The sequence below is a fragment of the Microbispora sp. ZYX-F-249 genome (genome assembly GCF_039649665.1).
GTDB lineage: Bacteria > Actinomycetota > Actinomycetes > Streptosporangiales > Streptosporangiaceae > Microbispora > Microbispora maris.
In genome coordinates, this window is the sequence record NZ_JBDJAW010000040.1 from 1 (window position 1) to 56,736 (window position 56,736).

The window sequence follows — 56,736 nt, forward strand, 5'->3', positions numbered from 1 at the left end:
GTGAAGACCAACAACCTCACGCAGGCGCCCGACTTCACCGCCAAGCTCGGCGAGCGGGTGGAGTTCGTCGTGATCACTCACGGGAACTTTTTCCACACCTTCCACATCCACGGACACCGCTGGGCCGACAACCGCACCGGCCTGCTGCAAGGTCCGCAGGACCAGAGCCGGGTCATCGACACCAAAACCACGGGACCCGCCGAGTCGTTCGGCTTCCAGGTGATCGCCGGCGAGCGCGTCGGCCCCGGCATGTGGATGTACCACTGCCACGTGCAGAGCCACTCCGACATGGGGATGGCCGGCACGTTCTGGGTGACCGACGAGGACGGGCACGTGCCCGGCCACTCCATGGACGAGATGCAGGCTCACTCGACGAGCGGCACCCCGAGCCCCTCCGCGGGCGACATGCAGGGCCACTCCATGCACGGCATGTGACGGCGACGCCGTCGTACGTCCGAACCGAGGTTCCGGCGCCTGCCATGGCCGGGACGAACGACGCCGTGCGGGCGCGGAGAACATGCCTCGCCGACGGCCGCGGAGGCGAGATCGACCGGATGTCACCCGTCCGGATAGGACCTGCGGGCTCTCACCGCCGGTCCTATCCGGCGCTCCGCCGGTAGGCGGTGTCACCGGCATCGCCCTCGCGGGCCACGGGACATGACGGATCGCAGGCGCTGCGATCGCCGAGGCGTGGACGGGGAGACACTCCCTATGCCAGGAAGATCTCCTCGCGGGCCTGCTCGAGTGCGGCGAGCACGGCGCCGCGCAGCACCGGGTTGCCCTCCACCCCGCTCGTGACGACCTGCGGCGGAACGGGGCAGATGCGCGCGACCGCGTCCTCCACGCGGGCGGTCAGCGCCACTCCGCCGGCCCGGCAGACCTCACCGGCCAGCACCACGAGGCCGGGGTCGAGCACCACGCTCACCGACGCCACGCCGAGGGCGAGCCTGGAGGCGACCTCGTCGAGCAGCGGCTCGCCCGCGGCCCCGGCCGCGACGGCCGCGGTCACGCAGTCGGCGGCGGTGTCCCCGGCGAAGCCGTGCTGACGGGCCAGCTCGGTGACGGCCTCGGAGCTGACCAGCGACTGCAGGCCGCCTCCGAGCGACGGCAGGCGCCCGGGAACCGCCCTGACGTCGTCGGCGAGCGGCACCCCGGGCACCGGGAGATAGCCGATCTCCCCCGCGCTGCCCGACCTGCCGCGGTGCAGCCGCCCGCCCAGCACGACGGCGAGGCCGATGCCCCGGCCCACCCACACGAGCACGAAGTCGTCCGCCTCCCGGGCGGCGCCCTTCGCGCGTTCGGCGATCGCGGCGAGGTTGACGTCGTTCTCGATCGTGACGTCCCGGCGCAGGTCGCGCGCGAGCGCCTCGTGGATGCCCTCGTGCCACTGCGGCAGGTCGAAGGAGAACCGCACGTCCCCGGTGCGGGGATCCACGACGCCGGGCGTGCCGATCACGACGCCGCGCAGCCGCGACAGCGCCACCTTCGCGCTCCTGCAGGCCTTCACCACAGCCGTGTGCACGAGCGACACGGGGTCGTCCTGCCCCTCGGGAGAGGCCGTCACCTCGGCCACCACGTCGCCGTTGATGTCGGCGATCGCCGCCGACACCCGATCGGGGCCCACGTCGAGCCCGGCGACGTACGCGCAGGAGGCGATCACGCCGTACAACGCGGCGTTGGGACCCCGGTTGCCCGCCTGCTCCCCCACGACCTCCACCAGGCCGCGCTCCTCGAGACGTGCCAGCGTCTGGGACGCGGTGACCTTGGACAGGCCGGTGAGCTCGCCGATCTGGCCGCGCGTCAGGGGACCCGAGGCGAGCAGCAGTTCGAGGGCGGCCCGGTCGTTGATCTCCCGGAGCAGCCGGGGCACGCCAGGACGTCGCTCCATGCTCCTGCTTCCCATCGTCTGAGTCTCCGGCTCGCCGTCGTGCGCCTGCCCACGCCCCGCCGGTTCGCTCGGCCCCCGGTGGCGCTTCGACCATGTGCGCCCGTGAATGAACAACAAGGTTTCCAGCAAGCTTAGCGAGCCGGGGAGCGCGGGGAACGCCCCAGGTCGAACGTATTGGTAACGCTCCCACTGTTCATGAGGATGCCTCATATGAGGCTCGGAGGGAGCGCCATGACCGAGACGGCCCCGCAGACGCACGCCACGCCGCGCCGCGGACTGCCCGATCCCCGGTGGACGCCGGTCATGCTCGTGACCGGTGTCGTGCTGCTGTTCGACGTGGTGCGGGTGTTCCTGCCGTCCCTCATCACCCTGTACGGCAGGGCGGGCGAGACCGCCCCCGCGAGCATGGGGGCGTACGCCGCGCTGTGGTTCGTCCTGCCGTTCGCCGCCGTCCCCGCGGCGCGGCTCGCGTCGCCCCGGCTGGTCAGGGCGGCGGGCGCGGTGGCGCTCGCCGCGGCCCGGCTCGGCCTGCAGGCCGCCGACGGGGGGACGCCCCAGCTGCTGCTCGCCTCCGCCGGCGTCACGGCGGGCCTGGTCTTCCTGTACGGCTGCGCGCGGACGGCGGCGGGCACGTGGGTGCCGGCGGGGCTGACCGGCGGCCTGGCCGGCGCGTCGATCGTCCATCTGGCCCTCGACCGGATGGACCTCGTCTGGCGGGACGGGCCGCTGCCCTGGCTCGCCGTCGCCGCGCTCTGCGTCGTCTTCCTGTGGTCCGTACGGCTCTCGCCCGCGTCGCCCGCCCCCGCACCGGCGGCCGTGTGGTTCGCCTTCGGCCCGACGCTCCTGCTCGCGGGCCTGTACTGCGGCGGACCGGCCATGCTCGCGCAGGACACCGGACAGCACACCGCCCCCTTCACGGCCCTGTCGGTCACGCTCCAGGCCGTCGCGCTGTGCATGGCCGTCGTGTACGCCTGGACGACGTCGTGGGGCTGGACGGCGGGGCTCTTCCTGGTCGCCGGGGTGGCGGCCGCGGAGGCCGGCGTGCAGGGCCTCCCGGCCCTCGTGGCGACCGTCGCCCTCGGCGCCTGCGCCGGCGCCGCCGGGCTGCGCACGGCCGCCACCGCGGAGAGCGGGGGCGGACGCCAGGGCGTCGCGGTGCTGGGCGGGATGTTCGTGTTCCTGGTCGCGGCGTTCCTCTACTACGCGGCCTTCGACACCGACCTCGGGTTTCCCAACGCGCTGGTCCCGGTGGCGGTGGCCGCCCTGGTCGCCGCCGTCGCCACGCGGCGGGGCCGGCGGCACCGGTCCGCCCCCGCACGGCGGGCGCCACGCCGCTGGGGCTCGATCACCGTGTCACTGGCCCTGCTGACCGGCCTCCTCACCTGGCGGCCGCTCCCCGCCGAACGGCCGATCGGCGGGAACGAGTTCACGCTGGTGGCGTACAACATCCGGATGGGCTTCGGGCTGAGCGGGCGGCTCGACCTCGACCGCGTCGCCGCCTGGGCCGCGACACGGCGCCCCGACGTGGTGCTGCTCAGCGAGGTGGACCGGGGCTGGCTGCTGAACGGCGGGCACGACGACCTGGCGAGGATCGCCCGCGGCCTGGGCATGCGCTACTACTTCGCGCCCGCCGCGGACCGCCTCTGGGGCGACGCGCTGCTCACGAACCTCCCCGTCGCCGAGATCGGCTCGACCCGGCTGGGCCGGCACGGGTACCCGACCGGCGCACAGGCCCAGTCGATCGTGCTGGAGGTCGGCGACCACGAGGTGGGCATCGTGAACACCCACCTGCAGGAGCCGCGCGGGCAGGCGCCCGAGGTGGCGTCGATCGCCCGGCGGCTCGCCGCCGCCGCTCTCCCGCCCGGGGTCGGCGTGGCCGATCCGCGCCCGGTGATCGTGGCGGGAGACCTCAACACGACGCCGTCCGACCCCCGGATGCGCGTGCTGGAGGCCGCGGGCCTGTCCGACCCGCTGCGGGCCTTCGGCGACCCGCCGACCTCGCCCGCCGACGCTCCCGTGCGGCGCATCGACCACGTCCTGATCTCGGCGGGGATCACGGCGGTGGCCGCGGAGGCGCCCCGCGTGCCGTTCTCCGACCACCTCCCCGTCGTCGTACGGCTGCGTCTGGATCAGGCCCGCCCGGCGCCGTAATGGTGGGCGGGCGTCCTACCGAGGTCAACCAGGCGGGATAATCGACTACATGCGACTTTCTGCCCGTGTCGACTACGCCCTCCGTGCCGCCGCCGAACTCGCCGCGGCGGGTGAGGGACCCACCACGGTGGGCGAGCTGGCCAAGGAGCAGGAGATGCCCCCCAAATACCTGGAGAACATCCTGCTGCAGATGCGGCGCGCCGGGCTGGTGCGCGGTCAGCGGGGCCCAGAGGGGGGCTATGTCCTGGCACGGCCGGCCAGTCAGATCTCGCTCGCCGACGTCATCCGCGCGGTGGACGGACCACTGGCCAACGTGCGGGGCGAGCGGCCCGAGCACGTCGGCTACCAGGGCGCCGCGCAGGCGCTCCAGCAGGTGTGGATCGCGCTGCGGGCGAGCGAGCGGGCCATCCTCGAGGAGGTCACCCTGGAGCAGATCGCCAAGGGCGAGCTGCCGCCGCGGGTGACCGAGCTGGCCGCCGACCCGGCGGCGTGGGACTCGCACATGCCCGTGTGAGCCGCCCGTCCCCGATCCTCACGGGAGGAGAGCCGTGCCGGAGGGTGACGCCGTCTACCGGACCGCCAAGCGGCTCAGGCAGGCCCTCGACGGCCGGAGGCTGACCCGCAGCGACTTCCGGGTGCCCCGTTACGCCACCGCCGACCTGCGCGGCCGGACCGTGATGACGACGATCTCGCGCGGCAAGCACCTCCTGACCCGGGTGGAGGGCGGGCTCACCGTCCACACCCACCTGCGCATGGAGGGAAGCTGGCGGGTGGACCCGGCGGGCCGGCCCACACCCCGGGGGGACGTGGTCCGGCTGATCCTCGCCAACAGCGAGTGGCAGGCGGTCGGCACGCGGCTGGGGATGGTCGATCTCGTGCCCACCGACCGCGAGGAGCGGGTCGTCGGGCACCTCGGCCCGGACCTGCTCGGTTCGGACTGGGACGCCGCCCTGGCCGTACGGAACCTGCTGCGCGCCCCTGCGCGGACGATCGGGGAGGCGCTGCTCGACCAGCGCGACCTGGCGGGCATCGGGACGATCTGGCGGGCCGAGACGCTGTACGCCGCGCGGGTGTCGCCGTGGCGTCCGGTGGGGTCGATCCCGCAGGACGAGCTGGAGGCGCTGGTCTCGACCGCCCACCGCCTGATGGACGCGAGCAAGGACGCGCCGCTCCCGGTGACGACGGGCGACCCGCGCCCGGGGCGGTCGCTGCTCGTGTACGGCAGGGCGCGCCGCCCCTGCCGCCGCTGCGGCACGCCGATCGGCCGCGGGGAGATGGGACCTCAGCCGTCCGAGCGGCTGATCTACTGGTGCCCCGCCTGCCAGCGGGACTGACCGGCCCACGGCGCGGACCCCGAACACCGGGAAACGCCGACAACGGGACCGTGAACACTTGAGCCGCGAACACTGGGCCGCGGGCGGGGAGACATCGGGCCGGACGGACGCGGCCGGCGGAAACAATGCGACGGGGAACGGAAAAGGGCCTGCGTGGGCCAGGCACCCGCCCATGGGATCGGGACAGGCGCCCGGGTCCGGGACGATCCGGACTGCGAGCACGGGCCACGCCTTACCATCGGCCGACCCGGGCGGACCGGCCAGGCGAAGTTGCGGGGACGCCTCCGCCGGTGCGGCGGGGCGGAAACACGCCGCCTAGGCGGCGACCATGTCCTTGACCTCGGGGAAGCCCTCGAACTCCGGCCCCGCGGGCACGGTCTCGGGGATGGGCAGGCGCTCGTGCTCGGGCACTTCCGCAAGCACGGGGGCGGCCTGCAGCTCGGCCAGCGCGAACTGGTCGGACACCTCACGCAACACCTGGGACAGCGGGACCCCGAGCGCGCCACAGATCGAGGCGAGCAACTCGGAGGAGGCTTCCTTCTGACCGCGCTCGACCTCGGACAGGTAGCCGAGTGAGACACGCGCCAACGTGGAGACCTCGCGAAGGGTGCGATTCTGCCGCACCCTCAGCCGCCGCAGCACGTCACCGAGCAGCTGACGCAGCAGGATCATCTGTCGCTCCCTCCCCAGGGGGGGCGCCTTCACGACGCCTCGCGCGGTGGGCTCATGCCGCCCCTTCTTCATCTGCCCTTCGTACATACGCCTCGCCGTCATCATCGGTTCGCTCGGCCCCTTCGCCGGGCGTGTGCCTGTCTTGCTCCTCGCCGATGGCTCACGGACCTCACTCACAGCTCCACCGTACCTGTAGAGGGCGACACCGCGGCAGACCGAGGCGAGCATGTTCGCTGGGGACGTAACGCGGTAATCACCCTCAATGTTCCCCAAGATTTGCCTTCAGCACACCTTCCAGCAGCTTCAACGCCTCCTGACAAGTGGTGTTTCTGATCGAGTCCCTGTCCCCGGTCAAGCGCAGGTCGCGGTGCCAGATGCGCTCACCCGGTCCCGACAGCGCGATGTGGACCGTGCCGACCGGCTTGCCGTCCTGCGGGTCGGGGCCCGCGACCCCGGTCACCGCCAGGCCGTAGTCGGCGTCGGTGAGTTTCCGCACTCCGGCGGCCATGGCCGCGGCCACCTCGGGATGCACCGCCCCCTCCCTGTCGAGGAGGCCGGAGGGGACGTCGAGGAGGCTCGCCTTGAGGTCCGTGGCATAGGCGATCACCCCGCCCCGGAACGCGGCCGAGGCCCCCATCGGGCCGGTCATCGTGGCCCCGATCAGGCCGCCCGTGAGCGACTCCGCCACGGCGGCCGTCACGCCCTGCCGGACCAGCAGGGACAGCACCTCGCTCGCCAGGCCCATCATGAGGTCCGCGCGCTCCTCGCCACCTGCCGCAGCCGCACCGCCCGCACCACGTAGTCGGCCCCGGTCCCCACCGTGACCAGCAGGGCGAGGCCCATGACCGCCCACCTGACCAGGTCGGGCACGCCCGGCACGATGTAGAGGGCGATGGCCACGATCTGCAACACGGTCTTCACCTTGCCCCCGTAACTGGCCGGGATAACCCCGTGCCTGATCACGAGGAAGCGCAGCAGCGTCACCCCCGCCTCACGGGCGATGATCACCAGGGTGACCCACCACGGGATCTCGCCGAGGTAGGAGAGGCTGAGCAGGGCGGCGCCGATGAGCGCCTTGTCCGCGATCGGGTCGGCGATCTTGCCGAAGTCCGTGATCAACGCGTACTTCCTGGCGAGCCAGCCGTCGAGCTGGTCGGTGAGGGACGCGAGCAGGAAGACGCCGAGGGCCGCCAGGCGCCAGGCCTGCCCCTCGACGAACAGGAAGACGGTGAAGACGGGGACGATCGCCAGCCGGGCGATGGTCAGGGCGTTCGCGATGTTCCAGGTGCTGACACGGTGCGCCGGGGCCTCTCCGGCGACGCCCGCGGACGGCGGCTCCGGCGCGGTGCGGCCGTCGGCCCGCGGGCCTCCCGCCTGCTCCCCCGCGCCCGCCGGCCCGCCGACGGGCACGGCGTCAGGCTCCTGGGAAAGGCCGGACCCGGCCTGCGGGGCGGGCGCCGGGGTCGCCACCGGCGCGGCGGCGGGCACGGCGGGGGGCACGGCGGCGACCGGCGGCGCCGCGGGCTCAGGTGTCACCTCTCCCGGGCCCGCCACGTCCACCGGCGGCTCACCGCGCTCCGTCATGTGCCTGCCTTGATCCGGGCGATGAGGTCGACCCCCTCGGAGTCGACGGCGACCGCCTGGACGATCTGGCCGGGGACCAGGCCGATGCCCTGGACCGTGACCGCCCCGTCCACCTCGGGCCCCTGGTGCGCCGCACGGCCCTCGTAGCCGCCGTCGCCGAGGTCCTCCTCGATCAGGACCTCCAGCTCGGTGCCGATGCGCTCCTCGGCCCGCTGGGCGGTCAGCTCCTCGGCGAGCTCGGTCAGCGTCGCGACGCGCTCGTCGACCACGTCCTGGTCGAGCTTGCCCTCGAAGCCGTACGCCTCGGTGCCTTCTTCGTCGGAGTAGCCGAAGACGCCGATGACGTCCAGCCTGGCCTCCTCGAGGAAGCTCACCAGCTCGTCGAACTCCTCCTGGGTCTCCCCGGGGAACCCCACGATGAAGTTCGACCTGACGCCCGCCTCGGGCGCGCGGTCGCGGATCTGCGCGAGCAGGTCGAGGAACCTCTTCGGGTCGCCGAAGCGCCGCATCCGCCGCAGCACGGTGCCGCTCGCGTGCTGGAAGGACAGATCGAAGTAGGGCGCGATCCCCTCGGTGGAGGCGATCACGTCGAGCAGCCCGGGCCGCAGCTCGGCGGGCTGCAGGTAGCTGACGCGGACCCGCTCGATGCCCTCGGTCGCGGCCAGCGGGGGCAGCAGCTTCTCGAGGGCGCGCAGATCGCCCAGGTCCTTGCCGTACGACGTGGAGTTCTCGCTGACCAGCACGAGCTCCTTGACGCCCTGTCCGGCCAGCCAGGCGGCCTCGGCCAGCAGGTCCTCCGGCCGGCGCGAGACGTACGAGCCGCGGAAGGCCGGGATCGCGCAGAACGTGCAGCGCCGGTCGCAGCCCGACGCGAGCTTGAGGGACGCGACCGGGCCGCCGGTGAGCCGTTTGCGCAGCGTGCGCGGGCCGCTGGCGGGGGCCACGCCCGCCGGGAGCGCGTCGTCCTGGCCGTGGCCGGGGATGTGCGCCCGGGCGGCCGAGCGCTCCACGGGCGTGATCGGCAGGAGCGTGCGGCGGTCCCGGGGCGAGTGCGGGACCAGCGGCCTGCCCGCGAGCACGTCGTCGAGACGCTCCCCGATCTCCGCGTAGTCGTCGAAGGAGATGACGGTCGCCTCGGGCAGGGCGTCGGCGAGCTGCGCGCCGTATCGCTCGGCCATGCAGCCCGCCGCCACCACCTTCGCGCCCGAGTCGGCCGCGGCGAGCAGGGTGTCGATGGAGTCCTTCTTCGCCGAATCGATGAAGCCGCACGTGTTGACGACGACGACGTCGGGATCGTCGTCGCCGGTGTGCCAGCCGGCGGCCTCCAGGCGCGCGGCCAGCTCCTCGGAGTCGACCTCGTTGCGGGCGCAGCCCAGCGTGATCAGCGATACGGTTCGGCGAGAAGACATGATGCGAACTACGGTATCGGCAGTCGGCGATTAACGGGGACTCGGGCCGCCCGCCTCGAAGGTGCGGCGGATCATCTGGCCGTCCCTGCCCGGGGTTCCCAGGTCCCTTCCGTTGACCTCCAGGCGGACCGCCCCGGCGTCGCCGATGACCATCCGCACCTTGTCCTTGGCCGAATAGGTCGTGGTCTTCCCCTCGGGCAGCGTCCCCCGGAAGATCTCCTTGCCCTTGGCGTCCTTGACGTCGACGTAGGCCGGCTTGCGCGTGGTGACCTTCACCACGACGCGGCCGGGCCCGAAGGCCTCCTCGAGGGTCTTCCTGTCGTGGCCCTTCTCCTGCCGCTCGTGCGCGTGCGGCGCGGTCACCGGAAGCTGGGCGGCCGTCGGGCCCGCTTTCTCGCCGGAGCCTCCGAGCATCCGCGCGACGACGACGACCACGACGACGGCCAGGGCGACCGCGGCGGCCTTCGTCCAGCCGGGGGCCCTGCGGGCCCGCTCGCCCACGTCGCCCCTGAACACGGCCGACGCCCTGACCGGTGACGCGCCGTCGGCGTTCTCCTGCTCGTACTGCCGCAGGACCTCGTCCGGGTCCAGGCCGAGATCGGAGGCGATGGTCCGGATGTGCCCGCGCGCGTAGAAGTCACCCACCGAGAAGTCGTCCCGCTCGAAGCGTTCGATGACGGTCTCGCGGATCCGCGTGCGCTCGCCGAGCTGACGCACGGTCAGCCCGGCGCGCTCACGGGCTTCGGCCAAAACAGCACCTACGCTCATCGTTCCGCCCCCCTGTCTGCAAGCGCACCGTCGTCCAGCTCGCCCCACGATGCGTAGTTAGTCACATTCAATCAGTAACTGACTACGGAGGGTACCCATGGCGGGACTCGGAGCAACTACCCTGTCACCTCCATAGCGGTTTCGGGGGCGGGACGGGAGACGACGATCTCCAGACGGGAGATCCGCCCCGCGGCGTCGAGGTCGAAGCGATAGTCGAGGTCCACGGGACTGCCCGGGAACGCGCCCTCCAGCCTGCACGTCACGACCGTACGGCCGGCCACGGCGTCCACGGTGCGGGCGGACAGCGGTGTCGTGGTGTAGGTGTACCGGCCCGCGACACGGTCGAGCCACCCCCTGATGTCCTCCGTGCCCCGGTAGTCGCGCCCGTCGTCGACGACGTGCGCGGTCTCGGCGAAGCACACCACGGCGGCGGCGCGGTCGCCGGCGGCGGTCAGGCTCAGATAGGCGCGCACGGCGTCGGGGCATCCGGCGAGCGGCGAGTTCGTCATGGCGGGCTCCTACGAGTGACTTCGGTCTTAGCAGTTACCAGTAACTGCTAACATAGCAGTCAATCGACCGAAGGGGATGGACATGGTCAGCAAGATCCGGCTTGAAGATCGTGAGTGTCCCCTGTCCGCGACGATGGGCGTCGTGGGCGAGTGGTGGACCGTGCTGATCCTGCACGACTGCTTCGACGGGTACACCCGCTTCGACGAGTTCCAGGCCAACATCGGCCTGTCGTCGAGCATGCTCACCACGCGCCTGAAGAGCCTCGTCGATCGCGGCATCCTGGAGCGCAGGCCCTACCAGGAACGGCCGGTCCGGTACGAGTACGTGCTCACCGACCTCGGGCGGTCGCTGCGGCCGGTGCTCGTCGCGCTCGCGGCCTGGCGGAACGCGCAGCTGGCCCCGGAAGAGCGGGCGATGATCCTCGTGGACGCGCGGACCGGCCGGGAGGCCGAGCCCGTGGTCGTCGACGCCCACACGGGCGAGCGCGTCGACGGTCCCGGCCATGTCTTCGCCGCCGGGCCCGCCGCCGGGCCGCTCATGCGGCAGCGGTACGAGGGCGTGGCGCGCCGGCCGGCCCCCGCGCCGGGGGCCGGACCGGCCTGACAGCGGGCGGCGGCCTTACGACTCCCCGCGCAGCTCGGCGAGCAGGCCGGGCAGCTCGTCGGGCTTGACCAGCACCTCCCTGGCCTTGGACCCCTCGCTCGGGCCGACCACGTTGCGGCTCTCCAGCAGGTCCATCAGGCGGCCTGCCTTGGCGAAGCCGACCCGCAGCTTGCGCTGGAGCATGGACGTGGAGCCGAACTGGGTCGACACGATCAGCTCGGCCGCCTGGACCAGCAGGTCGAGGTCGTCGCCGATCTCCTCGTCGATCTCCCGCTTCGCGGCGGCGGGCGCGGCGACGTCCTCCCGGTACTCGGCCTGCATCTGGGCCTTGCAGTGGGTGACGACCTCCGCGATCTCCTTCTCGGAGATGAAGGCGTTCTGCAGCCGCATCGGCTTGCTCGCGCCCATCGGCAGGAACAGCGCGTCGCCCTGCCCGACGAGCTTCTCGGCGCCGGGCTGGTCGAGGATGACCCGCGAGTCGGCGAGCGAGGAGGTCGCGAACGCCAGCCGCGAGGGCACGTTCGCCTTGATCAACCCGGTGACGACGTCCACGGACGGCCGCTGGGTGGCGATGACCAGGTGGATGCCGGCGGCACGGGCCAGCTGCGTGATGCGGACGATCGAGTCCTCCACGTCGCGCGGCGCCACCATCATCAGGTCGGCCAGCTCGTCCACGATCACCAGCAGATAGGGGTACGGCTGGTAGACGCGCTCGCTGCCCGGCGGCGGCACCAGCTTGCCCGCGCGCACGGCCTTGTTGAAGTCGTCCACGTGCCGGAAGCCGCTGGCCGCGAGGTCGTCGTACCTCCGGTCCATCTCGCCCACCACCCATTCGAGGGCCTCGGCGGCCTTCTTCGGGTTGGTGATGATGGGCGTGATGAGGTGCGGGATGCCCTCGTACGCGCTGAGCTCCACCCGTTTGGGGTCGACCAGCACCATGCGGACCTCGTCGGGCGTGGCCCGCAGCAGGATCGAGGAGATCAGCCCGTTGATGCACGTCGACTTTCCCGCGCCGGTGGCGCCCGCGATGAGGATGTGCGGCATCTTGGCCAGGTTGGCCACGATGGTGCGGCCCTCGACGTCCTTGCCGAGCCCGACGATCATCGGGTGGTGGTCGGCCTGGGCCACCTGCGAGCGCAGCACGTCGCCGAGGGACACGAGGTCCTTGTCGACGTTGGGGATCTCCACGCCGATCGCCGACTTGCCGGGGATCGGCGACAGGATCCGCACGTCGGCGGACTTGACGGCGTAGGCGATGTTCTTGGTGAGCGCGGTGACCTTCTCGACCTTGACGGCCGGGCCCAGCTCGATCTCGTACCGGGTCACCGTCGGGCCCCGGGTGAACCCGACGACCTGCGCGTCGATGGAGAACTGCTCCAGCACGCTGGTCAGCGCGTTCACGACCGTCCGGTTGGCCTTGGTCTCCTGCTTGGGGGCGCTGCCCGGCCGCAGCATCGCCAGGTCCGGCAGCGTGTAGGGCCCCTCCTGGCTGGACAGGACGAGCTGCTCCACCTTGCGCGGCGCGGGCGTCGGCAGCGGAGGCTGCGGCGCCGGCTTGGGGAGCCGCATCTCCGGCTCGGTCGGCTCGGCCGACTCCGTGACCTCGTCCACCAGGCCGGGGACGATCTCCGGTGCGTGGTCCTTCTCCGCCAGCACGGGCGTGTCGTACGGCTTGACGCCGTCGCCGCCCTCGACCGCGTCGCGCCCGCCGCCCTGCTGCTTGCGCGTGCGCTTCCTGGCCGGCGCCGGGCCCTTGCGGGGCTCCCCGGTCTCCTCCGGCCGCTGGAAGAGCATGTGCTGGATCTCGGCGAGGCGCTCGGGGATGCGGTGGACCGGCGTCGCGGTGATCACCAGCAGGCCGAAGCCGGACAGCATCAGCAGCAGCGGGATCGTGATGAACGCCGGCAGGATGCTCGACGGCGGAGCCGAGACGATGAAACCGATCATGCCGCCCGCCGCCGACACGTTGTCCATGCCGTCCTCGGGCCCGCCCGAGGGGTACGGCGTGCCGTGCGCGACGTGCACGATACCGAGGATCCCGGCCAGCAGCGCGGTCCAGCCGATGCCCATCCTGCCGGTCTCGGCGTTCTGGTCGGGGTGGCGCAGCAGCCGCCAGGCGAGCAGCGCGAGCAGCACGGGCACCCCCCAGGCGAGCGCCCCCACCGTCCCGCGCACCACGGCGTCGACGAAGGCGGCGAAACCCGTCTTGGTGTCCCGCCAGGTCAGGGCGGCGAGCACGATGGCGCCCGCGAGCACCGACAGGCCCTGCCCGTCGCGGCGGTGCACGGGATCGAGGTCGCGGGCGCCCTGGCCGAGCCCCCGCGCGGCCTTGCCGACGCCGTTCGCCACCAGCATCCACATGCTGATGAAGATCTTGCCGATGATGAGGAAGAACCAGCTGACCGGGTCCTGGCCGGTGGCGACCGGCCGCTTGGGCGCGGGCCTGGGCGCGGCCCTGCCTCGGGAACCCGCCGGGGATCGCTTCGGGGAAGCCGTACGGGATCCGGAGCGCGACGCGGGGCGCTTGCCGGACCCCTGTCCGGACGTACGGGTGGCCATGATGCCGAAGTTACCCCGGATGAGGGCGATTACCGGGGCGGCGCGCCGGACGGGGGCCGGACGGGGAGCCGGGTGCCGGGCCGGTCACCGGTCGGCGGCGACCCGGTGCAGCAGCCCCGCGAGCCGTCCGGGCGTCGAGATCATCGGCCAGTGCCCGGTGTCGAGGGTCTCGAACCGCCAGTTCGGCAGGCCGCGCATGGCGCGCACGTCCTCGGAGACGCTGCCGTCGAAGTGTTCCTTGGCGCACACGACGTAAGTCGCCCGCTGGTGCGCCAGCGGCCGGGTCAGCACGGCGGGCTCGGCGATGGTGCGCCCCGGGTGACCGACGAAACGCTCGGTCAGCCGGCGCGCCTGCCGCAGCGACAGTCCCTGGCCCTCCGCCACGATCTGGGCGTCGGGCGCCGGCCAGCGCCCGTTGTTGTCCGCGATGAGCCGCAGTTCCGCGGCGTGCTGGCGCTCCGGGAAGGCGTGCAGCATCGACTTGCCGTCGTGCGGCAGGAACCCCTCGACGAACACCGTCTGCGCCACCCGGTCGAACGCCCGGTCGGCCACCTGGCCGGCCACGATGCCCGAGTAGCTGTGGCCCACGACGATCACGTCGTGGAGGTCCCGGGCCTCCAGGAGCGACAGGACGGTCTCGACGTGCGTCTCCAGGCCGACGTTCGAGACGTCCGTGTCCGCGCTCGACAGGCCGGGCAGCGTGACGGGAAGGGCGTGGTGGCCGAGGCCGCGCAGGCGCCGCGCCACCGGCTCCCACGCCCACGCCCCCATCCAGGGACCGGGGATCAGAACGAAGGTCTTCACGGTGACTCATATCCTCTTCTTCTCGCACGACTGCTTCTCATGCCGCCGGTCCTCATGCGGCTCTCATGGGGCGGGCCCTTCACGGGGCCCGTTGTCATGCCGTTGTCACGCGGCCGCGGGCAGCGGGACGACGGACAGCTGCTCGCGGCGGACCTGGCGCGTCTCCACGACCTCGACGTCGCGGTCCCCGGTGAGCAGGGCGACGACTCCGAGGTATCCGGGACCGGGGTCGAGCCGGTGGATGCGCACCGTCTCGGGAGGGATGTCCAGCGGCCAGCGCAGCAGCGTCGGGGGGTCCCCCGTGAGGTCGAACTCGACGAGGTCCGGCGAGATGCGCAGGCCGTGCCCGGTGGCCTTGAGCGCCGCCTCCTTACACACCCAAATGCGGACGAAAGCCTCGTACTGCTCGTGCTCCGGCAGGGCCAGCACGACATCCCGCTCGCGCGGGGTGAGCGCGCACTGCACCAGGTCCTCCACCGAGCCCGCGGGCACCAGCTCCTCCACGTCGACCCCGAGGGGCGCCTCCGAGGTCAGGGCCACCGCGACGCGGTCCCCGGAGTGGGAGACGGAAGCGTGCAGGACGGTCCCGCCCGCCCGGATGCTCGGCCGGCCGTGGTGCTTGTCGCAGTCCGGGCACGTCCGGTCGACCACCACGTTCCCCGGGCTGATGCCGAGCCGGGCCCCCGCCGCCAGCCGCAGCAGGCGGGCGCCGGTCAGGAACCGGCGGCGGTCCTGGTCGCGCCGGAAACGCGCGGCCCGCTCCAGCTCGGCGACGCTGAGCGGCTCGGTCAGGGTGTCGATCGTCTCGTGCCGCGGATCGGCCCACCACACGTGACACTCGCCCGTACGCAAGACGGAGACAACCATCGAATCTTCTCCTCTCGTAGCCGTTACTCCGGAAGGCCGGCCGCCACGGGGCGGCAGGCCACCAGTTCCAGATGACTGAGCTCCGAACTGGCGAGGGCCCGCTCCACCTCGGCGTGGACCTCCTCGCTCGTCGTCTCCTCGCCGGCGCGGATCCGGATGACGATCTCGCCGGCCACCTGACTCAGATCCTTTTGCCATTGCCGCGGCAGTAGAGCCAGCACCCGGATTCCGTCGACCGGTGAAGTCGGCGCGGACCACGGTGCGCTCCGCCGCATCGTCAGTTGATAGAGCATGACCTACGAACCTTCTCTCGCCTCCAGCCGCTCTGACCTGCGATCCTCACACCATCACTGTGCTCCGGGGGACCGCCGGTTACCAGGCTCGGGGAAGGCAGCAAGCTGCACGCGGGTAACCGCAAGCTGCCAACGGGAGGTGCGGCGAGGGCACGCCGAAACGCCCGGCCCGCCGAGGGCGGGGTCCGGGCGTCAGGAGACGGCCGTACGGCTTACAGAGGCACGTTCCCGTGCTTGCGCTGCGCGGCGGGCGCGCGCTTGTCGCGCAGCATGGCCAGGCCGCGGGCGACCGCCGAACGGGTGTGCACCGGGTCGATGACGTCGTCGACCAGCCCCCGCTCCGCGGCGTAGTAGGGGTGGACGAGCTCCTCGGTGTAGTCGTCGAGCAGCTCCGCCCGCCGCCCGGCGGGATCGGCGGCGGCGGCCAGTTCCTTGCGGTAGACGACGTTGACCGCGCCCTCGGCGCCCATCACCGCGATCTCGTTCGTGGGCCACGCCAGGGACAGGTCGGCCCCGATGGACCTGGAATCCATCACGATGTACGCGCCGCCGTACGCCTTGCGCAGGATGACCTGGATGCGGGGAACGGTCGCCTCGCAGTAGGCGTACAGCAGCTTGGCGCCGTGCCGGATGATGCCGGCGTACTCCTGGTCGGCGCCCGGGAGGAAGCCCGGCACGTCGACCAGCGTCACCAGCGGGATGCTGAACGCGTCGCAGAACCGCACGAACCGGGCGGCCTTCTGCGAGGCGGCGACGTCCAGCACGCCGGCCAGCACCAGCGGCTGGTTGGCGACGACGCCGACCACCTCACCGTCGATCCTGGCCAGCGCGCAGATGACGTTGCCCGCCCAGTTCTCGTGCAGTTCCAGGAATTCACCGTCGTCCACCACCTCGGCGACGACGTCGCGCATGTCGTACGGCTTGTTCGGCTCGGGCGGGACGATCTCGGCCAGCCGGGGCCTGGGGTCGTCGGCCGCGCCGCGCGAGGGCGCCCGCGGGGGCAGCTCCAGGTTGTTGCCGGGCAGCATCGACACCAGGTAGCGGACGTCCTCCAGGCAGCTCTCCTCGTCGTCGTGCACGAACGTCGCCACGCCCGACCGGGTCCCGTGGACCTGCGCGCCGCCGAGCTCGGCGTGGCTGATGCGCTGCCCGGTCACCGCCTCCACGACGTCGGGCCCGGTGAGGTAGAGCTGGGCCGGGCCGTCGACCATGAAGGTGAAGTCGGCCAGCGCGGTGGAGTAGGCCGCGCCGCCGGCGCAGGGGCCGAGCACGACGCTGATCTGCGGGATCACGCCCGATGCCTGGACGTTGCGCCGGAAGATGCCGCCGTAGCCGTTGAGGGACAGCGCGCCCTCCTGGATCCGGGCGCCGCCGCTGTCGTTGAGCCCGATGAAGGGCGAGCCGGTGGAGATGGCCAGATCCATCACCTTGTGGATCTTCCGTGCGTGGGCCTCGCCGAGTGAGCCGCCGAAGATGGTGAAGTCCTGCGCGTACACGAAGACGCGGCGGCCGTGGATCGTCCCCGAGCCGGTGACCACGCCGTCGGTGGCCGGGCGGCGCTTCTCCATGCCCAGCCCGTGGGCCTGGTGCCGCCGGAACATGTCGATCTCCACGAACGAGCCCTCGTCGAGCAGCAGGTCGAGCCGTTCGCGGGCCGTGCGCTTGCCGAGGGCGTGCTGGCGGTCGACGGCCTTGCGGTCGCCGGCGAGGATCTCCTCGCGCCGGTTCTCGTGCTCTTCGCGCAGCAGGCGCATGGACCTCCGCCGCGGCGGCTCCTGTCCGCGCGGCTGGGGGGCGGGCTGCAGGATCCTGCCACGTCCGCCGGGCCCGCCGGGTTCGGGCAGGGACACCAGGACGAAATCGAGCTCCGAGGCGGTCACGTGCGCTCCTCCCCCACCGTGGCGGTGCAGGCTTCGGCATTCAGGGGCCGGACCGGGCCGGCCTGGCGGTCGGGCAAGCGGCCGCGCCCGCGGACCGGCGCCCGCGTCCGGTGACCCGCCGCCGCGATCGCCGCGACCGGGTGACCTCCGGCGAATCCGGTGCCGCCGGTGACGCTGACCAGCATCGCCGCATCTCTTCCCACGTCATCCAGTCAAGGTCGGGGCGTCGTCCGCTGTCACCTTCCCGAGTGCTTTCACCCCTCGCCGATGGCAGGAAGCTGCCACGGGCCTGCAGCATGCTGACGCCGTTTTGCCTGGTCACAGCCCTGCGGCCAGCGCAGAGTTGGTTGTGCGAGCTTAACCCGACGAAACGAAGGAAGCGTGAGTGACATGAAGAAGACGACCTCCCTCCGGGCCCGGATCACCGTCGCCGCCAAGTGGTCGACCGCCGTCGCCGCCGGCGTCCTCGCCTGCGGGCTCATGGCCGGGCCCGCCGCCGCCGGCACCACCTGGGACACGGCGTCCGCGGCCGGGTCCACGAACTCGAACTCCGCCCCGCTGCCCAGCCCGTCCCCCACCACCTCGAACGGCACCACCTGGGACGCGCCCTCCGCCACCGGGTCCACGAACTCGAACTCCGCCCCCCTGCCCAGCCCGTCCCCCACCACCTCGAACGGCACCACCTGGGACACGGCGTCCGCGGCCGGGTCCACGAACTCGAACTCCGCCCCGCTGCCCAGCCCGTCCCCCACCACCTCGAACGGCACCACCTGGGACTGACGCGGCCCCGGGCGGGTGAGCGCCCGGCCCCGGCCGTACGCCCCTGCGGGGCACGGTTCGGCGAAACGCGGCTCAGCGAGACGCGACGGAGACGGGCACGCAGGCGACGGCCCGCGGCCACCGAGCGGCCGAGCCCTCGGCCTGCCGCGGCTCCGGCCTCAGATCCAGTTCTCCTCTTTGGCCCGCAGCGCCGCCTGGAACCGGTTGACCGCTCCGAGGCGCGCCATGAGATCAGCCACGTATCGGCGGTAGGTCCGTACGGAGACGTCGATTTCGCGGGCGGCTATCTCGTCCTTGTCGGCGGTCGCCATGACGGCGAGCACCCGCCTTTCCAGATCGGACAGCAGCGGTGGTTCCTTGGACGGCTCCGTGTACTCCCGGAAATCCGTCGCCGCATCCCAGACGCCGTCGAAATAGGTGACGAGCTGGGAGACCAGTCCCGGCTCCCGCACCAGGAGCGCACCCCGCGCCGACTCCTTGGGATGGATCGGCACGACGGCCACACTCCGGTCGAAGACGACCATGCGGTCCATCGGCTCCTCGGTGATGCGCACCTGACCGCCCAGGGCGACGATGTCGCGGAGGTAGGCGGCCATCAGGGAGTCGTCCAGCGCCTTGGGATGGTAGACGGCCTTGACCGCGAGGCCGCGCCGGAGGGATCGGGTGTCGAGCGGCATCGCCGTCTGGATGGCGCCACGCGACAGCGGCCCGCCGGGATGCAGGCAGAGAGTCTCCTTGTAGCAGAAGAAGCCCAGGTCGTCGAGGCGCTCCCGGACGCGTTCCAGACCTTCCACGCGCTCGATGTCGAGCGCGGACGCCGAGCGGTCCCCCTGCTGCTGGTCCTCCATGAAGACGGCGATGGCGTCCCGGGCCGCGAGGACGCGCCGGATCTCCGCGTTGAGCTCGTTGAGGCGCTGTTCCACGAGGCGTTCGATGCCCACCCTCGGCTCGGTGGCGACCACCCTGTGCCGGTCCCTCAGGTCGAGCAGGGACAGCCTCTCCAACTCCTCGACGGCGGCCTCGACGGTGTCGGGATCCAGCCCGAGCGCCTGGCGCGCGTCGCTGACCCCCTCGCCACGGTGCCGAAGGAAGTATCGGTAGAGCTCCACCCCCTCGGGCGAGACACCGATGACGGAAATGTCCATGACACACCTCCGGCATGCACTCAGCCCCGCCCGCCGACAGGGGTGGTGGGACGCCGGCCCCACTGGATGAACGGCAGTATGCGCATCTACAAACTATCAAGAGGTAGATAGTCCGCTTTTATCGCAAATTGCCGCCCAGGGATGGCGTGACAAACTGCGCAAGAACGCGGTTGAGCGTTCTTCTTCCGCGCCCGCCTCCGGTTCAGCCCCGGCGTTCGTCCGGCGCGCCCGCCTCGTCCGAGACGACCGGGGACTCCTGCGCCTCGTCCCAGGTGATGCCGCCGTCCGGTCCGGATCTCCCCGTCGGCCTCGACATGGCCATGGTGTCTCTCCTCACCGGAGTGGGCGCACGTGCACTCCCCACTCCACCAATCATCAGTATTACTGACGATCAGGATGCGGTCAATCAGCCTAACTGACGGTTTTCACCTCGCCGTTGCGCAAGGCAAAGAACACATGTGACACTCTCTCGATATATAGGCACCGCTTGATATGGACGCTTCGCGCACAGCCTCTGCCGATTGGCGATCGAAGGGACATATGTGAGCACTGATTCCCCACGCATCGATCTTTCCGCGCCCGGCGGCCCGCCTGCTCTCCTCTCCAGTTCGACCAGCGTCCTGATGAGCAGGGCCGGCACTCTGTTCGCCGAGATCTTCGAGTCCGCCATGGAGCCCTTCGGGCTGAAGTCGAAGGACTTCATCGTGCTCACCGCCATCGACGCGATGGGGCCGCAGTCACAGCAACAGCTCGCCCGCGCCCACGGCATCGACCGGACGACGATGGTCAGCGTGGTCGACGGGCTGGAGCGGCTGGGTCTCGTACGGCGCTCCCGGGACCCCGGCGACCGGCGCAAATACGCGATCGTGCTCACGGGCGAAGGCGAGTCGCTGTTGCGGCACGAACTCGGTCCGGCCATGCTCGGCGCCCTCGACGACTTCCTCACGCCCCTGACCCCCGACGAGCGCGAGCAGTTCAACAGGATGTTGTGGTGCCTGGTGTACGGACGCGACCGCGCCCCCGCGGGCAACCGGGGGAACTGAGACGTCCGGAGGGATCGACCGGCCGGGTCAGCGGGACGGTCGCGCGACCGAGCCGATGGCGTCCACGACGCTCGGCCACGACCGGGAAAGCGGGTCGATCAGCCCGAAATGCCCGGTGTCCCGTAACTCGACGAATGTCGTGGACGGCTCCCGCGCCGCGAAGCGCCGGGCGATATCGACCGGCACCACCCGGTCCTCGGCGCCGTGCACGATGACGAGCCGGCCGCGACCGTAGGGCAGCAGGCGCATCGGATCGGTCTCGGCGAGCCGATCGAGGCGGCCGCCGATCAGGTCGCGACAGGCGCCGTCGCCCAGTCCCGCCGCTATCGCGCCGCCGAGGTCGGCCACCGGGGCCAGCGCGACGCACCCGAGCACGTGCCCCCGGGCACCCTCTCGGGCGGGCGGCCCGGCGTACCAGCGCGACGCGACGGGCAGCCGGTGCCGCAGAGCCGCCCACATCGCCAGGTGCCCCCCGGCCGAGTGACCGGCGAGCACGACGGGACCGCCGGCCGGGGGGTCCGCCAGCACGGCGTCGACCGCGGCGGCGACGTCGTCGAAGGTCCCCGGGTAGCCGCCGCCCGGCTGCCCGACCCTCCGATACTCCGGCGTGCACACGACGTAGCCCCGGCGCGCCAGATCGTCGGCCATCGGCCGGGTGTGGCACCGGTCGTACGCCGCCTGCCAGAAGCCGCCGTGCAGCAGGACGACGACGGGCGCGTCAGGACGGGCTCCCTCCCGTCGCACGTCGATGACCTGGTCCGCGTGATCGCCGTAGCGGATCACGTGATCCGGCGGCGCGGCCGGACGGGTGAACACGCCGGGCAGGGACCGGTTCGGCGAGTGGGGTGACACGGCACGCTCTCTAGGGCACGGGGCAGGGCAACATGGGACCGGGCGGCGCCGCGCGGTAGCAGGCCGCGCCGGGGCACACCACCTTGACCGGCCCGCCCGGCGTTCCCCGCCCGACGACGACCGGCTCGTGGCCGAACCGGCGGCAGGCGATGTCCGGCCAGCCGGGCGCGCCCTCACCCGGCGCCGGGTCGTCGAGGGCCGCGGGGTCGGCGTCGACGGCCGAGCGCTCCAGATAAGTCAGGTAGTCGGTCTCCCGGTGCCAGACGGTGAGCCGCCGCAGGGAGTCCGTCACCGGCAGCGTGGCCCACGGCTGGGCCCGGGCCGCCATCGCCCGCAGGAAGGCCTCGCCGATCGCGGCCTCCACGGTGCGGCCCGCCGCCGCCGCCACCGTCGTCCCGTCGCCGCTCACGCCGACCAGGCCGATGCGGAAGCCGGCGCCGGGAAGCACGAACCCCGACACCCGCAGGCCGAGGGCGCTCGCGGCGGGCAGGACGCCCGGCGGGAGCAGGCCGCCCAGGTGCTCCGACACCCGCAGGAGCGGGGTCCGCGGGCTCTCCCACCAGCGGATGACCACGTCGTGCGCCAGGAGGTCGGCCACGGCCGCGCCGACGTCCTTCTCCACCACCCCCACGAGCGTGGGCTCGACCCCGCGGTCCCGCCCGCCGATCCGTACGATCTCGGCGGGCAGCAGGTAGCGGTCGCGGCTGAGCAGGCCGACACCGGGCACGGGGGCCGAGACGTCCACGGCCGGCCGCTCCGCCACGAAGTCGGCCAGGGTCAGCCGCCGTGCGCCCGCCGGGGAGGGGGGCGCGACCGGCGGCGTCTCGTAGAGGGCCTCCAGGGCCGCGGCCCGTGTCCGCGCGTGAGCGAGGGCGGCCTCTTCGGAGAAGGCGGCGACGACGGTGACGGCGCCGGACTCCGGCCCTTCGGCGTACGCGAGATACACCCCGCGCAGGCACTCGGCGACCTCGCCGGCACGCCCCGGCCGGTCGCCCGCGGTCGCGGACCGGGAGCCTACAGGGGTAGTGGCCATCCGTCCCTCCTCGTCACGGACCCCGGACGTGACGGCCGGAACCGCCGGTGGCGGGGCCGCCCCCGGTTTCCGGCACCTGGCTCGTATCCGCGGACCGCACATACCGGTGCAAACCCAGTGAAGCCACCGATAGAGGGACCCGTCAACGCGGGCCGGAAGGTCCAGCAATCTGCGAGAACACACCCCGGCCGCCTATTCGGGATGGCAGGAAGGTGACGGCCGCGGGCATCTTGCTGCCGCCGATTCTCCTGGTCGCCGGGGCCGGCGCGGAGCACCGTGAATGGTGCAGGACAAACGACGCCGGTTCGAGGAAAGGTGTGCTGGAAATGACGGTCCTGGACAACCCGCCCCTCGCGTCAATTATCGGAGAAGGATCCTTCCCCGCCGAATTCAATATCTCCGCGCATTTCCTGGACCGCAATGATCCGACGCGTACGGCGTTGGTCACCGCGGCAGGCCCGGTCACCTACGACCGGCTGCGGACCCTGGCGTGCCAGGTGGGCAACGCGCTGCGGAGCCTCGGCGTGCGGCGGGGCGACCGGGTGCTCCTGGCGCTGGGCGACGGAATGGAGTTCGTGGCGGCGTGGTACGGAGCGCAGCGCATCGGCGCGATCACCGCGGAGGTCTACACCTACCTCCAGCCGAAGGACTACCGGTACTACGCGGAGTACGCCGAGCCGGCGGTGGTGATCGCCGACGGGCAGACGCTGGAGCGGCTGCGGGCGGCGGGAGTGCGCGGCCTGCTGGTGACCGGGGTGCGCCCGGAGGAACTGCGGGAGGGCGAGCACCACTTCGAGACGCTCGTGGCGGCCCAGCCCGGCGAACTCGACCCCGTCCCGGTCGCCCCCGACGACGTCGCGATCTGGAAGTTCACCACCGGCAGCACGGGTGCGCCCAAGGCGTGCCTGCTCCCGGCGCGCGCTCCGCTGCTGAGTTACGAGTGGTACGCGCGAGACGTGCTGGGCCTGGGCCCTGACGACCTCGTGCTGCCGGTGCCCAAGCTCTTCTTCGGCTACGCCAGGGACCTCGCCGCGCTGTTCCCCTTCGGCGCGGGCGCGGCCGGAATAGCCTTCCCCGAGCGCAGCACACCCGAGCTGATCTTCGAGCTGATCGCGAAGTATCGTCCCACGATCCTGGTCAACGTCCCGACGATGATGGCGGCCATGGTCGCCCATCCCGCGGCCGCCGAGCAGGACCTCAGCTGCCTGCGGCTGTGCACGTCCGCCGGCGAGGAACTGCCCGCCGACCTGCACCGCAGGTGGCTGGACACGTTCGGCGTGGAGGTCGTCGACGGCATCGGCTCCTCCGAGGCGTACCACATCTTCCTGTCGAACCGCCCGGGCCGTTCGCGGCCCGGCAGTCTGGGGCAGGTCGTCCCCGGGTACAGCGCGCGTGTGGTGGACGGTGACGGCAGGGAGGTCCCCGACGGCGAGGTCGGCCGGCTGGAGATCACCGGCGCGCCGGTGGCGCTCGGCTACTGGCGTGAGCCGGGCAAGACCGCCGCCACGTTCGTCGGCGAGCGCACCGTCCGGTCCAGCGACCTGGTCGTCCGGAACGCCGACGGCACCTTCGAATACCGTGGGCGGATCGACGACCTGCTGAAGGTCGGCGGTGTCTACGTGGCGCCCGCCGAGATCGAAGGCTGCCTGCGCACCCACCCCGCGGTGCGGGAGTGCGCGGTGGTGGGCTACCGGGAGGGCGGCCTGACCCGGCCGAGGGCGTACGTGGTCCGCCGCGGCCCGGTCACGGCGACGGAGCTCCAGGACTTCGTCCGCGCCCGGCTCGCACCGCGCAAGTACCCCCGCGACGTCCGCTTCGTCGACGCGCTGCCCCACACCGCCTCGGGCAAGGTGGACCGCCGTGCCCTGCGGGACCTCGGCGAGATCGACCCGGCCTCGCCGGAATCGACCCCGGCCGCCGTCGCGCGGCCCCGGTGAAAGGAGACGCCGGATGAACCGCACGGCGAACGACGACCAGTCCGCACGGCTCGCCCCCCACTACTCGATGTTCGGGGTCGAGCGGCGCCTCCTGCTGACCGGCCACTCGCATCAGGCGTGGCCCGACGTGGCGCTGGAAGGCCAGATAGAGGCCTTCCACGACGCCGCCGGGGACGCGGACGCCAAGTGGGGCCGCGCCATGGAGAAGGCGGAGCAGGTGAGGCGGGGCTTGCGGGGGTTCCTGCACGATTCGTCGGCCGAGCTCGCCCTCGGCGGCTCCACGCACGAGCTCCTGCTGCGCTTCCTGTCCGCGCTGGACCTGTGCGGCCGCCCGCGGCTGGTGACCAGCGACGGGGAGTTCCACACGATGCGCCGGCAGCTCGGCCGGCTGGCGGAGGAGGGCGTCGAGGTCGTCCGGGTCCCGGCCGAGCCCGTGGACGCCCTCGCCGAGCGGATGGCCGACGCCGTGGACGACCGGACCGCCGCCGTCCTGGTGTCGGCGGTCCTCTTCGAGACCGCGCGCGTCGTGCCCGGGCTCGCCCGGCTCGCCGCGGAGTGCCGCCGGCGGGGGGTTGAGCTGCTCGTCGACGCCTACCACGCCCTCGGCGCCGTGCCGTTCTCCTCGGCCGAGCTCGAGTCCGCCTGGGTGGTCGGCGGCGGGTACAAGTATCTCCAGCTCGGCGAGGGCAACTGCTTCCTGCGGATCCCCCCGCACGCCGCCACGCTGCGGCCCGTGATCACCGGCTGGTTCGCCGAGTTCGCCGAGCTGGACGCCGCGCCACGCGGCGGCGAGGTGGGCTATCCGGCCGGCGCGGCCCGCTTCGCGGGCTCGACGTACGACCCGGTGAGCCACTACCGCGCGGCCCGGGTGTTCCGGTTCTTCGCCGAGCAGGGGCTCACCCCGCGGTTCCTCCGGGAGGTCTCGCTGCGTCAGGTCGGGCTGCTGGCCGAGCGTTTCGACGCGCTCGACGCCCCGGAGGACCTGATCAGCCGCGACCGCCGCGGCGCCCCGGAGGACTTCGGGGGCTTCCTCGCGCTCCGCTCGCCGTACGCCGCCCGGCTGCGCGAGGGCCTGGCGGCCCGGGGCGTGCTGACCGACAGCCGCGGCGAGTACCTGCGGCTCGGCCCCGCGCCGTACCTGTCGGACGCGCAGTTGACCGCCGCCGTCGACGCGCTCGGCGCCGAGCTCCGTACCCTCCGGGCGGCGGAAAAGACCGTGGTCCCGTCGCGGTAGCGGCGGGACCACGGAATCGGAACCGTCATGCGGCGAGCCGCCGCGGCGCGGACAGGTCGCCGCCGGCGATGAGGTCACGACCGCGGTTGCCCCTGACGAGCAGATCCGCGAGCGGGCCGTCCACGTGGCCGCCCTGACTGCGCAGCGCGGCCGCGGCCTTCGCGAGGTCCTCCACGACCGCCTCCAGGACGGTCGCGACGGCCTCCGCGTTCTGGCCGAGGATGTCGCACCACAGCCCGGGCGCGCCGGCCGCGATCCTGGTCACGTCGCGCAGGCCCTGGCCTACCAGGGAAAGCGTGGTTCCGTCGGCGTCCGCGAGCCTGGCCGCGATCGCGGCGGACACCAGATGAGGCGCGTGCGAGACCACGGCGGCGATCCGGTCGTGCCTGCCCGCGGTCAGCACGACGCGCTCCGCCCCGCACAGCCGCACCAGTTCGCCGACCGCGGCCAGCGCCTTCGGCGCCGTGGCCGGATGCGGGCACAGGGCCCAGCTCCGCCCGGCGAACAGATTCGCCCGGGCCGCACCGGGGCCGGAGGACTCGCCGCCGGCCATCGGATGGCCGGGGACGTACGTCGCGAGGTCGCACCCGGCCGCCTCCACCTCGGCGAGGACCCGCCCCTTGGTGCTGGCCACATCGGTGTACACGGCGCCGAGCCCGCGGTCCTGGGCCTCGCGCAGCACGGCGGGCACCGCGGACGGCGGGGTGGCGACGACCACGACGTCGGCGGCGGGGTCGCCGGGGCGGTACGGCAGTCCCGCGCCCATACGCTCGGCGAGACGCAGGGCGCGGGCGTCCCGGTCGGCCAGACGGACGCGGACTCCGGCGTCGCGCAGCGCGAGCGCGACGGAGGTGCCGATCAGGCCGCAGCCGAGCACGAGAACGCGGCGAAGTGAAGCAGACATGGCTAATCCCTTGTCGAGGTGCCCTTTCGCGGGGGCACGGCCGGCGGGGCGGCACGGGCCCGGCACGACGGCGGGGCCCTGTTCACCGGCAATCGTGCCGCCGGCGCGGCCCTCGGGGCCAGGGATGACGGCGGCATCAAGGTGACAGCGGATGCCGCTTCCTGTCACGCGCCCGGGGGCGGGAAGCGCTGTCAGAGTCCGGCGGGCACCGCCCGCGCGCCTCCGGTCAGGACGTGGCGCACGAACGACCGCAGGTCCTGGTGCTCGGCGACGGCGCCGGGCTCGACCCGGAGGCCGAGCTCGCGCCGGACACGCCCGGCGATCCGGAGCGCGGCCATGGCGTCGCCGCCCAGGTCGGCGAAGGTCGCGTCCTCCTCGCCCTCGCCGACGCGCAGGACGCTCCTCCATATCTCCGCGACGCGGCTCTCCACCGCGAACACGGCGGCCGCCCGGAAGGGATCGGCCAGGGGGAGTTCGTCCGCGAACGCGGGCGACGGCGGCGGGGCGGGCACGACGTCGAGACCCGACGCGCAGGCGAGCGAGGGCAGGCACATCAGCGACCTCCTGCGGAAAAACAGGCGCACCGGTCCGGCAACCGTACGCCGGAAGACGGCGCCGGCCATCTTCCATCGTGCTTTTCTCGTGCTTCCGCCGTTGGCGGCGAGGACTGCGTAAAAAGCGGAACCGCATTTCCCCGGCTGACAGGAAGCTGTCATTTCCCGCCAGCTTGATGTCTTTGTCCGGCCTGTTCGCGGAGGCGGGCGCGGCGCACCCTGGAGAGTGCGAGAACAAATCGCGGTCCGGTGCGGAAGCACCGAAAAATGCGACTCGAATTCGCGCCGCCGGCCGTTTCCCGGATTCGGCCGCGCTCCGCCGCCCGCGGTTCACGGCGCGCGGATCGCGGCCCGTCAACCACTCCCGGAGGTCGTTCACCATGATCCTCGACCACACAACCGTGCTGACCTACTCCTCGTACCTCGCGCTGGACGAGGTCCTGACGGCGCAGCGCCCCCGCACGCGCGAGCACGACGAGGTGCTGTTCATCGTGATCCACCAGGTGCACGAGCTGTGGTTCAAGCAGCTCCTGCACGAGTTCGCCGAGCTGCAGCAGCGGCTCGCCCTCGGCGACAGCGGACGCGTGCTCCACACCCTGCGCCGGTCGCTGGGGATACTCAAGCTGGTGGTCGCGCAGGTCGACGTGCTCGAGACCATGACACCTCCCCAGTTCACCGCCTTCAGGGACGCCCTCGGCAGCGCCAGCGGCTTCCAGTCGGCGCAGTTCCGGGAGGTCGAGGCCGTCCTGGGCCGGCGTGACCGGCAGGTGCTCGGCCGCTACGACGAAGGCAGCGCGGAGCGGTACCGCATCGAGGCCGCCATGAACCGGCCGTCCCTGTTCGACTCCCTGCTCGGCTACCTGGCGATCCACGGCTACCCGATCCCGGGCGAGCTGCTGCGCCGGGACGTGTCGCTGCCGATCGAGCAGTCGGAGGCGGTGCGGGAGGCCCTGCGGGCGGTCTACACGGACGACGGCCTGCCCGCACAGGTCTGCGAGGGCCTGATCGAGCTCGACGAGCGCCTGCAGGAGTGGCGGTACCGGCACGTGAAGATGGTCGAGCGGATCATCGGGTTCAAGACGGGCACCGGTGGCTCCTCCGGCGCCCCCCACCTCCGCGCCGGCGTGTTCACGCCGATGTTCCCCGACCTGTGGGCCGTGCGATGTGACTTGTGATGACGGGCAGTCCCGGCAAGCCAGGAGTAAGCAATCTAAAGGATGCCCAGTCGTATCTGTCGGGACAAAGTGGGCCTCATCCGTTACTAAAGAAGGGATGGCGCTATGGTGGCACCTCCAACCGCCGGCGTAGCGGCCCGCGACAAGACACGCGTCCGCACACTGGACGGGATACGCGGAATCTGCGCGATGGCGGTCGTCTTCACGCACGTCGCGTTCGCAACGTTCGTGCTCAGCTCCGCGGCCGGACCGCCACGCGAGGGCATCTGGTCGATCCTGGCGGCCGGTCAGCTGTCCATCGGACCGTTCTTCATCATGTCGGGCCTGTTCCTCTACAAGCCCTTCGTCCGCCGGGCCTTCCTCGGCACGGCCAAGCCCGACCTCGGCCGGTTCTTCGTCCGGCGGGGCGCGCGACTGCTGCCCGCCTTCTGGCTGATGACCGCGTTCTGCCTGCTGGTCCTGAACCTCGACGCGCTGCAGGGCGTCTGGGACGTGCTGCGCCCGTTCCTGCTCCTGCACATCTACGACTTCCACTACTACGCCGGGCTCGACGTGGCGTGGACCGTTCCGGCCGAGACGCAGTTCTACCTGGCCCTGCCGGTGCTCGCGTGGTTCATCCACCGGCTCGGGCGCGGCGTCGACGACCCGGCGCGCAAGGCCCGGCGGATGCTGGTCCCGCTCGGCGTGCTCGTGGTGCTCCAGTTCGCCTGGACCGCCTACGTCCACTCGGCGTACGAGGCGTGGCCGCCGCAGTACTTCTGGCCGTTCGGCATCACCGGCCTGTTCGCGATCGGCATGGCCATGGCGATCTGGTCCGTCCTCGCCGAGGTCTCCCCCGGGTCGGAGCCGGCCTTCTGGCGGCTCGCGGTCCGCAGGCCGCACCTGTTCTGGCTCGGCGCGCTGGTCGCCTACGCCATCAACTGCGCCCAGCCGTTCGGCGTCCCAGGCACGGCGGACTGGCAGACGACCCCCGCGGCGCTCGTGCGGGACGCGATGCTGCTGTCCTTCTCGTTCCTGCTCATGGTCCCGCTGGTGGTGCCGGGCGCGGCCTCGCGGTTCATGGAGGTGACGCTCGGCAACGGCGTGATGCGTTACCTCGGGCGCATCTCGTACGGCATCTACCTCTGGCACTTCCCGATGATGTACCTGCGGTTCGGCAGCGGGAGCATCTTCGGCGAGACCGTCCCCGTCCAGATGCTGCTGGGCAAGTTCGGCTTCTGGGCCCTGGTGATCCCCGTGGCGCTCTCGACGATCGCGGTCGCCTCGGTGAGCTACTGGGTCCTCGAACGTCCCGTCATCCGCCTCGCGGACCGGTGGGCCGCGGCGCGCAAGGCGAAGGAGGCGGCCGCCCGGCCGGTCGCGCCGGCCGCCGAGGAGCCCCTGCGCCAGGAGGAGAGGAGCCCCGCGGCGATCTGACGACCCGCCACACAGAGGCGCCGTACCGGCTCGGACCCGGTACGGCGCTTCGCTGTGCAGGTGACTTCGGATGTCAGGGGCGGTTGCGGCCCTCGCGCAACGCGGCGAGCGACTTGACCACGCGCTGCTCGCGCGTCTCGGCCTTCTTGGCCTGCTCGATCCAGGTCACGAAGCCCTTCTTCTGGCTGTGGGTCAGGCCCTCGAAGAACGTCTTGGCCGCGGGCTCGTCCGCCAGCGCCTTCGCCAGGTCCTCCGGCACGGTCACCACGCGGGGCTCGGTGTCGAGCTCGATGTCGACGTCGACCTCGTCGCCCGCGGCGACGCCGGCGCCCTTGCGGTTCTCCGCGCTGACCGGCACCAGGAATTCCGGCCCGTAAACGCCGATCGTGGTGCGATAGCTGTAATCGCCGATCGTCACTTTGACCGGCGGGCGCTTACCGGAGCCGAGCGCCTCAATGACCTCCACCGGAACCCGGATGCCGGTGGCCGTCTTGCCGTCGAGCTGGATTTTGGCGCGAAATCTCATGGCGCGATCTTACCTCTCTGATAGGGCCCGTGCTGGGCTTTTCCTTTGCCTGTCCGGCGCCTCCCGCGTCCGGCGGAAGGGCACGGAAGCGCGAATGCCGTCCCGGAATGAACTCATCCCGGGACGGAATGGCGCGGAAATGACCGCTGCGGCGGAATACGCCCGGCCGGCGCACGAAATGGCGGCCACGGCTCAGGGGCGGAAGAGCTCGGGGTCCATCGTGCGCACCCGGTCGGCCAGCCGTACGGGGAAGGCGACCCGGTCGAGCACGTCGCGGCGCAGGTCGACGCCGGGCGCCGTCTCGGTCAGGACCAGGCCCGCGGGCGTGACCTCGAAGACGGCGCGCTCGGTGACGATCAGAGCCTCCTGGCCGCGGCGCACGCCCTCGCCCGCGCGATAGGTGACGTGGTCGACGGCGGGCACGAACTTCGCCACGCGGCCCTCCCGCAGGATCGTCAGCCTGCCGTCCCGGCACTCGGCGTCGAGGCCGCCGGTGGTCAGGGTGCCGGCGAAGACCAGCCGGCGGGCCGAGGCGGCGATGTCGACGAAGCCGCCGGCACCGGGGTTGGCCGCGCCGAAGCGGCTGACGTTCACGTTGCCGGCCGCGTCGATCTGGGCGAACGCGAGCGCCGCGAACGGGCAGCCGCCCCCGTCGATGAAGTCGAACTGGGAAGGGCCGTCGAGCAGGGCCTCCGGAGCGTAGTTGGCCGAGAACTGCCAGCCGCTCATGACGACGCCGCCGAAGGAGCCGTGCTCGGTGGTGAAGGTGTGGTCGTACAGCCGGCCGTCGTCGAGCAGCCCGTCCTCGGCCATCGACAGCACGGCGTCGGAGGAGCCGCCGAACCCGAAGATGGAGGTCTCGCCCGGGCGGATCTCCCTGGCCACCCGCCGCGCCACCACCTTGTCCGGCCCGGGAGCCAGCGTGGGCAGCCGCTTCAGGGCGTCCGGGACGGCGCCGAGGTAGCCGGGATCGTCGCGCACACCGGTGCCGGTCGGCGCGTCCGGCACGACGACGACCCGGTCGACGAGCGACCCGGGGATCCGCACCTCGCGGGCGGGCCGGGAACCGCGCGGCACGATCCGGGAGACCTGCGCGATCACCGTGCCGCCGCACGCCTTGACCGCCAGGGCGAGGGCGAGCGCGCTGGAGGTGAGCGGCTGGTCCTCGAAGGACAGGTTGCCGTCCTCGTCGGCGCTGCCGGCCCGCACGATGCCGACGTCGAGCGGCCAGGCGGGGTAGAACAGGTGCTCCTCGCCGCGGAAGTCCACGAGCTCCACCAGGTCCTCGGTGGCCGGGGCGCTGAACTTCCCCCCGCCGTGCCGGGGGTCGATGTAGGTGCCGAGACCGATCCGGGTCAGGTAGCCGGGGCCCCGCCTGGCCACCTCGCGCAGCCAGTGCATCGCCGCGCCCATCGGCCAGTTGTACGCCTCGACGAGGTCGTTCTGGATCAGCTCGGTGAGCGCCGGCCGTGCCCCGGTGACGGGGTGCCTGGGGTTGATGTAGGAGCCCGACACGATCCGGCGCATCAGGCCCTTCTTCGCGACGTGGTCCATCCCTCGGATGCCCGCCGCGTCGCCCGTCGCGCAGGGGAAGTAGAACGTGAGGTCGCGCGGCCCCCCTGTCGCGTCGTACCGGGCGCCGAGGGCGGCCAGGACCGCGTCGGGTGTGAGCCAGCCGATCACCCCGGTGCAGGCGACCGACTGCCCGTTCCCGATCAGCGCGACGGCGGCGTCCGCTCCGCACACCTTGCTCACGGCCGCGCCTCCCGAGCGAACGCGCGGAGGCTGTCGCGGGCGATGCCGCCGTGCGCGCAGTCCTCCCCGAACATCCACGTCGTCCGCGCGTCGAGCGCCTCTGCCGCGCCCGCCGTGGCGTCGCCCAGAGCGCGCTTGGCGGAGGCGACCGCGCGCGGAGGCAGGGCGGCGAGGTCCGCCGCGATCTCACGCGCCCGCTCCAGTGCCCGGCCCGGCTCGGCCAGTTCGTCGGCCACCCCCAGCCGGCACGCGTCGGCACCGGTCAGCGGCCGGGCGCCCCAGGTCAGGCGCTTGGCCGCGGCCGGTCCGACACGGGTGACGAGGGTCTCCAGCCCCCAGGGCGGCACCCAGCCGAGCCGCACCTCCGGCAGGTGCCAGCGCGCGTCGGCGGCCGTGACGACGACGTCACATGCGGTGGCGAGCAGGAACCCGCCGCCGAGTGCGAAGCCCTCCACCGCGGCGACGACCGGGATGCCGAGTCGCTGGACGGTCCGGGCGGCGTGCCCGGTCCTCGCCTCGTGGCGGACCATGTCGCCGATCTCCAGGCGGGCCAGCTCCTTGAGGTCCGACCCGGCGCAGAAGCCCGGCGGGCTGCCGGTCAGCACCGCGACCCGCACCTCGGGATCCCGGTCGAGGGCCTCCAGCCGGGCGGCGAGCAGGTCGACCAACCGGGCGCCGAGCGCGTTGCGCACGCGGGGCCGGTTGAGCCGCAGCACCGCCACGTGCCCGTCACGCTCGCACACCAGGTCGGCGCCCGTACGGTCGTCTGGAACGGCGGCGCGTTCCACGCCGGCCCCGGCGGGGCCGAAGGTGTCGATGCGCATCTCTGGGCTGCCCTCCCTCTGGTCGTCGCCCGCCCCGGCGGGACGGGTCAGGTCCGGGGCGCGCGGCGGGTGCGGGGGGCCACCCAGGCGACGTCCACGACGTACGGACGGGCGTGCGGCCACCGGGCCACCTCCCGCCAGCCCGCCGCGCGCATGTGGTCGGCGATGACGTCGAGCGTGGACCCGCCGTCGTAGCGCGCCCAGGTGCTGCCCTCGATCACCGCGAGCTCCAGGCGGTCGAGGTCGGCGCCGGCCAGCACCTCCAGCTCCGCGCCCTGCGCGTCCACGACCAGCACGTTGCAGCCCTGCTGCACCTCGCGCAGGGGAAGGACCGGGATGGTGTCCTGCCGTACGACGGCCATCGGCAGCAGCGGGGGCAGCATGCTGGCCTGCTGGTCGTACTCGGTCACGTGCAGGACGGCCTCGCCACGCGTGCGCCCCGCGGCCGACACGACGATCTCCCTGGCCGGCAGGCCGCCGGCCGGCGCGGGCAGCCCGGCACGCTCGTGGTACCGCAGCCGCCGGCGCAGCTCGGGGATGTGGTCCTGGTTGGGCTCCAGCAGCACCAGACGCCGGAACCCGCAGCGGGTGAACGCCTCGATCTCCTGTCCGATGTGCGCACCCACCTGCACCAGCCCGTCGGCGGCGATCCTGAGCCGATCGAGCAGGGAGCCCAGGTGCTGCTCCCACCGCTGCGGCGCCTGCGGGGGCACGGCCGGCGCCGGGATGGCGGGCCCGGTGGGTTCGGCAATGGCGGGCGCTGTGTCGAGGTGCGCCGTGTCGAGGTGCGCCGTGTCAAGGTGCGCCGTGTCAAGGTCCGCTGTGCCGAGGTGCGCCACCGGCGGATCCATGACGGCTCGGGAACCCTCGTTCATGCTCATCTCCTCCTGACCGGGCCGCAGACACGGCCCGGAAGGCCCCGGGGTGCCCGCTGTGCCGTTCGGAACGGACATCGAATCGGAACGGTCATCGAAATCGTCGCCTCAGCCGCGCGGGCGGTGCATCTCCTCGATTGCGAGGCGGACGGCGCGGGAGACGGGTGCGCCGCTCAGCGTGCCCGGGCCGCCCGCCACGCCTCGTGCGCCGTGCGCACCTTGGTCCACAGGGCCGCCCGCTCCGCGGGGTCCAGATCGGTCAGGTCGAGGCCGAAGACGTCCTCGAGCACGCCGAACCACTCGTCGGCCCCGGTCAGCTCGCGGACGCTGCGGCCCGTGCCCTCGATGCGGCGCAGCACGCAGCCCGTCAGGCAGTCCGCCCCCACGGCGTCGCGCCGCATGACCACGGCGGCGCGCACCAGACGCGACTCGGGTGAGGTGCAGAGGTATCCGTGCCACCGGGCGAAGTCGTCCTCGTCCGCGGGCTCCGTCTCGATGTCCATGCCCGCGATCGCGCCCCGGGGGTCGTGGTCGAACCGCCAGCCGCCGGGCTCCACCTGAGAGGGCCCGAGCCGGAACGTGAACGGCCCCTGGGTGTGCTCTCCGGCGGTCAGCGGCACGGGCTCGTACAGCCCGTCGCCGAGGCCGACGTCGGTCAGCCAGACCTCGCCGTCGAGCGTCACGGTCGGCGCGAGGTGGGGGGCGTGGTCGGCGCTGGAGGGCGGGGCGGCGGCGCTGCCCTGCACGCCCGCCCTGTGCCAGGTGACGTCGTAGCCGAGTGCCGTCAGCAGCGCCGTGAAGGCGCCGTTGAGCTGCACGCAGTACCCCCCGCGCCCGCGCAGGACGCGTTCGGCCGAGTCCAGCGGGTTCACCGTGGTCGGCCGCCCGAGCTGGACGTCCAGGGTCTCGTACGGCACGCGTTCCACGTGGGCGCGGTGGAGGGCGCGCAGCGCCGGCAGCGTGGGCCGGGCCGGCCGTTCCACACCCAGCCGGCGCAGGTAGGCGGCCACCCTGTCCGGTGCGAGGGCCGTGGCGGATGTGCGGGCGGCGGGCGACGCGATGGGGGCGCCGGTTGAGGGCATGGCTGGTGTCCTCCCACTCGGGACGGCGGCTCATTCGAGCACGATCGGAAAGCGTTCGAGACCGCGCCCCACCCACCGGTCCCGGCGGGTCGGGGGCTCGGCCGCGGCGATGCGCGGAAAGCGGCGCAGCAGGGTGGGCAGCGCGATCTGCGCCTCCATGCGCGACAGCGGCGCACCGAGACAGAAGTGGGCGCCGGCGCCGAAGCTCAGCGGCTGCACGTCGGGCCGGTCCGGGTCGAACCGGCCGGGGTCGGTGTAGCGCCGGGGATCGCGGTTGCCCGCGGCGAGGACGAGCACCAGCTTCGTGCCCGCGGGCACGGTGGTGCCCAGGACGTCCACGTCCGTCTCCGCCCACCTGCTGGTGGCCTGCACCGGCGACTCGAACCGCAGGACCTCCTCGACGTAGCCGGTGACGAAGCCGGGCTCGCCGCGCAGCCGGGCCGCGTGGCGCGGCTGTTCCAGCGCCAGCCGCAGCGCGTGACCGAGCAGGAAGCTCGTCGTCTCGAACCCGGCGGTCAGCAGCAGCATGAGGTTGCCCACCAGCTCGTCGTGGGTGAGCCGGTCGCCGTCGTCGTGCGCCCGCACCAGCGCGCCGACGATGTCGTCGCGGGGCTCCCGGCGGGAGCGTCCGATCAGCTCGTCGAAGTACGCCGACAGCTCGTCCATCGCCGCGTCGGCCACCCCGATCCTGGAGACGTTGGTGATGCCTTCCAGCGCGATGGTGAGGTCCTTGGCCACCCGGCGGAACCACGCCTGGTCGTCCTCGGGGACGCCGAGCAGCTCGCTGATGACGGCGATCGGCAGCCGGGAGGCGAACTCCGCGATGAAGTCGACCGGCGTCCCCCCGGCCGCGAGCCCGGCCATGCGGTCCAGCAGGCGGCCGGTCACCCGCTCGATCGCCGGCCGCAGGGCCGCCACCCGTGCGGGGCTGAAGCCCTTGCTCACCAGCCGGCGCAGCCGCGCGTGATCGGGAGGGTTGGTGTAGAGCATCGAGTCGGTGTACCCGCGCAGCGACGCGTGCGAGCGCCAGCCGGGGTGGACGACGTCGTAGCTTCTGGCGTCCTGGACCCGTAGCCGGGGTGAGCGGAGCGCGTGCGAGATCTCGGCGTACCCGAGAGCCATCATCAGGCCCGGCCTGATGTGCAGCAGGTCGCCGTGCGCGCGCAGTTCCTCGTACACGGGGTAGGGGTTCTGGCGCCCCTCGGGGGTCACCAGGGCGGCGACCAGCTCGCGCGGCCCCGCCAGCTGCTCGATCGGCGGCATCGGCGTCTCCTTCTCCGGGGCGGCGGCGCTCGTCACGCCGCGGCCAGCTCGGTGATCGACAAAACGCCCGCCGGATGCACCGCGACCACCCGCAGCCCCGCCTCCCCCGCCAGGCCGTCGAGCTCGGCGAGCCCGCGCTCCTTGCCTCCGATGAAGGTGAGCATGCGCAGGTCCATCCCCGTGTGCGGGGACCTGCCGTCCGGTCCGGTCTTCTCGATGACGAGGACCCGCCCGTGCGCGCCGGCCGCCTCGGCGCACCGGCGCAGGATCCGGCAGGCCGCGTCGTCGTTCCAGTTGTGCAGGATCCAGGACAGCACGTAGCCGCCCGCCCCGGCGGGCAGCGGCTCGAAGAAGTCGCCCGGCACGGCGTCGCCGCGGTCGTCCAGCCCCGCCTCCTCCAAGGCCTGCCGGGCGGCCCGCGCCGTCATCGGCTGGTCGACCACCGTGCCCCGCAGTTGGGGGTAGGCCCGGAGCAGCGCGATGAGCAGCGAGCCGTCGCCGCCGCCGACGTCCACCAAAGTGCCGAGCGATGCCCAGTCGTACCCTCCGATGACGGCGGGCGACCGCGCGGGGACGAGGGCCGACATCGAGGAGTCGAAGGACGACTTGCGCGCCGGGTCGGCGACCAGGTCCTCCCAGAAGGACCGGCCGAACTGCAGGGGATAGCCCGCCTCGCCCGTCCGCACCGAGTGCAGGAGCTGGACGAACGCCAGCTCCGCCCGGCCCAGGGCGGTCTCGAGGTCCAGTTGGGCCCGCATGCCGTCGGGGTGGTCGTCGCGCAGCGGCTCGCCCAGGGGGGTCAGCCCGTACCGGCCGTCGTCCTCCCGGCTGAAGTAGCCCCGGACGGCCAGATAGCGCAACAGCCTGTCGAGCGCGTCCGCGTCCGCCCCGCACGCCTTCGCCAGTTCGGGTGCGGTCCCGGTGCCGGCCGCGATGTGGTCGGCGACCCGCAGGGTGGCCGCCACCCGCAGCGCCATCGGCGTACCAAGGTGCGCGGCCGCCCACAGCCCGGCGCCCGCCCCCTTCGCGTCCACCATCACAGTCCTCCTTCTGCAGGGCACATGCGGCCGCCGCGCCGGCGGCGGATGTTTTCCCCATCGTCGGACCGCGCCGTTCCGTGGGGCACCTTCCGTATTGCGTTGGTGGTCCCGGACGCCCGTCCCCGCCGCCCCGATCACCTCCGGGAACGCCGAAGGGCACCACGGATCGCGGTGATCCGTGGTGCCCTCGGAGTGTCCCGGCTCGTCAGCCGGCCAGCGCGCTGTGCACGGCCTCGGCGAACTCGCCCGGGTGCATGGCGAAGCCCTGGTGGTCGCCGGGCACCTCGACCGGCGTGGTGCCGAGCCGGTCGGCGAGGGCGACGCCGGACTCGTGCGGCATCTGCCCCTTGGAGTCACGGCCGACCGCCACGACGACCGACGACGGGGCGGCGCGCAGCGCGTCGACGTCGGGGGTGTGGCGGATGACGGGCTGGAGCAGGTGCGCGAAGAAGAACTCGAAGTTGGCCTGCATCCGGCCCATCGACTCGAGCATCTCGGGGGTCATCTGCGACATGTCAGGCATCTGCGGCGGCTCGGGCGCCTTGCCGCTCTCGGCCGCGTCGAGGCCCCCTTCGACGGTCGCGATGAACTTGCCGGCCGCGGCACCGCCGCCCGCGACGCGGTAGGTCTCGTACACGTCCTGGAACGCGGCCTCCCAGCGCTCCCGCTCGGGCAGCAGCTGGAGGGCGGGGGGCTCGTGCGCCACCAGGGTGCGGACGCTCTCGGGGTGACGGGCCGCCAGGTCGAGGCCGATCAGGGCCCCGCCGCTGCAGCCGAGGACGTACGCCGGCTCGCCGCCGACGGCGTCGAGCACCGCCTTGGCGTCATCCCCGTGGGTCTCGATGCGCTGCTCCTCCGCCGGCCCGTCGAGGGGGCTGCGCGAGGTGCCGCGGGTGTCGTAGGTGACGACGGTGTACCGGTCCGCGAGGGCCGCGGCGATGGGAGCGAAGATGCTCGCGTCGGCGGGCGCGCCGGGGATCAGCAGCAGGACCGGTCCCGACCCGGACACCTCGTAGTGCAGGGTCGCTCCCGGCACCTTCAAGGTGTCGGTCTTCACAGTCATCGATTCTCCTCCGTGTTGTTCGTATCGGGCTCAGGGAGATTGGCGAATCCCTGAATTCGTACGTTCTCCGCGCCGATGGTCAGATTTCCGACAGGGGGAGGTCGGGACCGGCGACCGCCCTTTCCAGGACGCGCCGATACTCCGCCACCATATCGAGCATCGAGGCGTCGGCGAAGAGATTGGTGTTGTGTGAGATGTTCCCGAAGATTTCGCCGGACGGATCGAGGTCCAGCGTGATCAGAGCTCCGTCGGGAATGTCGGTTCCGTCCTCCTGCGAGAGCACGCGCTTGCGCACCTGGGTGTATTCCAGGTCGCCGACCCGTTCGCGCTCCATGACGGCCGGGAACTGCCACACCTGGAAGGCGCAGGCGGCGAGACGGTCCTCCGCCATGGGGGCCATCAGCTCCGGCGCCTCCGCGAGGACCTGGGCGAACGGCAGGTCGTGGGTCATCGCCTCGAGGCAGGTCGCCCGCGTCCGGCCGACCACCTCGCGGAACGTCCCGCAACCGTCGATGTCGGTCCTGAGCGGGACGAAGTTGAAGAAGGGGCCGACCGTCTCGTGGAACTCCGGCTGGTTGCGGCCCGAGGCGAGGGTGGGCACGACGAGGTCGGTGGCGCCGGTCATCCTGTGCAGCTGGACGTTGTAGGCGGCGAGCAGCACCATGAAGGGCGAGCAGCGCATCTCGCGGGCGAGCGCCGTCGTGGCCGAGGTCACCTCCGCGGAGATCGTGAACCGGTGGACCGGATTCCTCTTGGCGAGCCCGGCCGACCGGGGGTGGTCGGTCGGGATCGCGAGCATCCGCGCACCCCTCAGCTTGTCCCGCCAGTAGCGCCGCGCGGCGTCGGTCGCGGGGTCGCCGGCCGACTCCTGCTGCCGGGTCGCGTACTCCGCGTACGGCCTCGCCTCGGGCAGCGCGACATCCGGGTGGCCCGAGCGGACGGCGTAGCGGGCCGCCACGTCCCGCATCAGCAGGTGCATGGACCAGCCGTCGGAGGCCGTGTGATGGGCGATCAGCGCGATGACCGCGTCCTCGTCGTCGAACCGGCCCAGGACCGCGCTGAAGTGCGGCAGATCGGCGACGGCGTACGATCCCGCCTCCACCTCGCCGAGGAGTTCCTCCGCGAGGAGGTCACGCTCGCCGGGCTCGCTCGGCGGCAGGTCGCGGACCACCAGCCGGACGGGAGTGGGAGGGGCGACGTGCTGGTGCCCCGGGCCGTCGCCGCGGACGATCGTGGCGCGCAGCACGTCGTGCCGCGCCGCCACGTCGTCGAGGGCCTGCCGGAGGACGTCCACGTCGATGCGCCCTCCGATGCGCCACCCGACCACGAGGTTGTACCGGGGGCCGAACGGCCCGGCGTCGTCGCCCTGGTCGAACAGCCGCAGAAAACTCTGTGTGTGAGAAAGGGGGATATCTCCGGTTAAATCAATCGGCGCAGGCGAAATCTCGGAAATGCTCACAATTCCTCCTCCGGGTCCTGGCACGGGTCCGTTTCGCCGACGCGACGACCGGGCCGGCGCGCCGATGGACGGCGCTCCCGATTTCGCCTGCTCTTCTCCCCTGTCACGAGGTCTTTCCCGCACTTCGGGAGACGTTAGCAACGGCGGGGCCGCGCGGCTTCTTCCACATTGCTCTGGTCGCTCAGGCGGCCTCCTCGGCCTCTCCCGTCTCCCGCTGGAGCTCCACCGCGGTGTAGAGGGCCGCGATGTTGCCGGAGCCGAAGGTCTTCGCCCCGATCCGCTCGATCAGCTCGCTGAAATACGTGCCCCGGGGGTGGGTGGAGCGGGTGAAGATCTGGAAGAGCTGGCCGTCGTGGTCCTCGTCGACCAGGATGTTGAGCCTGCGCAGCTCCTCGACCCGGTGCCGCAGCGGTTCGAGCCGTTCGGGGAGCAGCCGGTAGTACGCGGCGGGAGTGGGCAGGAACTCCACCCCCCGGGACGCGAGAGTGCCGACGGCCGCCACGATGTCGGGCACCGTGAAGGCGATGTGCTGCACCCCGGCGCCGCCGTGGTCGCGCAGGAAGTCGTCGATGTGGCCGGACACGCGCGTCACGTCCGGCTCGATCAGCGTCAGCGTCACCCCGCCGGATCCGCTCTGCACCACCTTGGTGGTCATCGCCTGCGAACCGACGACGACGTGCTCGGTGAACACCAGCTCGAAGCCGAGGACCCGCCGGTAGAACTCCACCGTGTCGTCGATCCGCCCGGGCTCGACGCACACGGCGAAGTGGTCCACCTCCGCAGGCGCCCCGCCCCGGCCCGGCAGCGCCGGCCCGGTGTCCGGCACGCCCTGCACGAACGTGTGCACCACGCCGCCGGAGCCCTCGATCCGCGCGGTCACGGCGTCACCGTCTCCCTCGGGCGGGGTCACCGCACGCGCGCCGCGCCGCGTGGCCTCGGCGAACGCCGCCGCGACGTCCGGCACCCGCAACGCGATGTCCGCCACGCCGTCCCCGTGCCGTTCCACGTACGCGGCGGCGGGGTGCTCCGGCGAGAGCGCCTCGGTCAGCACCAGCCGGATCCGGCCGCCGGTCAGCAGGAGCGACCTGCACCACCCCGGCCGGCCGGGAAGCGTGGTGCGCTCGAAGCCGAACCCGCCGAAGAGCCGGTCCGCCGCGGCGCCGGCGTCGTCCACGTAGAACTCGATGTGCCCGACGCTCATGTCGTCGTAAGCGTGCGTTGATGCGGCCATGCGTGGTGTCTCCTCAGGCTCGGGACGCGGCTGACGCCCGTTCCGTCCGTGGGCGGATGTCGGTCCAGTGCTCGGTCACGTGGCCCAGGCACGCGTCGCGCCCCTGCGGGCCGTACGCGACGGTCCAACCGGCCGGCACCGGCGTCGGGGCCGGCCAGAGGCAGTGCCGGCCCTCGTCGTTGACCAGCACCAGGAACGAGCCGTCCTGGGCGTCGAAGGGGTTGCTCATCGTTCGCCTTTCTCAGTTGCGGGGCTGCGCGCCCTCGGTGAGCGTCTGCGCGAGGGCGGCCACGGTGGGGGCGTCGAACAGCTCGGTCAGCGTCAGCTCCACACCGAGGACGGCGCGGATCCGGTTGACCAGCCGCATCCCGAGCAGCGACTGGCCGCCCAGCTCGAAGAAGCTGTCGTCCACGCCGACCCTCGGCACCCCGAGCACCTCCGCGAAGACCGAGCAGAGGAGCACCTGGGTGGGATCGGCGGGAGCCCGGTACGCCGAGCCGCCGTCGAGGTCGGGCTCGGGCAGCGCGCGGCGGTCCAGCTTGCCGTTGGGAGTGAGCGGCAGCGTGGCCATCGGGACGAACGCCGACGGCACCATGTAGTCGGGCAGCCACTCCTTCGCGTGCGCGCGCAGGGCCGCGACGTCGAGGTCTCCGGACTCCGGCACGGCGTAGGCGATCAGACGCGTGTCCCCCGTGTCCGTCCGCCTGGCCACCACCGCGACGTTGGCCAGGCTCCGGTGACGGGCCAGGACCGCCTCGACCTCGGCGGGCTCGACCCGGAAGCCCATGATCTTGACCTGGTCGCCGGCCCGTCCCACGAACTCCAGCAGGCCGTCGGCGTTACGGCGGACGAGGTCCCCGGTGCGGTACATCCGCCCGCCCGCGGGGCCGAAGGGGTCGGCGACGAATCGCTCGGCCGTCAGGTCGGGGCGGCCGGCGTAGCCCCGTGCCACGCCGCGGCCGGCGATGTACAGCTCCCCCGCCTCGCCGTCGGGAACCGGGGTCAGGTGCTCGTCGAGAACGTGCAGCCGCACGCCGTCCATGGCCCCGCCGACCGGCACGACCGTGCCGTCGTACGGCGCCTCGATCGGTGCGTGGGTGGAGAACAGCGTGACCTCGGTCGCGCCGTACATGGCCCGGACCACGATGCCGGGGCAGGCCTCCAGCACCCGCCGCACCGCGCTGGGCGCGATCACGTCGCCGCCGGTCAGCACCTCGCGGACGCCGGCGAGGCTCTCCGGCGCCTCCTCCGCGACGACGCGGAACAGGCCCGCGGTGAGATGCACGGCGGTGACGCCGTTGTCGGCGATCAGCCGGCCGAGCGCGCGCACGTCGAGGTCGCCCGGGGGCGCCAGGACGATCCGCCCGCCGTGCAGGAGCGGCACCCACAGCTCGTACGTCGAGACGTTGAAGGCGTAGGGCGCCACCATCAGCACCCGCTCGTGCCGCCCGGTCTCCCAGATCGAGTCGAACGCCAGGCCGAGCACGTCCTTGTGCTCGACGGCGACGCCCTTGGGGTGACCGGTCGACCCGGAGGTGTAGATGGTGTAGGCGAGGTCCCCCGGGTGGTCCTGCGCGTCCGGGGCCGGCTCCGGCGGCAGGCCGTGCTCGCCCCGCAGGACGACGACCTCGGCGCCCTCGGGGAGGCCGCGGCGGCGCGTGGTCTCGTCGGTGAGCAGCACCGGCGCCCCCGAGGATTCGAGGATCCACTGCATGCGGTCGAGCGGGTAGGCGGCGTGCAACGGCAGGTAGGACGCGCCCGCCTTGAGGATCCCCAGGATGGCCACCACAAGGTCGGCGGAGCGCTCCATCAGCACCGCCACCGGCGTCTCCCGCCCGGCTCCCGCGTCGAGGAGCAGGCGAGCGAGCCGGCCGGCGCGCTCGTCCAGCTCCCGGTAGGTCAGCCGGCCGTCGGTCCAGGACACCGCCACCGCGTCGGGCGTCCGTCGCGCCTGCTCGGCGAAGCGACCGTGAACAGAACCGTGAACGGAAGAGGTGTCCATCACGTCTCTCCAATCGACTCGATTCCGGGCCAGAGTGACACTCGCCTGGTTTGTGGTGCATCTTCCGAATTGCGGCTAATCACGGGAGCGGCTCCAGAGCCAGCTCCCTCTCCCGCTCCCGCTCCTCGGTGGTCGGGCCCTGCATCCGCCGTACGGCGAAGCGGAGCATCGGCGGTGCCACCAGCGACGTGACGATCGCGACGAGGACGACGATCGTGTACATCTCGCCGGACAGCACGCCGAGCCGGAGACCGGCCATCGCGATGACCACCTCGATGACCCCCCGGGCGTTGAGCCCCGCGCCCAGGGCGATCCCCTCCCAGTGCCCGAGCCTGCCGGCCCTCGCGCCGAGATAGGCGCCCGCGAACTTGCCCGCCACGGCGACGGCGAGGACGGCCAGGGCCGCCGCCACGACCACCGGGCGGGCGAGCGCGGTCAGGTCGACGCGCAGGCCCGCCGTGGCGAAGAACAGCGGGGCGAAGACCGACATGACGACGGTGCGCAGCGACGCGAGCCGCATGCGGAGCTGCCGCCCGGACGCCGCGCCGAGAAGGATCCCGCCGAGGAACCCGCCGAAGACGGCTTCCATGCCGAGTGCCTGGGTGCCGGCCGCGCACAGGAAGACGACCAGGACGGCCACGGCGACGGTGACGCCCGACTCCGGCGACCGGGCCGACAGCCGCAGCAGCGCCGCGACGACGGGCCGTCCCACGAACGCCGCGATCGCGACCACCAGGGCGAGGTACAGCACCGACGACACCACGGAGCCGGCCCGCAGTCCGGTGGTGGCCATCGCGGAGACCACCGACAGCAGCAGCCAGCCCACGACGTCGTCGAGCGCCGACGCGTTGACGATGAGCTGGCCGACCCGCCGATGCAGCAGGCGCAGCTCCAGCAGCACCTTCGCGATGACGGGGATGGCGCTGACGCACATCGCCACGCCGAGGAACCACGCGAAGACCTGCCGGTCCCCGCCCGGCGCGAGCAGCGCCGCGGGCAGCCCGAACCCCAGCAGGACACCGCACGCGAGCGGCACCAGCAGCCCGCCCCCGCTCACGAGGAGCGACGTGGCGCCGGTGCGCCTCATCAGGGCCAGGTCCATGCTCATCCCGGTCACCCCGACCAGGAGGAGCACGCCGATCTGGCCGACGGCGTCGAGCATGTGCGTCTGGGCCGGGTCGTGCGGCAGCAGCCATCCCGACAGGCCGGGGGCGACCTGCCCGAGCAGCGACGGTCCCAGCAGGACACCCGCGCCCAGCTCACCGATGACCGGGGGCAGGCCCACCCGCCGCGCCGCCCGCCCGAGGGCGAGCGCGGTCCCCAGGAGCACGCCTATCTGCAGCAGCAGGAGCAGGAGCTGGTGAGCGCCGATGGGCGCCACGGGCACTGGCGACGCATCCATGGCGGTGCGTCCGTCCTACGCCTCGGCGGCGGCGCCGGCCAGTTGCGGCTCCGGCTGTGGCTGCGGCTGCGGCTCCGTCTCCGTCTCCGGCTGCGTCTGCGTCTGCGGCTGCGTCTGCGTCTGCGTCTGCGGCTGCGTCTCCGGGGCGTCGAAGACGTCCGCCAGACCGGTCAGCCCGGACAGCATCGTCGCGAAGCTCATCGTCCGCGTCCGCCGCCCGTCCGGGTCCACCGCCCGATGGGCCTTGTCCCAGTACTCCTCCTTGGGACGGTTGCGGTTGTAGAAGAAGCGGATGAACTCCAGCAGCGAGCCGAGGAAGTCGCGGTAGTTGCTCTCGTACCGGTCGAGCAGGCGCTTTTCCGAGGCCGGGTCGCGCAGCACGGCGTCGAGGGTCCCCGCCAGACCGTGGGCCCCCCGGATGGCGAGGGTGACGCCCGTGGACAGGAGCGGGTCGACGAAGGCGGCGGCGTCGCCGGTCAGCGCCCACCCGGGCCCGTGGAACCGCCGGCAGGTGTACGACCAGTCGCGGGTGCTGCGGAAGCCGCTCGCACGGACCGCCCCCTCGGTGAGGGCCTTGACCTCCTGCGTGCGCTCCATCTCGGAGAAGTAGAGCTCTTCAAGGCTCTTGCCGGACTTCTTGTACTCCTCCACCGGAGTGACGTAGCCGACGCTGACCGTGCCGTCCGACAACGGGATGAACCAGAACCAGCCGTTCGGCCGGTTCTCGGTGAGGATGTCGCCCGCCCGGTCGCCCTCGTACGTGCGGCAGCCCTGGAAGTACGTCCAGACGGCGATGTTGCGCAGGTCCTCGTGCCACTCGATGAGGTCGAACCGGCGCGCCAGAACGTGCGCCTGGCCGGAGGCGTCGACCAGCATCCGGCAGCCGACCGTGCGCGGCTCGGTCTCGCCCTTCCGGGTGTAGGAGACGCCCACGACCCGGTCGCCGTCGAACACGGGCTCACGGAAGGTGGCCTCCTCCACGACCTGGGCGCCCAGCTCCCGCGCCCGGGTGAGGAGCAGGGCGTCGAAGTCGGCCCGGCGCACCTGGTAGGAGTACTCGTAGCGGGACGCCTCGGAGAAGCGGAACCCCCAGATCGCCTGCCCGTCCTCGCCCTTGCTGCCGAGCGCCCGCCAGCCCTTGGGCACGGTGTCGTTCTTGCCCCACAGGAGCGTGCCGCCGTACTTCTTGGTGAAGCCCAGCGCGTCGAGCCGCTCCCGCAGGCCCAGCTCCTCGATCGCGGGAAGCACGCCGGTGATCAGCGACTCACCGATGTGGTACCGGGGGAACTTCTCCCGCTCCAGAACCAGCACGCGGTGGCCCCGCCGCGCCAGCAGTCCCGCGGTGGTGGCCCCTCCGGGGCCGCCCCCGACAACGACCACGTCGAAATCGTCGGTGGGATCGATCACTGGTTTCCTCCGATCTAGCGAGTGACTGCCGGGCCCGGCCCGGCAGGTACGCTGCAAGGGTCACATTTGCCCTGGTCATCCCGCATCTCCTCGATTGCGGAACGCCCCGCGGACGCGACGACGCCGCTCCCGTCCCGCCGTGCGGCGGGGGGAAGCGGCGTCGAGAGGGGGCGGGGGGTGGTCCGGCCGTTCAGTCGAGCACCTTCTGCAGGGCGGGCTCCCCCGGGCCGCCGGGCGCCTCGGACGACTCCGCGGAGTCCGGCGTCCCGGCCTTGTCCTCCTGGCCCACCGGCGGCACGTGCCTGAGCACCGTCGCGATGAGCACGGCCACGGCGGCCAGCAGGACGGCGCCGATCGCCGCGATCGTGTGCAGGCCGCTGGTGAACGCCTCGCGCGCGGCGGTGAGCAGAGCCGAGCCGAGCTGCCCGGGAAGCGTCGCGGCCGCGGCGGCGGCGCCCGCGATGCTGTCGTCGGCGGCCTTGGCGGCCTGGGCCGGCAGACCGTCGGGCAGTGCGCCGGAGACCTGCGTCCGGTAGACGGCGGTGCCGATGGTGCCGAGCAGCGCCATGCCGAGCGTGCCGCCGAACTCGTTGCTCATCTGCGCCAGCGAGCCCGCGGACCCGGCCTTCTCCGGCGGGGCGGAGCCGACCACCAGGTTGGTGCCCAGCGCCACGAGCGCGGAGCCGCAGAAGGAGACGAGGGCGAAGCCGATGACCAGCGTCGCGGTCCCGGACTCCGCGCTGATCTGCGTGAAGGCCACGAGGACGGCCGCGACGACGGCCATGCCCGCCGAGATGACGTACGCCGGACGGATCTTGGTCGCCAGCTTGGGCATCACCATGAAGCCGGCGGTGGCCCCGGCCATGCCGGGCAGCGTGGCGACGGCCGCCTGCAGCGTCGACATGCCCTGCACGACCTGGAAGTAGAGCATCATGAACAGCATCAGGCCGCCACCGGTCACGCTGTAGCTGAGCTGGCTGCCCAGCGCGGTGCTGAACGCGCGGTTGCGGAACAGGCCGAGGTCGAGCAGCGGGTCGGCCAGCTTGCGCTGACGGCGCCCGAACAGCACGCCGACGACCAGGCCGGCCACGAGCGCCACGGTCGGCACCGTCTGCCACCCGTGCCGGGCCAGCTCCTTGATGCCGTACACGATCGGCAGCATGGTGCCCAGCGACAGCACGACGCTGAGCGGGTCCAGCCGGCCGGAGTTCCCGTCGCGGTATTCGGGCAGCAGGGTGGGGCCCACGATCAGCAGCAGCGCCATCAGCGGCACGGCCAGCAGGAACACCGATCCCCACCAGAAGTGCTCGAGCAGCACGCCGCTGATGATCGGGCCGACGATCGCGCCGAGGGTGAAGGTGCCGCCCCACAGGCCGAAGGCCGCGGCGCGCTGCTTGGCGTCCTGGAACATGTTGGTGATCAGCGCCAGGGTCGAGGGCATCAGGGTGGCGCCCGCGATGCCCAGCAGCGCCCGTGCGGCGATGAGCATGCCGGGGCTCGTCGAGTAGGCGGTGAGCACCGACGCGACGCCGAAGGTGGCGGCGCCGGTCAGCAGCAGCCGGCGCCGGCCGATGCGGTCGCCCAGGGTTCCCATCGTGACCAGGAAGCCGGCGAGCATGAAGCCGTAGACGTCCATGATCCACAGCTGCTGGACGCCGTCGGCGCCGAGGTCCGCGCTGAGCTTCGGCAGCGCCAGCAGCAGCACGAACAGGTCGATGGAGACGATGAAGGTGGGCAGGGTGAGCACCGCCAGCCCGGCCCATTCGCGCCGCCCGGCCTTGGGGGGCGCTTCGGTCACAGTCACGTTGTCCGTCCTTTCCTTCTGCTCGCGGCCGGCGGTCCGACCGTCGTCGCTGGCGGCGGCGCCGCCCTTACCCGCGGCTGAGCTGGACCACGTTCTCCAGGTCCGCGCCGGAGTACGGCTCGGCGTCCCGGAAGTACTCGACCCGCACGCTCTCGGGGCGGCGCGGACCGGTCCCCCGCGCGTCGGCGCGGTAGGCGTCCAGGAGCTCCTGCGCCTCGGCCGTGGCCTGCGTGAACCTCGCGACCGGGTCCGCGTCGTGGAGCAGCACGTCGGCCATGGCCCGGGTCATGACGTCCTGGACCCCCGCGAAGTCCCCGAACAACGGCCCCCAGACGGGAGGCGCCCCCGCCGCCCCGGCGGGCGCCGCCCCGGGCGGGTAGGACCTGAGCTGGTCGCCGGCCACCCGGTGGTAGGGATGCCTGTCGTACCAGCCCTCCTGCTCCAGCAGCGCCGTGGACGCGCCGGTGACGGGGATGAAGCTGTTGATCTTGTGCTGGTCGGCGGCGTTGCGCGCGTTGTGCATGTACTGCAGGAACGCCAGCGCGCCGTCCCGGGTCCTCTCGTCGAGGCCGTCGGCCAGCCACAGCGAGGTGCCGGCGATCGCGTTGGCGGCGTAGGGGACCTCGTCGTTGACCGGGAACCGGCCCACCTCGATCTCGAAGCCGGCGTTCTCCGCCGCCTGGACCATGTAGTTGAGGTCGTTGGAGGACGTGATGCGGAAGGCGACCTCCTGGGTGGCGAACGCCTTGAGGTTGCCCTCCCAGTCCGGGATCTTCCCGGTGTAGAGGTAGTGGCCCTTGCGGTGCAGCCGCCGCCACCACTCGACCCAGGCCAGCATCTCGGGGGTGGCCAGGTCGACCGTCGTGGCGGGCGCCGACCGCCCGTTGTCGTTGTCCACCAGCCGGCCGCCCTGCACCGCGAGGGCCTGCTGGAAGAACAGGCCGTGGTTGGCCCACGTGATGGTGTGCGACGGCCCGCCGGGCAGTGCCGCGACCGCGTCGCACGCGGCCTCCACCTCCGCCCAGGTGGCCGGGAGTCTGGTGACGCCGGCCCGGTCGAGCAGGGTGCGGTTCGCGTACAGGAGCATCGTGGTCGCGACCGAGGGCATCGAGGTCAGGTCGCCCTGGTAGGTGTAGTAGCCGCGCACGGCCGGGATGAGGTCGTCGATCACGACCGGCTCCCCCAGGATCTCCGTGCGCCCGCCGATGGCCTTCTCCACCGAGGTGAACACGGGCCTGCCGTCGGGGCCCACCAGGTCCCTGATGGCCCGGCTGACGTAGAAGTAGCACTCGGCGACGGCGGGCGGCCGGCCGTGCGCGGCGGCCCGGGCGATCTCCAGCGGGAGCTCGCGGAAGTCGTGTCCCTTGATCTCCACCGCGTACTCGGGGTGCGCCTCGCCGAACTCGCGCGCCATCCGCCTCATCCGGTCCATGTAGCCGGGAAAGGTGAGGTCGGCGACCCAGACGTCGATGACCGTTCTGCTCATCGCTTGCTCTCTTCCTGCTCGTGGGAATGACAGGCCCGAGGAGCCCGAGCAGCCGCGGGGCGACTCGAGCACCACGATGGCCCTCCGGGCGGCGCCGCGCTTCCTCTCGATTGCTCTGTCCGGCCCGTCATCGCAGCGTCCGGCAGAAGACCCTGATGTCCTCCACCAGAAGGTCCGGCTGCTCCAGTGCGGCGAAGTGGCCGCCGCGGTCGAACTCGGTCCAGTGGCTGATGCTCGGGTAGTCCCGCTCCGCGAAGGACCGGATCGGGACGAAGAGGTCGTGGGGGAAGACCGCCACGCCGACCGGCGCGTTCACCGGCGGCGGCGGCGTCCCCGCGACGGCCTGCCGTACCCCCTCGGCGCCCTCGTAGTAGAACTGGGCGGAGGAGCCCGCGGTCGCGGTGAGCCAGTAGATCGAGACGATCGTGAGGAGCGCGTCCCTGTCGATCGCGTCCTCGGGCGACTTGACCGAGTCGGTCCACTCCCAGAACTTCTCCGTGATCCAGGCGAGCTGCCCGGCCGGGGAGTCGGTCAGCGCGTAGGCGAGCGTCTGCGGCCGGGTCGCCATGATCTTCATGTAGCCGGACTGGTCCTGGTCGAAGCGGGCCAGCCGGCCGAGGCGCTCCCGGTCGCCCTCGTCGAGCGCGGCGATCTCGGCGGGGTCCCCCGAGGGGAACGTCATGAGCATGTTGACGTGCACCCCCGCCACGCTCCCCGGGTCGATCGCGCCCAGGACGAGCGAGATCGGCGAACCGGCGTCGCCGCCCTGCGCGACGTACCGGTCGTACCCGAGTCGCCGCATCAGCTCGGCCCACGCGTTCGCGATGCGCGGCACGTCCCATCCGGTCTGGGTCAGCGGCCGGGAGAAGCCGTAGCCGGGGATCGACGGGATGACGACGTGAAAGGCGTCGGCCGGGTCCCCGCCGTGGGCGCGGGGATCGGTCAGCGGCCCGATGACGTCGAGGAACTCGGCGACCGAGCCGGGCCAGCCGTGCGTGATCAGCAGCGGGAGCGCGTCCGGCTCCGGCGACCTGACGTGCAGGAAGTGCACGGTCGCGCCGTCGATCTCGGTGACGAACTGCGGATACCGGTTCAGCCGGGCCTCCGCGGCCCGCCAGTCGAATTCCGTTCTCCAGTACTCGGCGAGTTCCTTCAGGTGGGCCAGCGGCACACCCCGCTCCCAGCCGACGCCGGGCAGCTCGTCCGGCCAGCGGGTGTCGGCGAGCCGGCGCCGCAGATCGTCGAGGTCGGCTTGCGGGATGTCGATGCGGAAGGGGCGCATAGGTGCTCCGATCACTGCGGGCGGGTCGGAAGCGCACGCCGGAAAGGCGCCGTTTCGCGGAGATGCACTGGCATGGTGCGCCGGGCCCGACCCGCCGGGCATCTCCTGAATTGCCCCAGGCGGGAGCGCAAAGGGGAAGATGCCCGCCCGAGACCGCGACGGTGACGATGGCGTTCCGGCGCCTTTTCCCCGAAGGGACGCGCACATGACTGTTTCCACCATCCAGCCGCCGGTCACCGAGCTGATCGGCGCGTTCGCCGCCGCACCGCCCGACCGCATCGGCCAGGAGTACCTGCGGCTGGCCGAGGCCGTGTGGAATGGCGGCACGCCGCCCCGGGACGTGGCCCTCGCGGCCGTTCCCGCTCTGGTGGCCCTGCTGGACGAGCCCGGCGACCGCCGCAAGGCGTACGTGGCCGTCCTGCTCGGGCTGCTGGCCGAGAGCGAGTACCCCGAGTACGGCGAACTGCAGGCGGCGGTCGGGCAGGGCCTGGACCGCTGTCTCGATCTGCTGCGGAGAACCCCGGCGGACCGGCCGCTCTCCTACGCCCTGCGCTATCTCGTGGCCCATTTCCCCGCCGACCGGGACAGGGTGCTCGCGGCGGCCGAGGGCCTGGACATCGGCTCCGACGATCTGGCGCGGCTCGACCGGGCGCTGCAGCGCCTGGACCCGGACGCGCCGGTGCTCGGCCGCGTCTTCCCCTCCCCCTCGGTGTGGACCCTCGACGAGGCCGAGCGCGAGTTCGACCAGGCGTGGATCGCCGCGCTCACCCCCGAGCAGGTGCGCCACAACTGGGACTGCGACACCCGGACGGTGCTGGGGCACGCGGGCGCCAAGGCGTACTGGGCGGCGGGCAACGGCGCCCCGGAGCGCACCGACCCCGGTCCCGCCCCGTCCCGTGACGCGGTCCGCGCCCCCGCCGTCGACCTCGGCGCGGAGGTCTTCCGGCCGCACGCCGCCGCGTTCCGCTGCCCGCGCTGCGGCGGCGGCCTGGAGTTCGAGACCGGCGCGGCGCGATGCGGCGGCTGCGGGACCGTCCACCCGCTGGCCGGCGGCGTCCTCGACCTGACCGCCCCCGAGGAGGGCAAGGACACCGAGGACTTCCTGCGCAGGCTCTCGGAGATCCCGACCATGGGACTGTTCTACGAGGCCCTCGCCCGGCCCGCCTTCCTGCGGATCTCCGGCTCGAACTGGGGCGGCGAGGTGTCGCGGGCCGCCGAGGACGCGTACATCGCCTCGCACGTGCGCCCGGTGGAGGGACCGGTGCTCGACCTCGGGGCCGGGGCCGGGAGCTGGACCGCGGTGCTGGCCGAGGCCGTCGGCCCGGAGCGCGTCATCGCGCTCGACGTGAACCCCGCGATGCTGGCCCTGCTGCACAGCCGGCTGCCGAAGGTGGCCTCGGTGCTCGCCGGCGCGGACGACCTGCCGTTCGACGACGCGTCGCTCGGCGCCGTGATGTGCTGGAACGCCCTCCAGGCGTTCCCCGACGACGCGCCCGCCGCGATCGCCGAGGTGGGCCGGTGCCTGCGCCCGGGCGGCACCTTCACGATCATGACGTTCCGGATGTCGGAGGACCCCGTCGCCCGCTACTTCCAGCGGTGCCACCACCTGCCGCAGCACACCGAGGGGCTGCGCCTGTTCGACGTCGCCGAGCTCCGGCGGTGGCTGAGCGCGGCGGGCCTGGTGGTGCGCGAGGAGTGGTCCCCGGGCACCTTCGTCTTCCTCACCGCCGAGAAGGCCGGAGGACCGGCGTGACCACGGTGAACGTGCGCGACCCCGGTCTCGCCCTGCCCGGGTCGCCCGCCTACGACGCCGCGACGGCCGTCTTCAACCTGGCCGCCCCGGCCGAGCCGGCCGCCGCGCTGACCGCGCGGACGGTCGACGAGGTACGCGGCGCGATCGGCCACGCGGCCGCGACCGGGCGGCGGGTACGGGTGCACGCCACCGGGCACGCGTCCGCCGCCGTCCGCCCGATGCGCGGGTCGGTGCTGATCAGGACGCGCCTGGACGGCGGCGTGGAGGTCGACGTACGGCGGCGGGTGGCCCGGGTCCCCGCGGGGACTCTGTGGGGCGAGGTGGTCGAGGCCGCGGCCCGGCACGGACTGGCGGCGCCGCACGGCTCGTCGGCGACCGTGGGGGTGGTCGGCTACCTGCTCAGGGGAGGCCTCAGCTTCTACGGCCGCGCCGTCGGGCTGGCGGTCAACCGCGTCCGCGCGATCGAACTCGTCACGGCGGACGGCGAGCACCGCCGGACCGACGCCACGCTCGACCCCGAGCTGTTCTGGGCGCTGCGGGGCGGCGGCGGCGGTTTCGGCGTCGTCACCGCGGTCGAGGTCGAGCTCTTCCCCGCCGACCTGGTGATCACGGGTGCGGCGTTCTGGCCCGCCGCCCACGCCCGGCGCGTCCTCGACCTGTGGCGGCGGTGGACGCTCGACGCGCCGCCGGAGGCGACGACGTCGCTGCGGGTGATGAACCTGCCGCCGCTGCCCGGGGTCCCGCCCGCCCTGGCCGCCGGCCCGGTGGTCTGCGTGGACGGCGCGATCCTCGCCGCGCGGGGCCCGGCGGCCGCGCGGAGCGTGGCCGAGGACCTGCTCGGGCCCCTGCGGTCGGTGGCCGAGCCGGTGCTCGACACCTGGCAGGAGGCCACTCCCGCCGCGGTGCCCGGGGTCCACATGGACCCGGCCGACCCGGTCCCGGTCGTCGGCGACCACATGCTGCTGGACGAGCTCGGCGACGACGGCGCCGAGGCGTTCCTCGGCGCCGTCGGGCCGGGCAGCGGCTCCCCCCTGGTCGTCGCGGGGCTGCGGCAGCTCGGCGGCGCGTTCGCGGTCCCCGATCCGGCCGGCGGCGCGCTGAACCACCTGCCCGCCCGCTACTCCTACGCGGGCTCGGGCCCGCCGCTCGGGCCGGTGACGCCGCAGGCGCTGAGGGACCACTGCGCGAAGGTGCGCGCCGCGCTGTCCCCGTGGGACACCGGCACGACCGTCCCGTCGTTCGTGGAGAGCTTCGACCAGCCCCAGGGCCACCTCGGCCACGACGAGGTGCGGCGGGCCGACCTGGTGCGCCTGCGGGTCGACCCGGACGGCCTGTTCCGCGACGACATCGCGCCGGGCGCCACCACCCTGCGCTGAGACCCGGGCGCACGCGGCCCGCGACGAAGGCGGCCGGACCTCGGTCCGGCCGCCTTCCGTTCGCGCCTTTTCTCAGCCGTTGAGCAGGCCGTTCCTGGGGAAGCGCAGCTCCTCGAAGCCGCTGAGGTCGGGGGTGGTCCAGCCGTCCAGGTCGTACTCGGACAGGCACTCGTCGACGAACGCCTTGTAGCCGTCCACCTGACCGTTGGCGAGCTGGCCGAGCAGCAGCTCCACCCGCGTGTTCTCGTGGTTGCCCGCGTAGTTGCGCTCGTACAGCTCGTGCCGGCCGCCGAACTCGGTGCCGACCGCGTCCCACAACAGCTTCATGACCTTGGCCCGCTCGACCGCGTCGGCGCCGTTGGAGCCGCGCAGATACCTGTCGAGGTACGGCCGGACGTCGGGGTTCTTGAAGTCGTCCGCGCTCGAGTTGATGTAGATGAGCCCGCTGGCGACGTCCTGCTGCACGATCTCCTTCACCCGCGGGTACCCGACCTGCATGAACCAGCGGTAGGCCAGGCCGTACTGGGGGTTGGGCAGCAGCGCGCCGTTCTTCCACGGCACGGGGTTGCGCGCGGCGGCGTCCGACAGGGCCCAGAACAGGTTGCGCCAGGCGAGGACCTCCCCCAGCCTGCTCTGCACCCCCCGGAAGTCGGCCGTTCCGGTGATCTCCAGGGCCTTGGCGAGCAGGCCCGCGATGAACTCCAGCTTGACGGCCAGGCGGGTGCAGCCGTGGAAGGTGAACCGCTCGATGAACCCGGAGTGCCCGCTGAACATCTGGACCTTGGCCAGGTCCCCGTAGATGAACACGTTCTCCCAGGGGATGAGCACCTTGTCCAGCACGAGGATCGTGTCGTTCTCGTCGAGCCGGGACGACAGCGGATAGTCGAACGGGCTGCCCATCACGGCGGCGGTGGCCGAGTAGGACGGCCGGCAGATGAGCTTCATGCCGGGGGCGCCCATGGGCACGGTGGCGACCAGGGCGAACTTGCGGTCCTTGATGGGCAGGCCGTAGTGGGCGATGAAGTTGTAGTGGGTCAGGGCCGAGGCGGTCGCGACGACCTTGGCGCCGCTGACCACGACGCCCGCGTCGGTCTCCCGCTCCACGTGGACGAAGACGTCCGCGACCTCGTCGACCGAGCGGCTGCGGTCCACCGGGGGATGCACGATCGCGTGGTTCCAGTAGAGGACCTTCTCCTGGGACTCCCGGTACCAGCGCCTGGCGTTGTCGGCGAACGGCTCGTAGAAGTCCGCGTTGGCGCCGAGCGTGCCGAGGAAGGACGCCTTGTAGTCCGGGCTGCGCCCCATCCAGCCGTAGCTCAGCCGGGCCCAGGTCGCGATCGCCCGCTGGTCGGCGACGAGGTCGTCCACGCTGCGCGGGGTGGTGAAGAACCGGTGGGTGTAGCCGTCGCCGCCGGCGTCGCAGGGGGCGGTCAGCGCCTCGCGGCGGTCCGGGTCGTGCAGGGCGTCGTACAGTCGCGCCGTCATCCGTACCGGGTTGCGGAAGGCGGGGTGCGTGGTGACGTCCTTGACGCGGTCGCCGTAGAGGTAGATCTCGCGGTCGTCGCGCAGGCTTTCCACGTACTCGTCGCCGGTCAGCGGCCGGGAACCGGCGGGCTGGCTGTCGGTCATCGGGCTTCTCCCTCTTCTCGCAACTCGACTCCTGGGTGGGTCCTGCTTGAGGTGGCGGCGCCGCGTCGCGGGGACGCGGGGAAGGAGCCGGGAGCGCCCGCGCGTCAGCGGAACGGGAACCGGAAGCCGGAGCGCTCGGTGGACGGCGCCTCCCCCGGCCGGGGGCGGGCGTTGCGCATTCCGCTGTGCGACCGATGCTGTCACCGCCCGGCGCGCGGGGCTTCTTCCAGGCTGCGGTCCTGCCGCTCATCACCCCGCTGACGAGGCACGACGACGCCCGGTGGGCAATCGAGAAGGTGCACGACGCAACCGCGGGTGCGACCTTCGGGATGGGGTGGCACGGCATGCGCCGCCCGAGATTCCACGGGAGGAAGAGTTGCTGACGACCGAGGTTCCGACGCGGGAACAGCTTGTTCGCCGCGCCAGCGACATCGCTCCGGTTCTGCGCGGCCACGCGGCCTGGGCGGAGGAGCACCGCCGCATCCACGACGAGTCGATCGAGGCGCTCGCCGACGCCGGCGTGTTCAAGCTGCGGGTGCCGGCCCGGTACGGCGGTTACGAGGCCGACACGCGCACCCTGGCCGACGTGGCCGCCGAGCTCGGCAGGGCCGACGGCTCGACGTCCTGGGTGGCCTCCGTCTACTGGATCCCCACCTGGATGACCTGCCTGTTCCCCGACGAGGTGCAAGACGAGGTCTTCTCCACCCCCGACGTCCGGGTGTGCGGCACGCTGAGCCCGACGGGCACGGCCGTCCCCACCGACGGCGGCGTCGTGCTCAACGGCAGGTGGGGGTTCATCAGCGGCGCCCTGCACAGCCACTGGCAGGAGATCGTCGCCATCCACATCCCGCAGGACGGCGAGCCGTACCCGGTCATGACGCTGGTCCCGATGTCGGACCTGCAGGTGGTGGACGACTGGCACACCTCCGGGCTCCGGGGGACGGGCAGCGTCACCACGGTGGCCGAGAACGTGTTCGTCCCCTCGTCGCGGGTGCTGCCCCTGCCGGCGATCCTGGAGGGCCAGGGCGCCTCGGTGAGCAACGCCGGCAGGCCCGCCTACCGCGCGCCGCTGCTGCCGGTCGCCTCCGCGTCCTCGGTCGGCACGGTCCTCGGCCTGGCGAGGGCGGCGCAGGACGCGTTCTTCCAGCGGCTGCCGCAGCGGAAGATCACCTACACCGGGTACGCGAGCCAGGCCGAGGCGCCGCTGACCCACCTGCAGACGGCCGACGCGGCCATGAAGATCGACGAGGCCTTCTTCCACGCCCACCGGCTGACCGGCCTGGTCGACGGCAAGGGCGCGGACGGGACGCCGTGGTCGCTGGAGGAGCGGGTCAGGGCCCGCGCCGACATGGGCGCCGTGTGCCGGCTCGGCAAGGAGGCCGTCGACATCCTGGCCCTCGCCAGCGGCGGCTCGTCCGTCTACACCGACCAGCCGATCCAGCGGATCGCCCGTGACGTCCAGGCGATCAACCTGCACGCCCTGATGCACCCCGACACCAACGCCGAGCTGTACGGGCGGATCCTGTGCGGCCTCGGGCCGGACACCCTCTACGTCTGACCGGCCGGCCCCCCGTTCCCCCTCCGACGAAGGATCGTGACATGACCATCACCGAAACCTCCCCGACCACCGCCGGCCCCACCGCCGAGGACAGGGCCGCGGTCGCCGCCGTTCCCCAGCGCATCGTGGCGGCGTGGGCCGCCCACGACGGCGACGCCTTCGCCGGCGTCTTCGCCGAGGACGGCACGATGATCCTCCCCGGCGTCTACCGCAAGGGCCGCGCCGAGATCGCCGCCTTCATGAGCGCCGCCTTCAGCGGCCCCTACAAGGGCACCCAGGTGACCGGCACGCCTCTCGACGTCGTCTTCCACGGCCCCGACACCGCCGTACTGATCACCACGGGCGGCGTGCTCGGCCCCGGGGAGACCGAGGTCGCCGACGAGCGGGCCATCCGGGCCTCGTGGATCGTCGTCAGGCGGGACGGGCAGTGGAGCCTCGCCGCCTACCAGAACAGCCCCCGCGACGCGGCCTGACCGGCGCGGTGGAGAGCGAGGAGGTGACCGCCATGGGCGGCAATGTCGGTG

52 protein-coding genes (1 of these 52 only partly in view) are annotated in these 56,736 nt (G+C 72.7%); 16 read left to right on the top strand and 36 right to left on the bottom strand.

Going from position 1 to position 56,736, the window contains the following annotated elements:
• Positions 1–435, top strand: a 435-nt coding sequence (locus tag AAH991_RS32610) for a multicopper oxidase domain-containing protein (RefSeq protein ID WP_346229770.1), incomplete at its 5' end; no start/stop codon positions are given.
• Between the two features lie 274 nt (positions 436–709).
• Here the strand turns inward: AAH991_RS32610 and AAH991_RS32615 are convergent.
• A complete protein-coding gene (locus tag AAH991_RS32615) occupies positions 710–1,888 on the bottom strand; it encodes an ROK family transcriptional regulator (RefSeq protein ID WP_346229771.1) in 1,179 nt (392 codons plus the stop codon).
• 231 nt (positions 1,889–2,119) lie between these two features.
• Here AAH991_RS32615 and AAH991_RS32620 point away from each other — a divergent pair, with 231 nt between their 5' ends.
• The 3 genes from AAH991_RS32620 to AAH991_RS32630 are packed head-to-tail and all read left to right on the top strand — an operon-like array spanning position 2,120 to position 5,373.
• Entirely contained in the window at positions 2,120–4,039 is a 1,920-nt protein-coding gene (locus AAH991_RS32620) for an endonuclease/exonuclease/phosphatase family protein (RefSeq protein ID WP_346229772.1), read from the top strand.
• 49 nt (positions 4,040–4,088) lie between these two features.
• Positions 4,089–4,553 carry an RrF2 family transcriptional regulator gene (locus AAH991_RS32625; protein WP_079311982.1) on the top strand — a complete coding sequence of 155 codons (465 nt, stop codon included), beginning with the start codon at positions 4,089–4,091 and terminating at the stop codon, positions 4,551–4,553.
• A gap of 34 nt (positions 4,554–4,587) precedes the next feature.
• Positions 4,588–5,373, top strand: a complete 786-nt coding sequence (locus AAH991_RS32630) for a DNA-formamidopyrimidine glycosylase family protein (RefSeq protein ID WP_346229773.1) — start codon at positions 4,588–4,590, stop codon at positions 5,371–5,373.
• A gap of 315 nt (positions 5,374–5,688) precedes the next feature.
• Here the strand turns inward: AAH991_RS32630 and AAH991_RS32635 are convergent, their stop codons facing one another.
• From AAH991_RS32635 to AAH991_RS32660, 6 genes are all read right to left on the bottom strand, one after another.
• Positions 5,689–6,045: a helix-turn-helix domain-containing protein gene (locus tag AAH991_RS32635; RefSeq protein WP_139576123.1), complete on the bottom strand. Its 357-nt coding sequence runs from the start codon at positions 6,043–6,045 to the stop codon at positions 5,689–5,691.
• A 259-nt stretch (positions 6,046–6,304) separates the two neighbouring features.
• Positions 6,305–6,793 carry a CinA family protein gene (locus AAH991_RS32640; RefSeq protein WP_346229774.1) on the bottom strand — a complete coding sequence of 163 codons (489 nt, stop codon included), beginning with the start codon at positions 6,791–6,793 and terminating at the stop codon, positions 6,305–6,307.
• Positions 6,790–7,629 carry a CDP-diacylglycerol--glycerol-3-phosphate 3-phosphatidyltransferase gene (gene pgsA / locus AAH991_RS32645; RefSeq protein WP_346229775.1) on the bottom strand — a complete coding sequence of 280 codons (840 nt, stop codon included), beginning with the start codon at positions 7,627–7,629 and terminating at the stop codon, positions 6,790–6,792. The genes AAH991_RS32640 and pgsA overlap by 4 nt, the downstream gene beginning before the upstream one ends.
• A complete protein-coding gene (gene rimO / locus AAH991_RS32650) occupies positions 7,626–9,038 on the bottom strand; it encodes a 30S ribosomal protein S12 methylthiotransferase RimO (protein WP_346229776.1) in 1,413 nt (470 codons plus the stop codon). Before rimO ends, pgsA begins: the two co-directional genes overlap by 4 nt.
• Before the next feature lie 30 nt (positions 9,039–9,068).
• The gene (locus AAH991_RS32655) at positions 9,069–9,788 is read right to left on the bottom strand and encodes a helix-turn-helix domain-containing protein (RefSeq protein WP_346229777.1); all 720 of its coding nucleotides are present in this window, start codon (positions 9,786–9,788) and stop codon (positions 9,069–9,071) included.
• A gap of 134 nt (positions 9,789–9,922) precedes the next feature.
• Positions 9,923–10,315: a nuclear transport factor 2-like protein gene (locus AAH991_RS32660; protein WP_346229778.1), complete on the bottom strand. Its 393-nt coding sequence runs from the start codon at positions 10,313–10,315 to the stop codon at positions 9,923–9,925.
• Between the two features lie 82 nt (positions 10,316–10,397).
• On the opposite strand from AAH991_RS32660, the gene AAH991_RS32665 reads away from it, so the two are divergent.
• Positions 10,398–10,919 (top strand): winged helix-turn-helix transcriptional regulator, encoded by a 522-nt coding sequence (locus tag AAH991_RS32665; RefSeq protein WP_346229779.1) that lies wholly within the window; start codon positions 10,398–10,400, stop codon positions 10,917–10,919.
• A gap of 15 nt (positions 10,920–10,934) precedes the next feature.
• Here AAH991_RS32665 and AAH991_RS32670 read toward each other — a convergent pair whose 3' ends face one another.
• From AAH991_RS32670 to AAH991_RS32695, 6 genes are all read right to left on the bottom strand, one after another.
• Positions 10,935–13,478: a DNA translocase FtsK gene (locus AAH991_RS32670; protein WP_346229780.1), complete on the bottom strand. Its 2,544-nt coding sequence runs from the start codon at positions 13,476–13,478 to the stop codon at positions 10,935–10,937.
• Positions 13,479–13,562: 84 nt separating this feature from the next.
• The gene (locus AAH991_RS32675; RefSeq protein WP_346229781.1) at positions 13,563–14,282 is read right to left on the bottom strand and encodes an alpha/beta fold hydrolase; all 720 of its coding nucleotides are present in this window, start codon (positions 14,280–14,282) and stop codon (positions 13,563–13,565) included.
• Between the two features lie 105 nt (positions 14,283–14,387).
• The gene (locus AAH991_RS32680; protein ID WP_346229782.1) at positions 14,388–15,149 is read right to left on the bottom strand and encodes a 4'-phosphopantetheinyl transferase family protein; all 762 of its coding nucleotides are present in this window, start codon (positions 15,147–15,149) and stop codon (positions 14,388–14,390) included.
• 23 nt (positions 15,150–15,172) lie between these two features.
• Positions 15,173–15,442, bottom strand: a complete 270-nt coding sequence (locus AAH991_RS32685) for a hypothetical protein (protein ID WP_346229783.1) — start codon at positions 15,440–15,442, stop codon at positions 15,173–15,175.
• A 212-nt stretch (positions 15,443–15,654) separates the two neighbouring features.
• Entirely contained in the window at positions 15,655–17,322 is a 1,668-nt protein-coding gene (locus tag AAH991_RS32690; RefSeq protein WP_346229784.1) for an acyl-CoA carboxylase subunit beta, read from the bottom strand.
• The gene (locus AAH991_RS32695; protein WP_346229785.1) at positions 17,319–17,525 is read right to left on the bottom strand and encodes a hypothetical protein; all 207 of its coding nucleotides are present in this window, start codon (positions 17,523–17,525) and stop codon (positions 17,319–17,321) included. Before AAH991_RS32695 ends, AAH991_RS32690 begins: the two co-directional genes overlap by 4 nt.
• A gap of 187 nt (positions 17,526–17,712) precedes the next feature.
• Here AAH991_RS32695 and AAH991_RS32700 point away from each other — a divergent pair, with 187 nt between their 5' ends.
• On the top strand, positions 17,713–18,102 hold the full coding sequence (locus AAH991_RS32700; protein ID WP_346229786.1) for a hypothetical protein: 390 nt from the start codon (positions 17,713–17,715) through the stop codon (positions 18,100–18,102).
• Between the two features lie 158 nt (positions 18,103–18,260).
• Here AAH991_RS32700 and AAH991_RS32705 read toward each other — a convergent pair whose 3' ends face one another.
• Entirely contained in the window at positions 18,261–19,247 is a 987-nt protein-coding gene (locus tag AAH991_RS32705) for a DUF6879 family protein (RefSeq protein WP_346229787.1), read from the bottom strand.
• A gap of 542 nt (positions 19,248–19,789) precedes the next feature.
• On the opposite strand from AAH991_RS32705, the gene AAH991_RS32710 reads away from it, so the two are divergent.
• The gene (locus tag AAH991_RS32710) at positions 19,790–20,290 is read left to right on the top strand and encodes a MarR family winged helix-turn-helix transcriptional regulator (protein WP_346229788.1); all 501 of its coding nucleotides are present in this window, start codon (positions 19,790–19,792) and stop codon (positions 20,288–20,290) included.
• Between the two features lie 27 nt (positions 20,291–20,317).
• On the opposite strand, the gene AAH991_RS32715 is transcribed toward AAH991_RS32710, so the two are convergent.
• Positions 20,318–21,142 (bottom strand): alpha/beta hydrolase, encoded by an 825-nt coding sequence (locus tag AAH991_RS32715; protein ID WP_346229789.1) that lies wholly within the window; start codon positions 21,140–21,142, stop codon positions 20,318–20,320.
• Between the two features lie 10 nt (positions 21,143–21,152).
• The gene (locus AAH991_RS32720; RefSeq protein ID WP_346229790.1) at positions 21,153–22,175 is read right to left on the bottom strand and encodes a hypothetical protein; all 1,023 of its coding nucleotides are present in this window, start codon (positions 22,173–22,175) and stop codon (positions 21,153–21,155) included.
• A 326-nt stretch (positions 22,176–22,501) separates the two neighbouring features.
• Between AAH991_RS32720 and AAH991_RS32725 the strand changes: the two genes are divergently transcribed.
• Both AAH991_RS32725 and AAH991_RS32730 read left to right on the top strand, forming a co-directional pair.
• Positions 22,502–24,112, top strand: coding sequence for a benzoate-CoA ligase family protein (locus tag AAH991_RS32725; RefSeq protein ID WP_346229791.1), 1,611 nt, complete (start codon positions 22,502–22,504; stop codon positions 24,110–24,112).
• Between the two features lie 13 nt (positions 24,113–24,125).
• Entirely contained in the window at positions 24,126–25,346 is a 1,221-nt protein-coding gene (locus AAH991_RS32730; RefSeq protein WP_346229792.1) for an aminotransferase class V-fold PLP-dependent enzyme, read from the top strand.
• 25 nt (positions 25,347–25,371) lie between these two features.
• Here AAH991_RS32730 and AAH991_RS32735 read toward each other — a convergent pair whose 3' ends face one another.
• Both AAH991_RS32735 and AAH991_RS32740 read right to left on the bottom strand, forming a co-directional pair.
• The gene (locus AAH991_RS32735; protein WP_346229793.1) at positions 25,372–26,250 is read right to left on the bottom strand and encodes a prephenate dehydrogenase; all 879 of its coding nucleotides are present in this window, start codon (positions 26,248–26,250) and stop codon (positions 25,372–25,374) included.
• Positions 26,251–26,441: 191 nt separating this feature from the next.
• A complete protein-coding gene (locus AAH991_RS32740) occupies positions 26,442–26,834 on the bottom strand; it encodes a phosphopantetheine-binding protein (RefSeq protein WP_346229794.1) in 393 nt (130 codons plus the stop codon).
• Positions 26,835–27,184: 350 nt separating this feature from the next.
• Here AAH991_RS32740 and AAH991_RS32745 point away from each other — a divergent pair, with 350 nt between their 5' ends.
• Together AAH991_RS32745 and AAH991_RS32750 are read left to right on the top strand one after the other, a co-directional pair.
• Complete coding sequence (locus tag AAH991_RS32745; protein ID WP_346229795.1) at positions 27,185–27,979, top strand: tryptophan 2,3-dioxygenase; 795 nt, start codon at positions 27,185–27,187, stop codon at positions 27,977–27,979.
• A gap of 105 nt (positions 27,980–28,084) precedes the next feature.
• Complete coding sequence (locus AAH991_RS32750; RefSeq protein ID WP_346229796.1) at positions 28,085–29,395, top strand: acyltransferase family protein; 1,311 nt, start codon at positions 28,085–28,087, stop codon at positions 29,393–29,395.
• Between the two features lie 73 nt (positions 29,396–29,468).
• Here the strand turns inward: AAH991_RS32750 and AAH991_RS32755 are convergent, their stop codons facing one another.
• The 17 genes from AAH991_RS32755 to AAH991_RS32835 form a co-directional block, all read right to left on the bottom strand.
• Positions 29,469–29,921 carry a YdeI/OmpD-associated family protein gene (locus AAH991_RS32755; protein ID WP_346229797.1) on the bottom strand — a complete coding sequence of 151 codons (453 nt, stop codon included), beginning with the start codon at positions 29,919–29,921 and terminating at the stop codon, positions 29,469–29,471.
• A 192-nt stretch (positions 29,922–30,113) separates the two neighbouring features.
• Positions 30,114–31,676 carry a CoA-transferase gene (locus AAH991_RS32760; protein WP_346229798.1) on the bottom strand — a complete coding sequence of 521 codons (1,563 nt, stop codon included), beginning with the start codon at positions 31,674–31,676 and terminating at the stop codon, positions 30,114–30,116.
• Positions 31,673–32,500, bottom strand: a complete 828-nt coding sequence (locus AAH991_RS32765; RefSeq protein ID WP_346229799.1) for an enoyl-CoA hydratase/isomerase family protein — start codon at positions 32,498–32,500, stop codon at positions 31,673–31,675. Before AAH991_RS32765 ends, AAH991_RS32760 begins: the two co-directional genes overlap by 4 nt.
• A 47-nt stretch (positions 32,501–32,547) precedes the next feature.
• Entirely contained in the window at positions 32,548–33,375 is an 828-nt protein-coding gene (locus AAH991_RS32770; protein WP_346229800.1) for an FkbM family methyltransferase, read from the bottom strand.
• A 173-nt stretch (positions 33,376–33,548) separates the two neighbouring features.
• The gene (locus AAH991_RS32775; protein WP_346229801.1) at positions 33,549–34,457 is read right to left on the bottom strand and encodes an arylamine N-acetyltransferase family protein; all 909 of its coding nucleotides are present in this window, start codon (positions 34,455–34,457) and stop codon (positions 33,549–33,551) included.
• A 30-nt stretch (positions 34,458–34,487) separates the two neighbouring features.
• Entirely contained in the window at positions 34,488–35,720 is a 1,233-nt protein-coding gene (locus tag AAH991_RS32780; protein ID WP_346229802.1) for a cytochrome P450, read from the bottom strand.
• Positions 35,721–35,752: 32 nt separating this feature from the next.
• On the bottom strand, positions 35,753–36,757 hold the full coding sequence (locus AAH991_RS32785) for a methyltransferase (RefSeq protein ID WP_346229803.1): 1,005 nt from the start codon (positions 36,755–36,757) through the stop codon (positions 35,753–35,755).
• A 208-nt stretch (positions 36,758–36,965) separates the two neighbouring features.
• Positions 36,966–37,823, bottom strand: coding sequence for an alpha/beta fold hydrolase (locus AAH991_RS32790; RefSeq protein ID WP_346229804.1), 858 nt, complete (start codon positions 37,821–37,823; stop codon positions 36,966–36,968).
• Between the two features lie 79 nt (positions 37,824–37,902).
• Positions 37,903–39,282 (bottom strand): condensation domain-containing protein, encoded by a 1,380-nt coding sequence (locus AAH991_RS32795; protein ID WP_346229805.1) that lies wholly within the window; start codon positions 39,280–39,282, stop codon positions 37,903–37,905.
• 181 nt (positions 39,283–39,463) lie between these two features.
• A complete protein-coding gene (gene hppD, locus AAH991_RS32800; protein WP_346229806.1) occupies positions 39,464–40,513 on the bottom strand; it encodes a 4-hydroxyphenylpyruvate dioxygenase in 1,050 nt (349 codons plus the stop codon).
• Between the two features lie 13 nt (positions 40,514–40,526).
• Positions 40,527–40,742, bottom strand: coding sequence for an MbtH family protein (locus AAH991_RS32805; protein ID WP_346229807.1), 216 nt, complete (start codon positions 40,740–40,742; stop codon positions 40,527–40,529).
• A 12-nt stretch (positions 40,743–40,754) separates the two neighbouring features.
• On the bottom strand, positions 40,755–42,515 hold the full coding sequence (locus AAH991_RS32810) for an amino acid adenylation domain-containing protein (protein ID WP_346229808.1): 1,761 nt from the start codon (positions 42,513–42,515) through the stop codon (positions 40,755–40,757).
• Between the two features lie 79 nt (positions 42,516–42,594).
• Positions 42,595–43,917: a cation:proton antiporter gene (locus AAH991_RS32815; RefSeq protein WP_346229809.1), complete on the bottom strand. Its 1,323-nt coding sequence runs from the start codon at positions 43,915–43,917 to the stop codon at positions 42,595–42,597.
• Positions 43,918–43,932: 15 nt separating this feature from the next.
• On the bottom strand, positions 43,933–45,324 hold the full coding sequence (locus AAH991_RS32820) for an NAD(P)/FAD-dependent oxidoreductase (RefSeq protein ID WP_346229810.1): 1,392 nt from the start codon (positions 45,322–45,324) through the stop codon (positions 43,933–43,935).
• 190 nt (positions 45,325–45,514) lie between these two features.
• The gene (locus AAH991_RS32825) at positions 45,515–47,128 is read right to left on the bottom strand and encodes an MFS transporter (RefSeq protein ID WP_346229811.1); all 1,614 of its coding nucleotides are present in this window, start codon (positions 47,126–47,128) and stop codon (positions 45,515–45,517) included.
• A gap of 67 nt (positions 47,129–47,195) precedes the next feature.
• Positions 47,196–48,614, bottom strand: a complete 1,419-nt coding sequence (locus AAH991_RS32830; RefSeq protein WP_346229812.1) for an extracellular solute-binding protein — start codon at positions 48,612–48,614, stop codon at positions 47,196–47,198.
• A gap of 127 nt (positions 48,615–48,741) precedes the next feature.
• Entirely contained in the window at positions 48,742–49,896 is a 1,155-nt protein-coding gene (locus tag AAH991_RS32835) for an epoxide hydrolase family protein (RefSeq protein ID WP_346229813.1), read from the bottom strand.
• A 205-nt stretch (positions 49,897–50,101) separates the two neighbouring features.
• On the opposite strand from AAH991_RS32835, the gene AAH991_RS32840 reads away from it, so the two are divergent.
• Positions 50,102–51,649: a class I SAM-dependent methyltransferase gene (locus AAH991_RS32840; RefSeq protein WP_346229814.1), complete on the top strand. Its 1,548-nt coding sequence runs from the start codon at positions 50,102–50,104 to the stop codon at positions 51,647–51,649.
• On the top strand, positions 51,646–53,025 hold the full coding sequence (locus tag AAH991_RS32845) for an FAD-binding oxidoreductase (protein WP_346229815.1): 1,380 nt from the start codon (positions 51,646–51,648) through the stop codon (positions 53,023–53,025). Before AAH991_RS32840 ends, AAH991_RS32845 begins: the two co-directional genes overlap by 4 nt.
• A 72-nt stretch (positions 53,026–53,097) precedes the next feature.
• On the opposite strand, the gene AAH991_RS32850 is transcribed toward AAH991_RS32845, so the two are convergent.
• Positions 53,098–54,654 (bottom strand): 4-hydroxyphenylacetate 3-hydroxylase family protein, encoded by a 1,557-nt coding sequence (locus AAH991_RS32850; protein WP_346229816.1) that lies wholly within the window; start codon positions 54,652–54,654, stop codon positions 53,098–53,100.
• Between the two features lie 376 nt (positions 54,655–55,030).
• Between AAH991_RS32850 and AAH991_RS32855 the strand changes: the two genes are divergently transcribed.
• The 3 genes in view from AAH991_RS32855 to AAH991_RS32865 are tightly spaced (at most 41 nt apart) and all read left to right on the top strand, a layout consistent with a single transcriptional unit that may run on beyond the window.
• The gene (locus AAH991_RS32855; RefSeq protein WP_346229817.1) at positions 55,031–56,212 is read left to right on the top strand and encodes an acyl-CoA dehydrogenase family protein; all 1,182 of its coding nucleotides are present in this window, start codon (positions 55,031–55,033) and stop codon (positions 56,210–56,212) included.
• Between the two features lie 41 nt (positions 56,213–56,253).
• Positions 56,254–56,685, top strand: a complete 432-nt coding sequence (locus AAH991_RS32860) for an SgcJ/EcaC family oxidoreductase (protein WP_346229818.1) — start codon at positions 56,254–56,256, stop codon at positions 56,683–56,685.
• 32 nt (positions 56,686–56,717) lie between these two features.
• Positions 56,718–56,736: the 5' end (the start) of an FAD-dependent oxidoreductase gene (locus AAH991_RS32865; protein ID WP_346229819.1), read on the top strand. The gene runs 1,355 nt beyond the window's last position; the window shows 19 of its 1,374 coding nt (coding positions 1–19); it begins with the start codon at positions 56,718–56,720; its stop codon lies off the right edge, out of view.

Excerpts from the sequence above, each read along its gene's own strand:
- AAH991_RS32835 (WP_346229813.1), bottom strand. The coding sequence starts at position 49,896 with ATGCGCCCCTTCCGCATCGACATCCCGCAAGCCGACCTCGACGATCTG.
- AAH991_RS32815 (WP_346229809.1), bottom strand. The coding sequence starts at position 43,917 with ATGGATGCGTCGCCAGTGCCCGTGGCGCCCATCGGCGCTCACCAGCTC.
- AAH991_RS32790 (WP_346229804.1), bottom strand. The coding sequence starts at position 37,823 with ATGACTGTGAAGACCGACACCTTGAAGGTGCCGGGAGCGACCCTGCAC.
- AAH991_RS32640 (WP_346229774.1), bottom strand. The coding sequence starts at position 6,793 with ATGATGGGCCTGGCGAGCGAGGTGCTGTCCCTGCTGGTCCGGCAGGGC.
- AAH991_RS32830 (WP_346229812.1), bottom strand. The coding sequence starts at position 48,614 with ATGAGCAGAACGGTCATCGACGTCTGGGTCGCCGACCTCACCTTTCCC.
- AAH991_RS32660 (WP_346229778.1), bottom strand. The coding sequence starts at position 10,315 with ATGACGAACTCGCCGCTCGCCGGATGCCCCGACGCCGTGCGCGCCTAT.
- AAH991_RS32785 (WP_346229803.1), bottom strand. The coding sequence starts at position 36,757 with ATGGTGGACGCGAAGGGGGCGGGCGCCGGGCTGTGGGCGGCCGCGCAC.
- AAH991_RS32750 (WP_346229796.1), top strand. The coding sequence starts at position 28,085 with ATGGTGGCACCTCCAACCGCCGGCGTAGCGGCCCGCGACAAGACACGC.
- AAH991_RS32850 (WP_346229816.1), bottom strand. The coding sequence starts at position 54,654 with ATGACCGACAGCCAGCCCGCCGGTTCCCGGCCGCTGACCGGCGACGAG.
- AAH991_RS32770 (WP_346229800.1), bottom strand. The coding sequence starts at position 33,375 with ATGAACGAGGGTTCCCGAGCCGTCATGGATCCGCCGGTGGCGCACCTC.
- AAH991_RS32665 (WP_346229779.1), top strand. The coding sequence starts at position 10,398 with ATGGTCAGCAAGATCCGGCTTGAAGATCGTGAGTGTCCCCTGTCCGCG.
- AAH991_RS32720 (WP_346229790.1), bottom strand. The coding sequence starts at position 22,175 with ATGGCCACTACCCCTGTAGGCTCCCGGTCCGCGACCGCGGGCGACCGG.
- AAH991_RS32705 (WP_346229787.1), bottom strand. The coding sequence starts at position 19,247 with ATGGACATTTCCGTCATCGGTGTCTCGCCCGAGGGGGTGGAGCTCTAC.
- AAH991_RS32755 (WP_346229797.1), bottom strand. The coding sequence starts at position 29,921 with ATGAGATTTCGCGCCAAAATCCAGCTCGACGGCAAGACGGCCACCGGC.
- AAH991_RS32745 (WP_346229795.1), top strand. The coding sequence starts at position 27,185 with ATGATCCTCGACCACACAACCGTGCTGACCTACTCCTCGTACCTCGCG.
- AAH991_RS32725 (WP_346229791.1), top strand. The coding sequence starts at position 22,502 with ATGACGGTCCTGGACAACCCGCCCCTCGCGTCAATTATCGGAGAAGGA.
- AAH991_RS32810 (WP_346229808.1), bottom strand. The coding sequence starts at position 42,515 with ATGGACACCTCTTCCGTTCACGGTTCTGTTCACGGTCGCTTCGCCGAG.
- AAH991_RS32805 (WP_346229807.1), bottom strand. The coding sequence starts at position 40,742 with ATGAGCAACCCCTTCGACGCCCAGGACGGCTCGTTCCTGGTGCTGGTC.
- AAH991_RS32840 (WP_346229814.1), top strand. The coding sequence starts at position 50,102 with ATGACTGTTTCCACCATCCAGCCGCCGGTCACCGAGCTGATCGGCGCG.
- AAH991_RS32700 (WP_346229786.1), top strand. The coding sequence starts at position 17,713 with ATGAAGAAGACGACCTCCCTCCGGGCCCGGATCACCGTCGCCGCCAAG.
- AAH991_RS32620 (WP_346229772.1), top strand. The coding sequence starts at position 2,120 with ATGACCGAGACGGCCCCGCAGACGCACGCCACGCCGCGCCGCGGACTG.
- AAH991_RS32860 (WP_346229818.1), top strand. The coding sequence starts at position 56,254 with ATGACCATCACCGAAACCTCCCCGACCACCGCCGGCCCCACCGCCGAG.
- AAH991_RS32775 (WP_346229801.1), bottom strand. The coding sequence starts at position 34,457 with ATGCCCTCAACCGGCGCCCCCATCGCGTCGCCCGCCGCCCGCACATCC.
- AAH991_RS32730 (WP_346229792.1), top strand. The coding sequence starts at position 24,126 with ATGAACCGCACGGCGAACGACGACCAGTCCGCACGGCTCGCCCCCCAC.
- hppD (WP_346229806.1), bottom strand. The coding sequence starts at position 40,513 with ATGGCCGCATCAACGCACGCTTACGACGACATGAGCGTCGGGCACATC.
- AAH991_RS32670 (WP_346229780.1), bottom strand. The coding sequence starts at position 13,478 with ATGGCCACCCGTACGTCCGGACAGGGGTCCGGCAAGCGCCCCGCGTCG.
- AAH991_RS32735 (WP_346229793.1), bottom strand. The coding sequence starts at position 26,250 with ATGTCTGCTTCACTTCGCCGCGTTCTCGTGCTCGGCTGCGGCCTGATC.
- AAH991_RS32685 (WP_346229783.1), bottom strand. The coding sequence starts at position 15,442 with ATGCTCTATCAACTGACGATGCGGCGGAGCGCACCGTGGTCCGCGCCG.
- rimO (WP_346229776.1), bottom strand. The coding sequence starts at position 9,038 with ATGTCTTCTCGCCGAACCGTATCGCTGATCACGCTGGGCTGCGCCCGC.
- AAH991_RS32680 (WP_346229782.1), bottom strand. The coding sequence starts at position 15,149 with ATGGTTGTCTCCGTCTTGCGTACGGGCGAGTGTCACGTGTGGTGGGCC.
- AAH991_RS32615 (WP_346229771.1), bottom strand. The coding sequence starts at position 1,888 with ATGGAGCGACGTCCTGGCGTGCCCCGGCTGCTCCGGGAGATCAACGAC.
- AAH991_RS32780 (WP_346229802.1), bottom strand. The coding sequence starts at position 35,720 with ATGCCGCCGATCGAGCAGCTGGCGGGGCCGCGCGAGCTGGTCGCCGCC.
- AAH991_RS32635 (WP_139576123.1), bottom strand. The coding sequence starts at position 6,045 with ATGATCCTGCTGCGTCAGCTGCTCGGTGACGTGCTGCGGCGGCTGAGG.
- AAH991_RS32765 (WP_346229799.1), bottom strand. The coding sequence starts at position 32,500 with ATGCGCATCGACACCTTCGGCCCCGCCGGGGCCGGCGTGGAACGCGCC.
- AAH991_RS32625 (WP_079311982.1), top strand. The coding sequence starts at position 4,089 with ATGCGACTTTCTGCCCGTGTCGACTACGCCCTCCGTGCCGCCGCCGAA.
- pgsA (WP_346229775.1), bottom strand. The coding sequence starts at position 7,629 with ATGACGGAGCGCGGTGAGCCGCCGGTGGACGTGGCGGGCCCGGGAGAG.